The following is a 55222-nucleotide window of genomic DNA, read 5'->3' as shown; positions in this document are numbered from 1 at the left end:
CTGATCGACGGGCAGGGCCGTGTGCTCGTGCCCTTCGACTACGGCCGCTTCGAGACCCTGGAACCGCTGACCGGCCAGGAGCGCGGGCACGCCATGGTCCGGCGCGACCTGGTGCGCGTGGCGTCCAAGGGCGGGCGCACGGCGAAGAACGCGCCGTGGCTGCGTGGCATCTACGACGTGGCCGCCGGCCGCGAGCTGGTGCCGTGCCGGCACCGCACGCTCCAGCCGCTGGCCTGGGGCACGCAGGACTTCGGCTGGCTGGTCGCCGATCCGGTGCCGCGCGCCGCGAAGGTCGAGAAGGGGCAACTTGCCGTGGGCGTGCTGCGCGCCGATGGCGCCGTGCTGCACCCGCAGGCCTATCCGTGGATTTCCACCGCGGTGTCGGTCGCCGACGGCTGGATGTCCACGGTGGTCCGCTCGGACCTGTGCAAGCGCTGGAGCGCGGGCGAGCCGGTGCAGGCTGCGCGCAACGACACCGGCCTGTACGTCTGGTTGCACACCGACGGCCGCGAGCAGGCGCACGCCGAGCACATGGCCGCGCGCCATGCCGCCGGCGATCTGCGGGCCGCCTACGAGCTGGCCTGCCATCTGCGTGACGGCGAGGGCATCGAGGCCAACCCGCGCGAAGCCCTGCGCTGGATGGCGCACGCCGCCGGCGTGCGCGCGCCCGGCGACGCTCCCGCGACCGCCTCACCTGATGGCCTGCCCGTGGCGATGTGCGAGTTCTCGAAGATGCTGCGCTGGGACTCGGCCGGCCTCGGCGCCGAACCCGCCCTGGCGCGCGCATGGCTGCTGCACGCCATCGCCCATGGCGGCGAGGACGACGCCGCCACGCACGCCCATCTCGGCTACATGCTGACGGAAGGCGAGGGGGGCGAGCGCGACCTGGAAGGCGGCATGCGGCACTACGAACGGGCCGCCGGGCAGAACCACACGATGGCGCTCTACAACCTCGGCCTGGCGTACAAGCTCGGCGAACCCGGCGAACCCGGGGAGCCCGGGGAGCCCGGGGAGCCCGACCTGGCCCGTGCGATCGGCTACTTCCGCCGTGGCCACGAAGCCGGCGACGTCAGCGCCACGATGCAGCTCGGTCGCACGCTGTGCCTGCACGCAGGGGCGCTGGCCGAACAGGGCCAGGGAGAAACGGAAGTGAAGGCCTTGTACGCCGAAGCCCTCTACGCGCTGCAGAAGGTGGCGGAAGACAGTACGCAGCGCCAGCAGGGCTGGGCCTGCTACGAGCTGGGCTGGATGCGCATGCAGGGCCAGGGCGCGCCGGAAGACGCGGCAGCCGCCGAGCGCTGGCTGCTCACCGGTGCCGCGCTCGATGACTGCGAAGAGAACCTGGAGAGCCAGCGCGCCTGCGTGGAATCCCTGGCGGAGCAGTTCTACGGCGACCGCGAAAGTCCGCTCTTCGACGAAGACAAGGCCCGCGCGTGGACGCAGCGGCTGGAGGCGCTGCCCGCTGCGGCCCCGGATCAACCGGCGTGAGCCGGTTGATCGGGGCTCTGGCGCTCAGCGCGCCGGAACCGGATCGGGCAGTTCGATCTTGATGTCCAGCACTTCGAGGTTGTCCTGGGTTTCCAGGTGCACCTTGATGTCGTCGGCGTTGATCGACACGTACTTGGAAATCACCGCCACCAGCTCGCGCTGGAGCTCGGGCAGGTAATCGGGGCGCTTCTTGCCGCTGAGGCTGGAGCGCTCGTGAGCGAGGATGATCTGCAGGCGCTCCTTGGCGACGCTCGCAGTCTTCTTCTTCTCACCAAGCAGGAACGAAAGAAACGACATGCCTACTTGCTCCCGAAAATCCGTTTGAAGAAGCCGGGCTTCTCGGCGTCGACAAAGCGCATCGGCTTGTCTTCGCCAAGGAAGCGCGCGACCACGTCGCTGTACGCCTGGGCCACGTCGGTGTCCTTGTCGTGGATGGCGGGCACGCCCTGGTTGGAGGCGTGCAGCACGCTTTCCGACTCGGGGATCACGCCGATCAGCTTGATGCGCAGGATGTCCTGGATGTCTTCCAGCGAGAGCATCTGGCCGCCGGCCACGCGGTTCGGGTTGTAGCGGGTGATCAGCAGGTGCTCCTTGATCGGCTCGCCGCCGTCCTTGGCGCGCTTGGTCTTGCTGCTGAGCATGCCCAGGATGCGGTCCGAGTCGCGCACCGAAGAGACTTCGGGGTTGGTGACGATCAGCGCCTCGTCGGCGAAGTGCATCGCCATCATGGCGCCGGTCTCGATGCCCGCGGGGGAGTCGCAGACGATGTAGTCGAAGTCCATGGCGGCCAGGTCGGTCAGCACCTTCTCCACGCCGTCCTGCGACAGGGCTTCCTTGTCGCGCGTCTGCGAGGCGGCCAGCACGAACAGGTTGTCGCACTGCTTGTCCTTGATGAGCGCCTGGCTCAGGTTGGCCTCGCCCTGGATCACGTTGATCAGGTCGTACACCACGCGGCGTTCGCAGCCCATGATCAGGTCGAGATTGCGCAGGCCCACGTCGAAGTCGATCACGGCCGTCTTCTTGCCGGCGAGCGCAAGGCCCGACGCGAAGCTGGCGCTCGTGGTCGTCTTGCCGACGCCGCCCTTGCCCGAGGTCACCACCACAATTTTGGCCATCGCCATTCCTTCTTGTTTCGATTCAGTTGTCGATTGATGCTCAGCGCTGCCGCGTTCCTGGTTTTTCATCAGGGAATCGCGTCGATCGCTATTTTTTTGCCGTCCAGACGCACCTGGGCGGGCTTGCCCAGCACGGGCTCGGGCAGCGGCACTTCGTTCGTGCGGTAGATGCCCGCGATGGCCACCAGCTGCGCTTCCATGCAGGTCGAGAAGATCCGCGCCTCGGTGTTCCCGCGCGCGCCGGCAATGGCCTTGCCGCGCAGCGGCGCGTACACATGCACGTTGCCGTCGGCGATGACTTCGGCGCCGAAGCTCACGATGGCCGTCACCACCACGTCGCCGCCACGCGCGTAGATCTGCTGGCCCGAGCGCAGCGGCTTGTCGATCAGCAGCGTGCCGTTGGCCGGCACCGGCAGCTCGCGCACGATCTGCGGGGCTTCCGACGGCGCGGGCGCCTCGGCGGGCGGGGCCGGCGGGCGGGGCGCGGGGGCCGCGGGCATGGCGGCCACCGACAGGCCGGCTTCACGTGCCGCGGCGTGCTGCTCGGGGCTGCCGCCGCGCACGGCGATCGGCTGGGTCTGGTGGCGCGCCAGCAGGCTGCGCAGGGCGGCAAAGTCGATTTCGGGGGCGTCGGTGCCGCCCTCGGCCGCCTGTTCCTGCAGCAGCGAGAGGTCGATCACCACCGGCTCCTGCTCGAAGAAGTCGGGCGAATCCGCCAACTGGGCGTCGAGCGCCTCGGCCAGCACGTCGAGGTCGGCTGTCTTGAGGATCACTGCGATCAGCGGCAGTGTGGCGCTCTTGAATTCGAAAACCGCCTTGGTACGAGCGGCGGAAACATCGGCCATTGGAAAACGTGTGTGAACGTCGGTGCGAAAAGCGTTGGAGTCTAACGGGCGCCGGCCAAAGCCCGGTGGCCGGCGCTGTGTTCACTGACCCCGCACAACAGTTATTGCACGAGGTTTCACTTTGTCTGCGCTCAGGCGTTGCGCGAACGGCCCAGCAGGGCGTAGAGGATGATGGCGCCGAAAGTGGCGGTTCCGATGCCGCCGAGCGCGAAGTCGCCGAACTTCAGCGTGAAGTCGCCGGTGCCGATGATCAGCGTGATCGCGGCCACGATCAGGTTCTTGTTCTGCGAGAAATCGACCTTGTTGTCGACCCAGATCTTGGCGCCGGCAATGGCGATCAGGCCGAACACCACGATGCTCACGCCGCCCATCACCGGCAGCGGAATCGCCTGGATCAGCGCGCCGAACTTGGGGCTGAAGCCCAGGATGAGCGCAATGAAGGCCGCCACCACGAACACCGCCGTCGAGTAGATGCGCGTGGCCGCCATCACGCCGATGTTCTCGGCGTAGGTGGTCACGCCCGTGCCGCCCGCGGCGCCGCTCACCACCGTGGCAATGCCGTCGCCGATGAAGGCGCGGCCCATGTACGGGTCGAGGTTGCGCCCGGTCATGGCCGTCACGGCCTTCAGGTGGCCGAGGTTTTCCGCCACCAGGATGATCGCCACGGGCGCGATCAGCAGCATCGCGTTGGCCGTGAACACCGGCGCCGTGAAGGTCGGCAGGCCGAACCAGGCCGCGTTGGCGATGCCGCTCAGGTCGACCGGCTTGCCCAGGCCCATGCCGTTGGTGAGCGCGGCGTACACCAGCGTGGCCAGGATCAGGCCGATGAGGATCAACAGGCGCTGCACCATGCCGCGCGTGAACACCGCCACCAGGCCCACGCACAGGAAGGTCACGGCCTGCATCCACGAATCGAAGTTGCTGGCCGCCATGTTCTTGATGGGAATGCCCGCCAGGTTCAGCCCGATCACCGCCACCACGGCGCCCGTGACCACGGGCGGCATGAAGCGCTCGATCCAGCCCGCGCCCACGGCCTGCACGATGGCCCCGATCAGGATGTAGACCACCCCGCAGGCCACGATGCCGCCCAGGGCCACCGCGATGTTGGCGTTGGCCCCCTTGCCGGCATAGCCGCTGGCCGCGATCACCACGCCGATGAAGGCGAAGCTCGAGCCCAGGTAGCTGGGCACCTTGCCGCCCGTCACGAGGTAGAAGATGAGCGTGCCGATGCCGCTCATCAGGATCGCGATGTTGGGGTTGAAGCCCATCAGGATCGGCGCCAGCACCGTGGCGCCGAACATGGCGATCACGTGCTGGATGCCCATCGCGCCGGTCTGCAGCCAGGGCAGCCGCTCGTCGGGCGCGATGACCGCGCCGTTGGCCAGTGTGGACACCGGCTTTTCAGTCCAGTTGAACATGTGTTTTCTTCTCCTCGGTTGGTGTGTGTTTGGGGGGTCGACGCGCTCCCTGGGGCGAGATTGTGGTCGATCCACCCCGTGCTGAACACGGGTGCCACCCGCAAGAGGCGTACCAGCGGGAGAAGAAAAAAGAACAAGCGCCCGGAAGGCGCGCCCGCGCTCAGCGCGGCTGCAGCACCGCCATGGTGATGCGCGAGACGCAGGTCAGCTCGCCCGCCTCGTTCGTCAGGTCGATCTGCCAGACCTGCGTGGTGCGCCCGCGGTGCACTGGCCGTGCCGTGCCGATGACCCAGCCGCTGGTGGCCGAGCGGATGTGGTTGGCGTTGATGTCCAGGCCCACGGCGCGGTCGCCCTCGGGGGCCGAGTAGTGCGCGCCGCAGGAGCCCAGCGTCTCGGCCAGCACCACCGACACGCCGCCGTGCAGGATGCCGTAGGGCTGGCGGGTGCGCTCGTCCACCGGCACGCGGGCGCGGATGAAGTCATCGCCCACCTCCAGGAATTCGATGCCCAGGGCGGCCACGGCCGTGCCCACGTGGTTGGCGGTCAGCGATTCGACCGAGATCTCTTTCTTCCAGATACGCATGCAGGGGTCTCCGATACAGGGGGTGCGAGGGCACTATAGCGACGACGGCTGACAACCGCAGTCGCCTTTGCGTGCTACCTTGGCCCGATGACCTTCCCTTCGGTGCGGCGGTGGCTCCTGGGCTCGGTGGCGGTGCTGCTGCTGGGCATCGGCGCGCTGGCGCTCGTGGTGGCCGCACGCCTGCCCGACGACGACGAGGTGGCGGCCCGCATCGCCGCGGGCTTCTCGCAGCGCTACGGCGTCGAGCTGACCGTGGGCGGCGCCCACTGGTCGCTGTGGCCGGTGCCCGTGCTGGCGCTGTCCGAGCTGGCGACCGACCAGCCGCAACCCATCACGCTGCGCCGCGTGAGCGTGCGGCTGCACCTGTGGCCGCTGCTGCTGCGCCGCGAGGTGGCCATCGACGAGATCGCGCTCGAGAGCCTGGTGCTGCCGCGCGCCTCGGTGCGTGCCTTTCGGGACAAAGGCCCCGAGCCGCAGGAAAGCGAGCGCATCGTGCCGCTGCCCGCGCCCTGGACCCTGGCGGCCGTGCCGGTGGAGCGCGTGCGCTGGCGCGACGTGGTCTGGATCGACCGCCGCGACATCGCGCTGGCCTACGACGGCGAGGTGGCCTTCGACGACAACTGGCGCCCTCGCGAGCTGCGTCTGGAGCGCGCCGGCGCCGCATCGCCCGTGCGCCTGCGGCTGGACCGCGAGGGCACGGAAGACCGCTGGCGCACCCGCATCGACGCCGGGGGCGGCACGTGGAACGGTGAATCGCGGCTCGAGGTGCTGCCCGAGGGGCGGGGCTTGCGCGTGTCGGCCGAACTCGACCCGCGGCAGGTCGACATCGAGCCGCTGGTGCAGGCCTTCGGGCGCCGCTCGGCGGTGGCGGGCAAGGTCTCGGGCCACACCTCGCTGGTGGCCGAGGCCCGCGAGGTGGGCGCGCTGATGCGCGGCCTGCACACGCGCACGACCTTCTCGGTGCAGCCCGCCACGCTGACCCGCCTCGACCTGGCCAAGGCCGTGACCACCGCCGGCATCAGCCGCGGCGGCACCACGGCGCTGGACGAGCTCACGGGCACGCTCGACACCCAGGGCACCGAAGACGGCATCGTGATGCGCTACACGAATCTCAAGGCGCGCTCGGGCGTGCTCACCGCGAGCGGCAACCTGCGGCTGTTCAACCGGCAGATGTCGGGCGAGATGGCGGTGGACCTGGTCGATGGCGTGGTCGGCGTGCCGCTGAAGATCGGCGGCAGCGTGGCCGAGCCCGAGGTGTCGATGACCGGCGGCGCGCTCGCGGGGGCGGCGGTCGGCAGTGCGGTGCTGCCGGGGGTGGGCACGGCGATCGGGGCGCGCGTGGGGCAGCAGGTGGAGAAGCTGTTCGGTGGGGATGAACCGGCGAAGAAGAAGACGCCACCGAAACCCTCTGCATCGCAGCGCTGACTCGCTGGTTGCCGTCGCGTTCAGGGCGCGTGCCCAGGCCACCGGGTACTTCCCTCCGCGAATGTCCCCCGGCCTGCGGCCTCCTCCTTGATTTCGCTGCGGGAAGCACCCAGTGTCCTGGGCACGGGAAGCGGCAGCGGTGTGCGGCCGATCAACGACTGCACTGAACACGCTCACGTCGATGGGGTGCCTTGCGCAGCGAAATTAAGGAGGAGGGCGAAGCCCGGGGGACATTCGCGGAGCAAGGTGCCCCGTCGGCGGGAGCGTCGCCCTGAACAGCGCTTCCAGCCATCAGGAGAACGCCTTGATCACCGCCGGCACCGTCAGCACCGCCGTGTAGTAGCCCATGAACTGCACGCCCGTGTTGAAGCCGATGGCACGCGACAGCAGCCCGCCGAGCAGGCCCATCGTCAGGATCACCAGCAGGCCGAGCAGCTGGCCTTCCCACACGCTGATCACCACGATCAACCCGACGAAGGTCGCGATGATCGCTTCGTGGCTCACCTTGCGCGACACGAACAACGCCGCGCGGCGCGCGAAGTTCATCGTGAAGGGGTAGGCCACCAGCGCCGCGAGCACCACGGCCAGCATGCCGTAGCCCAGGAACTCCCAGTGGTTCAGCAGGTTGTGCAGGTTGTGCGTCTGGCCCGTGGCCGAGTCGATGGTGAACACCGGCGGTGCGTTGAACAGCGGCGCCGCAGGGCCGGCCGCCACGGGGCTCAGCGGCAGGCCGATGGCGATCAGCGGGATCAGCGCTTCGGCGATGTAGGTGGCCTCGGTCACGCCGTTGCGCGCGGCCAGCGTGGTGGTGAGGCGGTGGTACGCATGCTTGATGCGCGAGCCGACCAGCTCGCCCAGCACCACCGTCATCGCCACGGGGCTGAACACGAAGGTGGCGCTGGAGATCGCGGCGGTCGCGAAGGTCCACTTCACCTGGCCGCGGTCGAGCACCTTGAACGGGTTGGGAAAGTAGCCCGACCAGCCCTTCACGTCCGGCGCGAGCGAGAAGGTGCGGACCTTGTCGCGCTTCATGCGCGCACGCGCCGCGGGCGAGATCACCGAGAACAAATCGGCCACCAGTGGCCCGATGGCGATGCCCAGGAAGTAGCTGATGCTGAGCTTCACGCCGTACTTGCCGGTGAGCGCCTGCAGCGCCACGATCACCATCACGAAGGGCACCAGCGTGGCGACCGAGGCCCAGCGTCCGCTCGAGAAGTAGGCAATGGCCACGGCCGCCACCACGAAGATCCACGGCGCCGCCTTGGTGATGGCCGCGCCGTACGGCGCCAGCAGCACCGCGAACAGCACGGCCAGCGGCACCGCGAGAAAGGCCGCGATGATCGCGCCCGACACCATCTTGCGCAGCGCGATGTGCGGCACGCCCAGGTTGCGCAGCACGTTGGCGTCCTGCAGCAGCGGCGTGGCCATGGTGTCGCCCGGAATGCCCAGCAGCGCGGTGGGCACCGCGTGCGTCATGTGCTTGGCCACGGCGGCGGCCAGGAAGAAGGTGAACACGCCTTCGGGCGGCACGCCCAGCAGCACCACCAGCAAGGTGAGCGGTGCGAGCGTGGTGGTTTCGTCGGTGCCCGAGACGAGGCCGATGGCCGCGAACACGATGGCGCCCACGAGGCCCATGCCGGTGGCGACGAGGATCTGGTTGAAGAGGGCGGCGTCGATCACGAGGCGGCTCCTTCGGCGGCCTTGGCGGCCTGGGGCTTGTACGACGCGAACAGCTCGTAGATCTCGAGCTCCTTCATCTCGCGCACCACCACGGGCGGCAGGTCGTCCACCGAGCCCAGGTCGCCGTGCTCGGCGGCCAGTTCGGCCAGCACCTCCTCGCGCCAGCGCGGATCGGCGGCGGTGCCTTCGACCACTTCGCGCTTGGGCGTGAAGAGCTTCGCGCAGATCACGCCCGAGACCACGCAGCCGCCCAGGCCCGCGAGCATCGCGTAGGCGCGCGCCAGTTCGGGCGTGCTCACCACGCTCGCGAGCACGCGGCTCGCCACGAGGTAGCCCGTGAGGCTCACCGCGACGCCGATCGCGATCGACCACGCGAGGTGGCCCAGGTCGGCCGTGTCGCCCCATATCTCCACCAGCCGCCAGCGGGCGGGCGTTGCACTGTCTGCGTTCATTCGAGTTGTCTCCGTCTGTGGTTGTGTGACGGCCGCGTGCGCGACCGCCGCGGTGTCGGCCGCGGACCGTGGTGCGGGAGGCTCCCGCGTTGCTTACTTCTTGCGCAGCGCGTCGAGCAGCGCCACGGCGCGGTCGGTGCGCACGTCGTGCTCGGCGGCCATCTGTCTGGCGATGGCGTCGATCTCGTCGCCGGTGGCGCCCGCGACGAGCGCGATGTTGCGGGCGTGCAGCGCCATGTGGCCGCGCTGGATGCCTTCGGTGGCGAGCGCGCGCAACGCGCCGAGGTTCTGCGCGAGGCCGACGGCCACGGCGACCTCGCCGAGCTCCTGCGCCGACTTCACGTCGAGGATCTTCAGCGCGAGCCGTGCGAGCGGGTGCGTCTTCGTCGCGCCGCCGACGAGGCCCACGGGCATCGGCATCTCGATGGTGCCGACCAGCGCGCCGCCCGCGTCCTTCTCCCACGTGGTGAGCGAGGTGTAGCGTCCGCTGCGGCAGGCGTACGCATGCGCACCGGCTTCCACCGCGCGCCAGTCGTTGCCGGTCGCGACGATCACCGGATCGATGCCGTTCATGATCCCCTTGTTGTGCGTCGCCGCGCGGTAGGGGTCGATGGCCGCGAAGGTGTAGGCGTCGATCACGCCCTCGACCACCTCTTCGCCGCTGCGCTCGCGCGTGGCCAGCACAGAGGGTGCGAGCCGCACGCGCGCACGCGCCAGCCGCAGGTCCGCCAGGTTCGACAGGATGCGCAGGCGCACCGTGCCGCCCGTGAGTTTCTCGACCAGCGGCGACACCGCCTCGGCCATCGTGTTGACGGTGTTCGCGCCCATCGCGTCGCGCACGTCGACGATCAGGTGCATCACCACCATCGCGCCGCGCGGCGTGTCGCCGAACACGTGCACCTCGATGTCGCGGCAGCCGCCGCCCAGGCCGATCAGCACCTTGTCGCGGCTGTTCGCCACGGCCAGGATCTCGTCGCGCGCACGCAGCAGCGCGAGCCGCGCACCGTACGGGTCGGTGATGCCGATCACCTGCACCTGCGCGCGCATCAGCGGGCCGGTGCTCGAGGCCTCGAAGCCGCCGCCTTCGCGCGCCAGCTTGGCCATGAAGGAGGCGGCGGCGACCACCGAGGGCTCTTCCACCGCCATCGGCACGAGGTAGTCGCGCCCGTTCACGGTGAAGTTGCCGGCCACGCCCAGCGGCAGCTCGAAGGTGCCGATCACGTTCTCGATCATGCCGTTGGCGCGCTCCACGCCCAGCGCGCCGGGCTGGGCGAGCAGCGCCACCTCGTCGTCGGTGAGCGCGGCGGCCTGTGCGATGTGGGCCAGGCGTTGGGCGGGCGTGAGTGCGCGGAAATTGGGAATGCGGGAATCGGCGGCCATCGGTGCGTGTCTCTTCGGAAGGTGAATTCGGGAGCAGGCAATTTAGGCCGGCTGTACCGCCCGCGGAAGGCACAGTTTGGCGGGACAGTGCGGACAGTGGTGCGCCGCCACGCCTCGCTGTGTCACAGTCCAAACCCATGACCACGATCGCCGATTCGCTCGCCGACACCCTCGCGCGCCAGATCGCGAGCGGCGCCTACAAGGCCGGCGACAAGCTGCCCTCGCTGCGCGAACTCGCGCAGCTGCACGGCTATGCCAAGAACACCGTGGTGGCCGCCTTCGAGCTGCTGGTGTCGCGCGGCCTCGTCGAGCCGCGGCGCGGGTCGGGCTACTACGTGCTGGCGCAGGCCACGGCCACGCCCAAGCCCGCCGAGGACGACGCCGGCAGCCTCGGCCGCGCGATGGACATCGTGTGGCTCATGCGCGAGCAGCTCAAGACGCAGCCCGATGCAGTGGCGGTGGGCGACGGCTTTCCGCCCGTCGAATGGCTGGCCGACGTGCGGCTGGACAAGTACCACCCGAAGGTCGTGCGCACGGGGCTCGGTGCGCTGTTCCGCTACGGCAGCCGCTTCGGCTATGCGCCGCTGCGCGACCACCTCGTGCGCAAGCTCGCGGACTTCGGCATCGGCGCCGAGCCGCGGCAGATCGTGCTCACGCACGGCGCCAACGAGGCGATGGACATCGTCATCCGCTACTTCGTGCCGCCCGGCGGCAAGGTGCTGGTCGACGACCCGGGCTACTACCCGCTGTTCGGCAAGCTCAAGCTCGCGGGCGCGCAGATGCTCGCGGTGCCGCGCCTGGCCGACGGGCCCGACCTCGAGGTGCTGGAGCAGCTGCTCATCGCCGAGCGGCCGCGCCTGTTCTTCACGCAGTCGCTCGCGCACAACCCCACGGGCTCCGACATCTCGCCGGCCAAGGCCTTTCGCGTGCTGCAGCTGGCGCAGAAGTACGACCTGCTGATCGTCGAGAACGACCCGCTGGCCGACTTCAAGCCCACGGCGCTGCCGCGGCTCTCGGCGCTCGACCAGTTGGAGCGCACGATCTACATCGGCAGTTTTTCCAAGTCGTTCTCGGCCGCGCTGCGCGTGGGCTTCATCGCCTGCGGCGCCGACCTGGCGAGCGACCTCGCCGACCTGAAGGCGCTGATCCACGTGAGCAGCTCGGAGTACAGCGAGCGCACGGTCGACGTCATCCTGAGCGAGGGCCACTACCAGCGGCACCTCAAGCGGCTGCAGCAGCGGCTGGGCGAGGCCACGCGCGACGCGCTGAAGCTGTTCGACGCGGTGGACGCCGAGGTCTTCGCGCGCAGCCCGCAGTCGCTCTACATCTGGGCCGCGCTGCCCGGCGTGGACGACTCGCTGGCCTTCGCGAAGGAGCTGCTGCCGCGCAAGATCGTGATGGCGCCGGGGCGCATCTTCAGCGTCGATTCGACGCAGGTCTCGCGCTGGTCGCGCTTCAATGTCGGCGCCATGGCCGACCCGCGTTTTGCCAAGGCGCTGCGCACCGCGTTGCGGCGGCGCGCCTGAACTAGCCCTTGAAGGTGCCGTGCCGGCCCGCGCCGCCGGCAAAGCGCGCGGCGCCGGCCTCGCCCTCGGCCGCGACGATCGGCACGCCCTGCGCGCCTTCGCGGCGCAGCGCCTCGGCCAGCGGCAGGTCCCACTGTTCGAAGGCGGAGCGGCGGTCGGCCAGCATGCATTGCTGCGGAAAGGCGGCGATCTGCCGCGCCAGTTCCTGCGCGGCGGCGAGCGCGCCGCCCGGCGGCGTGGTGCGGTTCACGAGGCCCATCGCCAGCGCCTCGACCGCGCCGACGGGGCGGCCCGTGAGGATCAGGTCGAGCGCGCGCCCCATGCCCACGAGGCGCGGCAGCCGCACGGTGCCGCCGTCGATCAGCGGCACGCCCCAGCGGCGGCAGAACACGCCGAACACCGCGTCGTCGTCGGCCACTCGCAGGTCGGCCAGCAGCGCGAGTTCGAGGCCGCCCGCGACCGCGTAGCCGTTCACCGCCGCGATCAGCGGCTTGGACAGCGCCATGCGTGTCGGGCCCATCGGGCCGGTGCCGCCGCCATCGGGGTCGAGCTCATTGCGGCGCGCCGGATCACCGACCGCGCCCAGGTCGGCGCCCGCGCAGAAATGGCCGCCCGCGCCCGTCAACACGGCCACGCGCAGCGCGTCGTCGGCCTCGAAGCGTTCGAAGGCCGCGCGCAACGCGGCGGCCACCACGCCGTCCACGGCGTTGCGTTTGTCGGGACGGTTCAGCGTGAGTGTGCAGACGGGGCCGTCCGCTTCGAAGGTCACGCAGGGTGGGGTGGACATGGGCGGCGTCTCCGGGAAGTTGAAATGGCGGGTGGCCCGGCCATCGTAGAAAACATTCCCGGGTTCTCCAACCCCGCCGCGTTCAGGTGGCGCGGATCACGTCCGCATCGCCCGGCGCCGGCGCATGCAGCCGCGCCACCTCGGCCGCGCGCCGCGTGAGCACCGCGCGCTGGTTGATGTAGCCCTTGTCGGTGATCTCGCCCGCATCGAGGCTGGGCGGTTCGGCCAGCACCAGCGCGCAGGCCGGGCACTGCGACGAGCCCGCGCCTTCGTCGCGCAGGGCGCGCAGCACCCCGGCGATGCGCGCGGCCAGGGCTTCGGGCGCGAGCGCGGCGCCTTGCGGGCTGGCGAACACCAGCATGCCGATCGCGTCGCGGTCGTGGCCCGTGAGCACGATGTCCTGCACATGCGGCGCCAGCAGCGACACCAGTTTCACGCGCAGCGTGCCCACCGACACCCAGGTGCCGGTCGAGAGCTTGAAGTCTTCCGCCACGCGGCCGTTGAAGATCACGCCCTGCGTCGGGTCGCCGGGGTTCGCCAGAAAGCCGGCGTCGCCGATGCGGTAGTAGCCCTCGGCGTCGAAGGCGCTGGCGGTCTCGCGCGGTGCGTCGCGGTAGCCGGGGAACACCGAGACGCCCTTGACGCGCATCTCCAGCTTCTCGCCGTTGGGCACGAACTTCAGCTCCAGCCCCGGCAGCGGCGCGCCGATGCAGCCGGCGCCGTCGAGCTGCCAGTGCGCCGAGGTGATGGCGGGCGAGGTCTCGGTGGCACCCCACGAGGTCGTGAGCCACAGCGGGCGCGCGGGCCGCACGCGCCGCGCCACGGCTTCGAGGCGCTGCCAGGTCGAAGGCGCCAGCGCGGCCGCCGCGTAGAAGGCCAGGCGCAGCCGCGAGAGCACTTCGGCGGCGAGTGCGTCGTCGGCTTCGAGAAAAGGCAGCAGCATGTCGAAGCCGCGCGGCACGTTGAACAGCAGCGTGGGCTTCACCTCGCGCAGGTTGCGCACGGTCTTCTCGATCAGGCCCGGCGCGGGCCGGCCTTCGTCGATGTAGAGCGCGCCGCCGTGGCACAGCACCATGTGCAGGTTGTGGTTCGCGCCGAAGGTGTGGCTCCACGGCAGCCAGTCGACCAGCACGGGCTTCTCTTGCGACAGGAAGCGCCAGGTCTGCGCCATCATCTGCTGGTTGGCGCACAGCATGCGGTGCGTGTTGATCACCACCTTGGGCTGGCCGGTGGAACCGGAGGTCAGCAGGTACTTGGCGTGCGTGTCGGGGCCCACGGCGGCGAAGGCCTGCATGACGGCGGGTGTTTCCTTCGCGTCGAGCAGTTGGTCGAAAGCCAGCGCGCCCGGATGCGTGTTGGCATTGCGGCTGAACACGGTGACTGCCTCGATGTCGCTGCCTGCGAGCGATGCGCCGTACACCTTCGCGTCGGACGCGTAGACCAGCGCAGGTTGCAGCGCCTGCAGCATGCCGTGCAGCCGCGATGGGTCTTTGGTCATGCGCGAGTAGGCGCTCGACAGTGAACACGCCGTGCGGCCGATGTGCATCGTCGCGAGCATCAGAACGGCGTGGTCGATGGCGTTGTCCGAGAGGATCACGACCGGTCGCCCCGGCGGCAGGTTCAGGTCGAGCAGGCCCTGCGCCACCGCGCCGACGGCTGCGCGCAGCGCGCGGTAGTCGAGCGTGCGCCAGCCTTCGCCGGTTTCGTCGCGCTCGGCAAAGGCCAGCGCATCGGGCGTCTCGCGCGCCCAGCGCTCGATCCATTCGCCGATGCAGCGCGCATACGGCTGCAGCACCGTCGGCGAGCGCAGCACGAACGAGCCGTCGTCGAAGTCGATGCGCACCGTGCGGGGCGGTGCGACCAGGGTGTCGTCGAGAAGGAAGTCGGTCATGTCAATCCAGCGTACCCGTCTCGGCCTTGGCGCGAATCAGGTTCAACAGCAGGGTGTCGCGCGCGGCTTCGAGGTCGGCGGTGTGGCGCGTGCCCAGGGCGTCGTCCACGCCTTGCACCACTTGCTGCTTTAGCTCGGCCGTCATCGACGGTGCTCCCAGGTCCTTCCACCAGTCTTCGATCGGACCGCCCAGGTGCGCCAGCAGGTGCGCGATGCCGCCCGCGCCGCCCGAGAGGTGCAGGTTCATAAACGGCCCCATCACGGCCCAGCGCAGGCCGGGGCCGTGCGCGATGGCGGTGTCGATGTCGGCCACGCTCGCCACGCCTTCGTTGACGAGGTGAAACGCCTCGCGCCACAGCGCGGCCTGCAGCCGGTTCGCGATGTGGCCTTTCACCTCGCGCTTCACGTGGATCGGCCGCTTGCCGATGGCGGCGTAGAAGGCCATCGTGCGGGCGATGGTGCCGGGCGAGGTCTGCTCGCCGCCGATCACCTCCACCAGCGGAATCAGGTGCGGCGGGTTGAACGGATGCCCCAGCACCACGCGCTGCGGGTGCGCACAGCCCGACTGCACGCCGCTGATCGCAAGGCCCGACGAGCTCGACGCGAGGACCGTCTCCGGCGGCGCGGCCGCGTCCATGCGGCGGAACAGGTCGATCTTGAAATCCATGCGCTCGGGGCCGTTCTCCTGCACGAAGTCGGCCACGGCCACGGCGTCTTCCAGGCTGTCGTGAAAGCGCAGGCGATCGACCGAGGCGCCTTCGGCCAGACCGAAGCGTTCCAGCGTCGGCCAGTGCTGCGCCACGGCGGCGCGCAGCCGGTCTTCGGCGCCGGGCGAGGGGTCGGTCGCGTTCACGTCGAGCCCGTGCGCGAGGAAGTGCGCGACCCAGCTGGCGCCGATCACGCCGGTGCCGACGACGGCGACGCGCTTCACGTCGGTGGTGAGGTTCATGCCGATTTCCACCGCGCGCAGCGGCTCTCCGTCTTGGTGGTCCACGCGGCTTCGCCGGGGATGTTCTCGATCACCTTGTAATAGTCCCACGGCTCCTTCGACTCGGCCGGCGTCTTCACCTGCATGAGGTGCATGTCGTGCACCATGAGGCCGTCGTCGCGCAGCCAGCCGCCCTTGACGAACATGTCGTTGAACTTGGTCTTGCGCAGCTGCGCCATCACCCTGTCGGCGTCGTCGCTGCCCGCGGCCTTCACGGCCTGCAGGTACTGCAGCGCGGCGGAGTAGTCGCCGGCATGGAAGGAGGAGGGCATGCGCTTGTGCTTGTCGAAGAAGCGCCGCGCCCAGGCGCGCGACTCGGGGCTCTGGTTCCAGTACCAGCTGTCGGTGAGGTACATGCCCTGCGAAGCCTTCAGGCCCAGCGCGTGCACGTCGTTGATGGTGATGATCATGCCGGCGAGTTTCATGTTCTTGCTGATGCCGAACTCCGCTGCCGACTTGATGGCGTTCACCGTGTCGCCGCCCGCGTTGGCCAGGGCCAGCACCTGCGCCTTCGAGCTCTGCGCCTGCAGCATGAACGACGAGAAGTCGCTCGCGCCCAGCGGGTGCTTCACCGAACCCGCCACCGTGCCGCCGCTGGCCTGCACGGTCTTGGTGGCGTCGCTCTGCAGCGCGGCGCCGAAGGCGTAGTCGGCCGCCACGAAGTACCAGCTCTTGCCACCGGCCTTGACCACCGCGCTCGCGGTGCCGCGCGCCATGGCCACCGTGTCGTAGGCGTAGTGCACGGTGTAGGGCGAGCAGTACTCGTTGGTGAGGCTGGACGCGCCCGAGCCCACCACGAAGTACGGCTTCTTCTTGTCGGCCGCCACGCCGGCCATGGCAATGGCCGCGCCCGAGTTCACGCCGCCGATCAGCATGTCGACCTTGTTCACGTCGAACCATTCGCGCGCCTTGGCAGCGGCGATGTCGGGCTTGTTCTGGTGGTCGGCCGTGACCAGCTCGATCTTCTTGCCATTGATGGCGCCGCCCATGTCGGCGATGGCCATGCGGATCGCCTCGGCGCCGGCCGGGCCGTCGTAGTCGCGGTAGATGCCCGAAATGTCGCTGATGAAGCCGATGCGGATGGTGTCGTCGGACACCTGGGCGAAGGCGCTCGATGCAAAGAGGGCGCCGAGCGCGAGGGCCAGGGCGGTGCGGGGAATGTTCATGTGCGGTGTCTCCGTTCGTTGTCGTTGTCGTTGTTGTCTGTCTTCAACCGAGCGCGAACTCGGGCCGCGGGCCGCCCACGCGCGGCAGGCCCATGATCTGGCGCGCCTCGGCCGGCGTGGCCACTTCCATGTCGAGCTCGCGGATCACGCGCACGATGCGCTCGGTGAGCTGCACGTTGGTGGCGAGTTCGCCGTGACGGAAGTAGAGGTTGTCTTCCAGCCCCACGCGCGCATGGCCGCCCAGCAGCAGCGCCGCCACGTTGGCCTCGAGCTGCGACATGCCGATGCCGCTCACGCCGAAGATGGCGCCCTTGGGCAGCGTGTCGACCATCATCTGCAGGTTGCGCGGCGAGTACGGCATCGCGTTCTGGAAGTTGCGGTGCACGTTCATCACCAGGTTGACGAAGTAGGGCTCGTCGTCATGGCCTTCCTCGATCAGCGTGGTCGTGTCCTGCAGGATGTGCGTGGGGCTGAACACCTCCCACTCGGGCTTGATGCCGCGTGCCTTCATGCCGGCGGCCAGCTCGCGCCCGCGCGTGATCGGCGTGTCCATCAGGATCTGCTTGCCCTCGAAGCTCAGGTTGAGCGTGGTGGCGTCCAGCGTGCACATCTCGGCGCCGGCGTCCATGCCCTTGATGCGCTCTTCCCACGCGATCTCCCAGCGGTCGCCGGCCAGCGGCTTCACCATGTCGCCGTGCACGCCGCCGCCGGTGGAGTTGTTCAGCACGATGTCGCTGCCGGCCGCGCGGATGCGGCTGTTGATGTCGCGGTACACCTCGGCGTTGCAGGTGGCGCCGTCGTCGGGGCGGCGCGCGTGGATGGCGACCACGCTGGCGCCGGCGTTCCAGCAGCGCAGCACGTCGGCGGCGATCTCGGCGGGCTGGGTGGGGAGGTGGGGGTTCTGCGACTTGTGCGCCATGCCGCCGGTGGGGGCGATGGTCACGATCACTTTGCGCTTCGACATGCTCGGGGCTCCTGGGGTCGGTCGTTCGGTCAGTCAGTCAGGGGGGCGCGCCATTATTTTTTGTGATGCGTTCGTACTCAGTCATCGCGACGACATTCAGGGGCAGGGTTTACGCGGCGCCAGCCGCTAAAGTTGCCCCTGCGCCGTTGCGCACACAAGGAACCTCTCCATGAAATTTCTGCCCCTCGTGCTGGCCGCCGCGGCCGCGTTCACCGCCCTCGGGGCCGCCGCGCAACCCGCCGGCCCCGCCACCTGCGACGCCAAGCGCGAAGCCATCGGCCGCGACATCGAGATGGCCAAGTCCAAGGGCCAGAAGCAGCGCGTGCGCGGGCTCGAAACGGCGCTGGCCGAAGTGAACCGCAACTGCACCGACGCCAAGCTGGCGGCCGAGCACCAGAAGCGCATCCGCGCCCAGGAGCGCAAGGTGGCCGAGCGCGAACGTGACCTGCGCGCAGCCCAGGAGAAGGGACGCGCCAGCAAGATCGCCGACCGCGAGAAGAAGCTGCACGAGGCGCAGGCCGAGCTGCAGCAGCTCAAGGGCGCGCGGTAAATAAAAAAGACGGCATGCCCTCGACCAAGCCGGCGATCCCCGCGGCCTCCCTGACCATTCCCCAGCTGCTGCAGGGCTCGGCCTGGTTCCCGCTGCTCGACGTGGGCGCGGGCGAGCGCGTGCTCGACGAGATGCGCGAGGTCGAGGTGGCCGCCGGCGCCGCGCTGTGCCGGCGCGGCGACACGCCGCTGCACTGGTACGGCACGCTCGAAGGGCTGCTCAAGTGGTCGATCACCTCCAGCGACGGCCGCTCGGTCACGCTGGGCGGGCTGTCGGTGGGCAGCTGGTTCGGCGAAGGCACGCTGCTGCGCGCCGTGCCGCGCTCGGCCGACATCATTGCGCTTCGGCCCAGCCGCGTGGCGCAGCTGCCGCTGGAGACCTTCGAGTGGCTGCACCGCACGCAGCGCGGCTTCGATCACTTTTTGCTGCAGCAGATCAACGAGCGGCTGCACTGGTTCATGGGCAGCTACGCCGCGCACCGCCTGCTCGACGCCGACAGCCAGGTGGCGCGCGCGCTGGCCGGCCTGTTCCACCCGTGGCTGCATCCGGGCAGCGAGCCGCATCTGCAGACTTCGCAGGAAGAGATCGCCAACCTGTCGGGCGTGTCGCGCCAGCGCTGCAACGCGGCGCTGAACCGGCTGAAGGAGGCCGGGTTCCTGCACATCGAGTACGGCGGCATCACCGTGACCGACCTCGAAGGCTTGCGCCGCTTCATCCAGGAGTGAATGACTCCCTCTCCCCGAGGGGAGAGGAAGCCGGGCCGCTCAGCGCTTGTGGTGCGACGCCGCCAGCTCGTACACCGGCGTGTCGAACCCTTCCATGCGCGCCTTCAGCTGCAGCGCCAAAAACTGCGAGTAGTGGCGCGACTGGTGCAGGTTGCCGCCGTGGAACCACAGGTTGTTGACCTGGGTCGGCTTCCACATGTTGCGCAGCTCGCCTTCCCACGGACCCGGGTCCTTCGGCGTGTCGGAGCCCAGGCCCCAGCACTTGCCGACCTTGTCGGCGGTCTCGGGCGAGATCAGGTCGGCCAGCCAGCCGTTCATCGAGCCGTAGCCCGTGGCGTACACCAGCAGGTCGGCCGGCAGCTCGGTGCCGTCGGTGAGCGTGACCGAGCGTTCGTTCACGCGCTCGATGTTCACGCCGCTCTTGAGGTGGATGCTGCCGTTGGCCACCAGTTCCGAGGCGCCCACGTCGATGTAGTAGCCCGAGCCGCGCCGCAGGTACTTCATGAACAGGCCCGAGCCGTCCACGCCGAAGTCGAGCAGGAAGCCGGCCTTCTCCAGCCGCGCGTACAGGTCGGCGTCGCGCTTCTTCATCTCCTCGTACACCGGGATGTGGAAGGTGTGCATGATCTTGTAGGGCACCGAGGCGAAGATCAGGTCGCCCTTGTGGTGGTCGATGCCGCTCTTCACCGCCTGCTCGGAATACAGCCCGCCCAGCGCCAGCTCCATGAGCGACTGCGAGGGCGCGATGTGCGTGGACGAGCGCTGCACCATCGTCACGTCGGCGCCGTGCTCCCACAGCGCCGCGCAGATGTCGTGCGCCGAGTTGTTCGAGCCCAGCACCACGCACTTCTTGCCGGCGTAGGCCTCCGGCCCGGGGTGCTGGCTGGAGTGGTGCTGGTCGCCCAGGAAGTTCTCGGCGCCCGCCACCTTCGGCACGTTCGGATAGCCCGACACGCCGAGCGCGAACACCAGCTGCTTCGGGCGCAGCGTCACCGGCTTGCCCTCGCGCTCCACCTGCACCTCCCAGCGCTGCGTGGCCTCGTCGAAGCGCGCCTTGGTCGCGTTCGTGGAGCTCCAGTAGTTGAGCTCCATGATCTTCGTGTACATCTCGAGCCAGTCGCCGATCTTGTCCTTGGGCGCGAACACCGGCCAGTCGTCGGGGAAGGGCATGTAGGGCAGATGGTCGTACCAGACCGGATCGTGCAGGCACAGCGACTTGTAGCGCTTGCGCCAGGAGTCGCCGGCCTTGGCGTTGCGCTCCACGATGATCGTCGGCACGCCCAGCCGACGCAGCCGCGCCCCCAGCGCGATGCCGCCCTGGCCGCCGCCGATGATCACCACCTCGGGTTGCTCGGTGTAGCCCAGCGCGGCCTCTTCGTCGCGGCGCTTTTCGAGCCAGTTCTTGCGGCCCTTGTGCACGCCGTGCTCCGCGCCCTTGATGCGGTTGTCGCCGGTCTTTTCCTCGAAGCCCTTCAGCTCCGTCATGGTGGTGAGCAGCGTCCAGGCCTTGCCATCGCGCAAGCGAAGATGGCCGCGCCCGCGCGCCACGCGCGTCTCGAAGCCGAACCACGCATCGACCACGCCGTCGGCCTCGGTCGCCTCGCCTTCGAGCGCGAAGGCCGTGGGCTGCGTGTCGGCCAGGCGCGCCTGCAGCATCGCGCGGATGGCGCCCGCGCCTTCCTGCGTGCGGATGTTCCAGGTGAAGGCGACGAGGTCGCGCCAGTAGCTGTCGGCCTCGAACAGCGAGACGGCCGCATCGATGTCGCCGCGTGCGAGCGCGGCGGCGAAGTCGGCCAGCCATTGGGCGGCGGCCCGGGTGGGGCCGGTGGTCGGGTCTGTCATTGCATGTCTCCGTTGTGTCGTTGAACGAATCGAATCGAATCGCGGCGCGGCAAGGCGCACGCGGGGTTCGTGGCGCAGCTTTCGTGCCGTGCGGAAGGCGACGAAGAATCAAGGGGTTGGCGGGGGTTTTGTCGCAGGTGCCTGTCGCTGTCTCACCGAGACTGAGACGATGCATGAGAATTTGAACGACGTATAAAATTGGACGACGTTCAAATTCAAGGGCCCCGAACCGTGACCGAACCAGAACCCCCCGGCCGCCGCGAACGCCGCCGCACCCAGACGCTCGACCACGTCGCCGCCACCGCCATGCGCCTGTTCGAAGCCCAGGGCTACGACGCGACGACGATGGAGCAGATCGCGCAGCAGTCCGACGTGGCCAAGGGCACGCTCTACAACCACTTCCCGACCAAGGAAGCGATCCTGGCGCACTGGGTGCACCTCGAGCTCGTGGTCGATGCGCAGCGCCTGCACGAGGCCATCGACCCGAAGGCCGGTTTCACGGCGCAGCTCACTGGCCTGCTCGATGCCTCGGCCGAATGGTCCGAGCGCTACCGCGCCTACCTGCTCGACTACTTCCGCTTTCGTTTTCTCAACATCGAGAGCGAACTCGGCGGCGGTGACCGCGGCACGCCGCGCGACCTGTCGGGGCTGTTCGAGGCGCTCATCGCCGCCGCCCAGCAGGCCGGCACGCTGCGCACCGATGTGCCGGCCGCGCACCTCGCGAGCCTGCTGCACCACCTGTACTTCGGCGCGCTGATGCGTTGGCTCACGCTGCCCGGCCTCGTGCTGCGCGACGAGTTCGCGGTGGTCGTCGACCTCTTCGTCGGCGGCGCGCGCACGGCCCCGAAGCCACCCGCTGCAAGGAGGCGCGCCCCATGAAACTCGCCGTGCTCACCTACGGCACCGAGGGCGACGCCCGCCCGCTCGCTGCGCTGTGCCGCGCGCTGGACGACGCGGGCCATGCGTCGGTGCTGCTGGCGGACGCCACCACGCTCGGCGCGGCCGAACGGCTCGGCGTGCGTTCGCAGGCGCTGGCCGGCGACATCCGGCAGGCGCTCGGCGGTGTCATCGCGCAAGGCGACAAGCCGGCTGCCGCCGCCAAGGCGCTCGCGGACATCGCCAATGCCAACGCCACGCCCTGGCTGCGCCAGACCGTCGAGACCGCGCAGGGCTGCGACGCGATCGTCTGCGCGGGGCTCGCGGCCTTCGTGGGCCTGTCGGCGGCCGAGGCGTTGGGCGTGCCGGCCATCGGCGCGGGCATGTTCCCGCTCACGCCGACGGCCGCCTTCGCCTCGCCCTTTCTGCCGCCTGCCCGCGTGCCGCGCTTTTTGAACCGCGCGAGCCACCACCTCGTCAACGGGCTGCTCTGGCGCGCCTTCCGGCCGGCCGTGAATGCCGCGCGCGCCGAGGTCTGCGGCCTGCCGCCGCGGCGGCGCCTGTGGACCACGCATCCCGTGCTCTACGGCTACTCGCCGAGCCTGCTGCCGCGCCCGGCCGACTGGCCCGCCAACGCGACGGTGTGCGGGCAGTGGCTCGCGCCCGCGCCCGACTGGCAGCCACCGACGGCGCTGCGCGACTTTCTCGCGGCCGGCGAGGCGCCCGTCTACATCGGCTTCGGCAGCATGACGGGCTTCGACAAGGCGCGGCTGCTCGCGGCCCTGGTCGACGGCGTGGCCGGCCGGCGCGCGGTGCTGCACCCCGGATGGAGCGGTCTGGATGTGCAGCAGTTGCCACCGAACTTCCACGCCATCGGCGACACGCCGCACGACTGGCTCTTTCCGCAGATGGCACTGGTGGTGCACCACGGCGGCTCGGGCACCAGCCACTCGGCCGCGCGCGCGGGCGTGCCCTCGGTGGTCGTGCCCTTCGCGGGCGACCAGGCGTTCTGGGCGCACCACCTCGCGCAGGCGGGCGCGGCACCGCCCGCGGTGGCGGGTGCCCGGTTCGGCGCCGACGACCTGGCACGCGGCATCGCGTTCGCGCACGACCCGCAGGTGCGCGCGCGGGCCCGGGCGATGGGCGAACGCATGCGCGCGGAAGACGGCCTGGGCACGGCCGTGCGCGCCGTCGAGCAGATCCTGAGGCGTTAGCCGCGCTGCGGCGCCACGATGCCGAAGCGCTTCATGTGGCGGTACGCGGTGGCGCGGCTGATGCCGAGCGCCTGCGCGGCCCGCGCCACATGCCAGCGGTGGCGCTGCAGCGCGTCGAGCAGGCGCGTGGCATCGGCGGCGCTGTCTTCATCGTCGACCGTGGAAGGCATGGCGTCGCGGTGGTCGAGCGACAGACGATGCGGCGCCAGGCGCAGCTCCTCGGGCGTGATGCTCGCGCCCGTGCAGAGCGCCAGCGCCAGTCGCAGCACATTGCGCAACTCGCGCAGGTTGCCCGGCCAGTCGTGCGCCATCAGCCGCAGCATTGCCGCCTCCGACAGCCGCGCGGTCGAGCCCATCGCCGCCGCCTCTTCATGGAACATCGCCTCGATCAGGTAGCGCCGGTCGCGTCGCGCGCGCAGCGGCGGCAGCTTCAGCACCGCGCCGCACAGGCGGTAGTACAGGTCTTCGCGAAAGCGCCCGGCCGCGACCAGCGCCGACAGGTCGCGGTGCGTGGCCGCCACCACCGCAAGGTCCACGCGCTGCGGCGACTCGGCGCCCAGCGGCAGCACCTCGCCTTCGGACAGCACGCGCAGCAGCCGCGTCTGCAGCGCCATCGGCATGTCGCCGATCTCGTCGAGAAACAGCGTGCCGCGGTCGGCCTGCGCGATCAGCCCCTTCATGCCCTTGGCGCGCCCGCCCGTGAAGCTGCCGGGCGTGTAGCCGAAGAGCTCGCTCTCGATCAGCGAATCGGGAATGGCCGCGCAGTTCACCGCCACGAAGGGCAGGGCCGCACGCCGGCTCGCGCCATGCAGCGCGCGCGCCAGCACCTCCTTGCCGCTGCCGGTCTCGCCCTCGACCAGCACATGGATGCCGCGGTCCACCAGGCGGCGCGCCTGCGCGATCAGTTGCTGCATGGCGGGGTCGTCCTCGCCCGCGATGCGTTCGAGCGGCGGCAAGCGGTCCGAAGGTTGGGGCGGCGGCGATGCGGGCGTCGTGACTGGTGAGCGCCGCAGGCGCGGCGCGATCAGCGAGGCGTGGTACTCGCCGCCGCCGGGCAGCAGCACCGTGTGCGCAAACGGCAGGGCCGACGCGCCGCCGTTGCCCAGCCGCCAGATCGCGTCCATCGGCAGGTGCAGCAGCTCCGACACCGCGCCGCCCAGCAGCGGTGGCTGGCGCCCCAGGAAGACCTCGCGCGCGCCCCCGTTGGCGCCCACCACCGTGCCGCCCTCGTCGAAGGCCAGCATCACTTCGCCTGCCACGTCGACCAGCCCGAAGGCGCTGCCAAGCCGCAGGATCCAGTGGCCGCGAAAGTGCCGCAGGAAGTCGGCGTCCTCGATCATCCGCGCGTAGATCGACACCAGGTGGCGCACCAGGTGCTGGCTCTCGCGCGCCTCGGGCGAACGCAGCGCCGACACGTCGAGGATGGCCGTGAGCTTGCCGCTGTGGTCGAACAGCGGCGCCGTCGTGCAGGTGAGCGCGATGTGCGTGGCGTCGAAGTGCTCGGTCTGGTGGCAGGTCATCGGCTGGCGCTCGACGAGGCAGGTGCCCACGCCGCAGGTGCCGGCGTGCGCCTCGTTCTAGTCGGCGCCCAGGTACAGGCCGGCGCGGCGCAGCTGGTCGTCCCAGGCCGGGTTGCCGATGTAGTCGACCGTGATGCCCTCGGCGTCGGTCAGCAGCACCATGTAGCCCAGCTCGGCCACGCGGCGGTAGATGTCTTCCATGCCCGCACGCGCGGCACGTAAAAAGTGTTCGAGCTGCTGCTGGTGCACGCGCACCTCCTGCGCCGGCAGGATGCGCGCGGGCGTCGGCCGGGACGGATCGAGCCCATGGTCGCGCACGCAGCGCGCCCATGACTTGTGCACCAGGCTCGCCGCCGGATCGGCCCGCAGCGCCGTGCCGGTGGCGATCGAATAGACGTTGTCGATGTGGCGCGATTGCAGGGACGTCATGCGCAGCCTCGTGCGTGGGTGGGCGCGGCACGGGGAGGGGCTGCGCAGCCGGACATGATTCGGCTGTCGCGCTGTCGCAGGACAGAGGTGAAACCCGGTGGAACGGACGTGTTACTCCCCCTCACATCGAGGGCAATGCGGCCCGGTCCGGCGCCATTCCTTCACTGCGGCGGCTTCGCACGGTCGGCCAGCCGCTTGCGGTACTCGGTGGTCGTCAGGCCCGCGAAACCCCAGTCGTCGGTGTCGATCTCCTCGATCACGATGTGCGTCCATTCCGGCGGCTTTTTCAGCACCCGTTCGAGCGTTTCCGTGAACTCGGCAATGACCTGGGTTTTCTGTTCGCGCGTGACGCCGTCGCGGGTGATCTTCAGGTTGATGAAAGGCATGGTGTGCTCCTTGGGTGAATGACTGAGGTGATTACCACTTGCCGGTGCTCATGCCGCCATCCACGGGCAGCACGATGCCGGTCGTGAAATCGGCGCTCGTGAGGTAGAGCACCGCATCGGCGATCTCCTGCACGGTCGCGATGCGGCCGGCGGGCGCCAGGCCGTTGAGGAAGCCGTGCTGCTCGGGCGTGTACAGCGGCGTGTCCACGATGCCGGGTGCCACCGCATTCACCTTGACGTTGTGCGGTGCGAGTTCGAGCGCCAGCGCGCGCGTCGCGGCATTGATGCCGCCCTTGATCAGCACCGGCAACACGGCCGGCACCTGCTGGTTCGGCTGCAGCGCGATGCTCGCCGTGATGTTGACGATGTGTCCCTGGCGGCGCGCAACCATGTGCTTTGCCGCGGCCTGCGAGGCGTAGACGAAGCCCTTGAGGTTGGTGGCCACCATGTGCTCGAGGTCGTCTTCGGTGTAGTCGACGAAAGGCTTCGCGTTGAAGATGCCCGCGTTGTTGACGAGCACGTCGACCTGGCCGAAGCGCGCCACGGCGCGGTCGACGAGCTGCTGCGCCGTGTCGCGGCGGCCGATGTCGCCCGCCACGCCGAGAAGGCGCGCCGGGTTGCCGAGCTGCTTCGCGGCGGCTGCGAGCCGCTCTTCGGTGCGCGCGTTCGCGACCACGTTGAAGCCGCGCGCGAGATACGCCTGCGCAAGGCCCAGGCCGATGCCGCTCGAGGCACCGGTGATGACCACGGTGAGGGAAGAGTTGTCCTGCATGTCGGTTCTCCAGGGAAGTTGATGACGTGGGGAGAACTGTATTGATGACAGCGAAACAGATAAATCACTAGACTCGAACTTCACTTGATACACAAGGTAATCAATCCATGCAGCGGCAGTTCGGCGACATCCTTCTGGGCAGCATCGAGTTGTTCTGCCTCGCTGCGGAGAGCGGCGGCTTCACCTCGGCGGCACTCGCCGCTGGTGTGACGCCGGCGGCCGTGAGCCGATCGATCTCCCGGCTCGAGAAGCGGCTGGGATTGCGGCTTTTCGTGCGCACCACGCGCAGCGTGCGGCTCACCGACGCGGGCCGCACCTACTTTGCACAGTGCCGACAGGCGCTGGCGCAGCTCGCCGAGGCCGAGCGCGAGGTGACGGGCCAGCAGGCGCTGCCTTCGGGCACGCTGCGCATCAGCGTGCCGACCACCTACGGCCACCACCGCATCCTGCCCTTGCTGCCGGCGTTTCGCGAACGCTTTCCCGACATCCGGCTGCACGTGCACCTGAGCAACCGCAACATCGATTTCGTGGAAGAGGGCTACGACATGGCTGTGCGCGTGCGGGCCCAGCCCGACTCCACGCTGATCGCGCGGCACCTCGAGGATGCGGACCTGGTCGTGGTCGCCACGCGCAAATACCTGCGGAAGGCCGGCACGCCGCGCACGCTGGACGATCTCGCCGCGCACGAGTGCATCCAGTTCGAGCTGCCCAGCAGTGGCCGCCGCATTTCGTGGCTCTTCAAGGAGAACGGCAAGGACCGCGAAGTCTTCGCGGACAGCGCCTACAGCTGTTCCGACGACGTGCTTGGCGGCGTCACGCTCGCGAAAAGCGGCGCCGGGTTGTTCCAGACCTACCGCTTCGTCGTGGAGAAGGAATTGGCGGACGGCTCGCTCGTCGAGGTGCTGAAGCCCTTCGCGGGCCGTTCGCGGCCCTACACGCTGCTGTACCCCGACGGGCGCCACGTGCCGCTGCGCATGCGGGTGTTCATCGATTTCCTGATGGCGCAGCGGACCGGGTGATGCCCGCCACGCGTGCTCACACGCCCAGCAGTTCCTCCAGCACCTTTGGCTCTGCCAGCAGATCGGCCGACGCCCCATGCCGCACGATCTGCCCCTTCTCCATCACCACCGCCAGGTCGGTGTGCGCGAGCACCTTGCGGTAGTCGCGGTCGACGATCAGCGTGGCGATGCCCGTCGCGCGGATCTCGCTGATCACGCGCCAGATCTCGGCCACGATCAGCGGCGCAAGGCCTTCGGTCGCTTCGTCGAGGATCAGGAGGCGCGGGTTGGTCATGAGCGCGCGGCCGATGGAGAGCATCTGCTGCTCGCCGCCCGACAGCTGCTGGCCGCCGTGCGTGAGCCGTTCCGACAGGCGCGGGAAGGTGGCCATCACGCGGTCGAAGGTCCAGGCGCGCTGGCCGTCGATGCCGGCGCGTTCGCTCATCACGAGGTTCTCGCGCACCGACAGGTTCGGGAAGATGCCGCGCCCCTCGGGCACGTAGCCGATGCCCAGGCGTGCCATCTTCTCGGGCGGCAGGCCGGTGACCGTGCGGCCGTCGACCTGCACTTCGCCTGACGCGGGCCGTACGTAGCCCATGATGGTGCGGATCAGCGTGGTCTTGCCCATGCCGTTGCGCCCGAGCAGGCCGACGGAGGTCGCCGCCGGAATGCCGGCGTGCACACCGCGCAGGATGTGGCTGTTGCCGTAGTAGGTGTTGAGGTCGCGAACGATCAGCATCAGTGTTGCTCCTCGCCGAGGTAGGCCGTGCGGACCTCGGGGTTCTCGCGAATTTCCTGGGGGTTGCCCGTGGCGATGACGGTGCCGTTCACCATCACCGTGATGCGGTCGGCGATGCGGAACACGGCGTCCATGTCGTGCTCCACCAGCAGGATGGCGTGCGTGGCCTTCAGCCGCGCGAGCAGCGTGAGCATGCGGTCGGTTTCTTCCGCGCCCATGCCGGCGAGCGGTTCGTCCAGCAGCAGCACGCGCGGGTGGGTGGCCAGGCACATTGCCACTTCGAGCTGGCGTTGCGCGCCGTGGCTCAGCGTGCCGGCGACGCGCCGGGCTTCGGCCGTGAGGCCCGCCGCTTCGAGCGCGGCGTCGGCCGACGCGTTGCTGGTGGCGCAGCGCTGCGACGACTGCCAGATCGCCCAGGGCTTCGCCGTGGCGGCCTGTGCGGCGAGGCGGCAGTTCTCGTGCACCGTGAACTCCGGGAAGATGGTGGTGCGCTGGTAGCTGCGGCCCACGCCGTCGCGGGCGCGGCGCGACTGCGCGCGCGCGGTGATGTCCACGCCGTCCAGCGCGATGCGGCCTTCGGAGGCCTCGATCTCGCCCGAGAGCATGTTGATGAGCGTCGACTTGCCGGCGCCGTTGGTGCCGATCACCGCATGCACCTCGCCGACGTGCAGGTCGAGCGTGACGGCGTTGACGGCCGTGAGGCCGCCGAAGCGGCGCGTGAGCTTGTCCACGGACAGCAGTGCGGTGGTCATGCGCCTCCCTTCGGCGACAGGCGCTGCACCAGGCCGATCAGGCCCTTGGGCAGCAGCGCCACGAACACGATGATGGCAATGCCCAGCGTGAGCTGCCAGTGGTCGGCCAGCGGGCCCATCACGGCGTGGGTGGAGAAGATTTCCTTCAGCAGCGTGAAGGCCACGGCGCCGATCACCGCGCCGCGCAGGTGGCCGAGGCCGCCCAGGATCACCATCAGCAGCACCTCGCCCGAGTTGTGCCAGGCCATCAGCTCGGGGTTGACCACGCCGTCGCGCGAGGCCAGCAGGAAGCCCGCGAGCCCGGCCAGCGCGCCCGCGAGCACGAAGGCTGCGAGCTTGTAGCCGTACACCGCGAAGCCCGCCGCGCGCATGCGCTGCTCGTTCACGCGGATGCCCGCGAGCGCCGCGCCGAAGCGCGAGCGGCGGATGAGCGCCAGCAGGCCGTAGGTGAACACCAGCGCCGCCAGCACCACGTAGAACAGCACCGTGCGGTTCTCCATGTCGAGCGCGCCGAGGGCCGGGCGCACGTACAGGTAGATGCCGTCGCTGCCGCCGCCGACCTTGGTGTCGTGGAACACGAAGAACGCCATCTGCGCGAAGGCCAGCGTGACCATGATGAAGTACACGCCGCGCGTGCGCAGGCTCAGCGCACCGACGAACAGCGCATACAGCGCCGCCGCGCCCATCGACAGCACCAGCAGCACTGCGAAGTTGCCGCCCTCGTTGCCCGAGGCCAGCACGGTGACGTAGGCGCCGATGCCGTAGAAGGCCGCATGGCCCAGGCTCACGAGCCCGGTCATGCCCACCAGCAGCTCCAGGCTGAGCGCAAAGATCGACAGGATCATCACCTTGACGATGAAGTCCGACGCGTAGTTGCCCAGCAGCGGGCCGGCCACGGCGAGCGCGATGGCGCACAGCACGGGCACGATGAAGGCACCACGCCGCGGCGACGAAGGTGCGGATGCAACCACGGGGCTCATGGCCGCCTCCCCATCAAGCCTTCGGGCTTCCAGATCAGCACGATGGCCATCAAGAGGTAGATGCCGATGCCCGCCAGGTCGGCGAAGAACACCTTGCCGAAGGTGTCGACGAAGCCCACCAGCAGCGAGGCCACGAGCGCCCCGGTGATCGAGCCGATGCCGCCGATCACCACCAGCACGAAGCAGATGATGAGCACGCTCGCGCCCATGTTGGGGTACACCGAGGACATGGGCGCGGCGATCATGCCGGCCAGTGCCGCCAGCGCCACGCCGGCCGCGAACACGATGCGGTACAGCCGCTTCACGTCGATGCCCAGGCCGCGCACCATGTCGCGGTTGCTGGCGCCGGCGCGGATCATCATGCCCAGGCGCGTGCGGTTCACCACGTAGTACAGGCCCACGGCCAGCACGATGCAGGCGGCCGAGGCAAACAGGCGATACCACGGGTAGCTCATGACGTTGCCCAGCGCGAAGCTGCCGTCCAGCCACGCGGGCACCTTCACGCCGTGCACGTCGTTGCCCACGAAGATGGAGCGCAGTTCCTCGAACACCAGGATGAGCCCGTAGGTCATGAGCACCTGCTGCAGGTGGTCGCGCTGGTAGAGGTAGCTGAAGAAGGCCCACTCCAGCACGTAGCCGAAGATTGCGGCCAGCACCACGCCGGCCACCAGCATCAGCAGGAACTGGTCGCCGAATAGCGGCGCCAGCGAGAACGCCATGTAGGCGCCGATCATGTAGAAGCTCCCGTGGGCGAGGTTGATGACGCCCATGATCCCGAAGATCAGCGTCAGCCCCGAGGCCACGAGAAAGAGCAGCAGGCCGTACTGAACGGAGTTCAGGCACTGCACCAAGAAGGTTCCGAAATCCACCGTGTGATCCCAGTTGAGTGTGGTTGCCGCAAGGCGGCTCGCAACCCCGTGAAATGGATCGGGGCCGCGAGGGAACGAGAGAGAACCGAAGGCCCGTGGCCCTGCTTACATCCGGCAGCCGCGAGCCGGATCAGACAGGCCCTTGATGGCCGTGCTGACGAGCTTGTTTTCCTTGCCTTCCACCTTGCGCAGGTAGATGTCCTGCACCGGGTTGTGCGACTTGCTCACCGTGAAGGTGCCGCGCGGGCTGTCGATCTTCGCCTTCTCGATCGCGCCCGTGAACTCGGCCTTCTTCGAGATGTCGCCCTTGGTGGCATTCAGGCCCACGCCCAGCATCTGCGCGGCGTCGTAGCCCTGCACCGCGTACACGTCGGGCTGCAGCTTGAACGACTTGGCATACGCCACGCGGAAGGCGTTGTCGCGCGGGGTGTTCAGGCCGTCGGCGTAGTGCAGCGTGGTGAGCATGCCTTGCGCCGATTCGCCCTGTGCGTCGAGCGTGCCGTCGGTCAGGAAGCCGGGGCCGTACAGCGGGATGGTCTTGTTCAGGCCGGCGGCCTGGTAGTCCTTGACGAACTTCACCGCGCCGCCGCCCGCGAAGAAGGCGTACACCGCGTCGGGCTTGGCTGCCGCGATCTCGGTCAGCAGGGCCTGGAATTCCACGTTGGGGAAGGGCAGGGTGAGCTGCTTGTCGACCTTGCCGCCGTTCTTCTCGAAGCCTTCCTTGAAGCCGTTCACCGACTCTTCGCCGGCCGCGTACTTCCAGGTGATGGTCATGACCTTCTTCTTGCCCTGCTGCTTGGCCGCCACCTCGCCCATGGCGTAGGCCGGCTGCCAGTTGCTGAACGAGCTGCGGAAGATGTTGGGCGCGCACATGGGGCCCGTCACCGCGTCGGCGCCGGCGTTCGGCACGATGAGCACGGTGCCGCTTTCCTTGGCGGCCTTGGCCATGGCCATGGCCACGCCCGAGTGCACGGTACCCACGATCACGTCGACGTTGTCGCGCTTGATGAGCTTGTTGACGTTGTCGGTCGCCTTGGCGGGGTCGGACTCGTCGTCGACCTTGAAGTATTCGATCTCGCGGCCGGCGAGCTTGCCGCCTTGCTGTTCCACGTAGAGCTTGAAGCCGTTTTCAATGGCCACGCCCAGGGCGGTGTAGGTACCGCTATAGGGCAGCATGAGGCCGACCTTGAGCTTTGCCGTGCCCTGTGCGCCGGCCGCGGAGGCCAGGGCGGCGAAGGCGATGGCCGTGAGCGCCAGGCGCGCGGTGCGAAGGTTCGTCATGGTGTCTGTCTCCTGTTGTTGGTGATGAAAGAAGCGGTCGCGACGATGACACGATCCGGCTGATCGCGATGCGGGGAATGCCCGCATTCAGGGATTTCGAGCAGCTCGCAAATCCCACCGACGCGCGGTGCGATGTCGCGGATCTGCGCGAGCGTGCCGTACTCGTCGTCGATGCCCTGCATCGCGAGCACGGGGCAGCGGATCGTGGCCAGCTCGGCCTCGATGTTCCAGTCGCGAAAGGGCGGGTGCAGCCAGATGCGGTTCCAGCCCCAGAAGGCCGAGTCGGCGCTGTCGTGGTAGCGGCCGAGCTTGCTGGGCAGGTCGGTGGTGCGGTAGGCGGTGCGCGCGACTTCGATGTTCGCGACGGTCTTGTCTTCCACGAAGATGTGCGGCGCGAGCACCACGAGGCCCGCGACCTTGTCGGAAAAGCGCGAGGCGTACAGCAGCGAGATCGAGCCGCCGTCGCTGTGGCCGAAGAGCCACGGCTTCTCGTCGCCGAGCTTCAGCGCGGCGAACAGCGCGGGCAGCACCTCGTGCGCCTGGCGGTGCATGAAGTCGACGTCCCAGATCTCGTCCTCGGCGCGCGGCGTGGAACGCCCGTAGCCGGGGCGCGAGAACACGAGGCCGCGCGCACCGGCGGCCTCGCACACTTGGGCGGGAAAGTCCTTCCACATCGCGACGGAGCCCAGGCCTTCGTGCAGGAACACGATGAGCGGGGTGTCGGCGCCGCGCTCGGGGGCGATCCACCGGCACTCGATGCGCACGGTGCGCCCGCGCCAGTCGATGGTGGCGAAGTCGGTGGCAACCGTCGGCGTGCTCATGCCTGCTTCTCGCGTTCGCGCAGCCGGAAGCGCTGGATCTTGCCGGTGGCCGTCTTCGGCAGCTCGCTCACGAACTCCAGAAAGCGCGGGTACTTGTAGGGCGCCAGGCGCTCCTTCACGAAGGCCTTGAGCTCGTCCTCGGTGGCGGCGGCGCCGTCTTTCAGCACCACGAAGGCCTTGGTCTTCGTGAGCCCGTCGGCGTCGTCCTTGCCGATGACGGCGGCCTCGAGCACGGCGGGGTGCTGCATCAGCGTGGCCTCGACCTCGAAGGGCGAGACGTAGATGCCGCTGACCTTGAGCATGTCGTCGCTGCGCCCGGCGTAGGTGAAGTAGCCGTCGGCGTCGCGTGTGTACTTGTCGCCGCTCTTGGTCCAGCCGCCCTGGAAGGTGTCGCGCGATTTCTCGCGGTTGCACCAGTACATGAGCGCCGAGCTCGGGCCGCGGATGTACAGGTCGCCCACCTCGCCGTCGGGCACGGGGCGGCCGTCTTCGCCGCGCAGTTCGACCTCGTAGCCGTCCACCGGCTTGCCCGTGGTGCCGTAGCGCACGTCGCCGGGGCGGTTGGAGATGAAGATGTGCAGCATCTCGGTCGAGCCGATGCCGTCGATGATCTCGCAGCCGAAGTGCGCCTTGAAACGCTGTGCGATCTCGCCCGGCAGTGCTTCGCCGGCGGACGAGCACATGCGCAGCGCCACGGCTTCGCGCGCCGGCAGTTTCGGCGACGCGAGCATGCCGGCGAAGCCGGTGGGCGCGCCGAAGAACACGGTGGGCTTGTGCTCGGTCCAGCGGCGGAAGGTAGCGTCGGGCGTGGGGCGCTCGGCCATCAGCACGACGGTGGCACCCACCGACAGCGGGAAGGTCAGCGCATTGCCCAGGCCGTACGCGAAGTACATCTTGGCGGCGGAGAAGCACACGTCGCCTTCGGTGAGGCCGAGCACGGGCTTGCCGTAGAGCTCGGCGGTCCACCACAGGTTGGCGTGCGTGTGCACCGTGCCCTTGGGCTTGCCGGTGGAGCCGGAGGAATAGAGCCAGAAGCCAGGGTCGTCCGACGCGGTGGGTGCCGGTGCGGTCAGGGGCTCGGCGGCGGCGAGCGCGGCTTCGAACTCTTGCGCGCCTTCGGGCAGCGCGCCCGTCGGTTGCGACACGAACAGCGTCTGCACTTCATGGCCGCCGCGCGCCATCGCATCCTGCAAGGTCGGCAGCAGTGCGCCCGACACCAGCACCGCCTGCGCGCGGCTGTGGTCGAGCATGTAGGCGTAGTCGTCAGGCGTGAGCAGCGTGTTCACGGCCACCGGCACGATGCCCGCGTAGAGGCAGCCCAGGAAGCTCACGGGCCAGTCGTTGCCGTCGAGCATGAGCAGCAGCACGCGCTCTTCGCGGCGGATGCCCGCGGCCTTCAGCGCGGCGGCCAGGCGGCGCGCGCGGTCTTCGAGCTGGCCGTAGCCCAGCGTGCCGCGGTCGTCGATGTAGGCGGTGCGCTCGGCGCGGCCGCGGTTGAGGGCGAACAGGTGTTCGGCAAAGTTGAATCGTGCGGGCAGGCTGCTGTTCATCGTGTGTCTCCTTGGGGCCTGTGCGTGGCTGGCTCTAGAGGCCGAGGGCGGCGAGCACGCCGGGGCTCGCCTGCACCGCGCTCTTGCGGTGATAGAAGTCGAGCGCGCGCAGGCCGCCCAGTTCGGCGCCGCCGCCCGCGCGGCCGGGGCCGCCGTGCAGCGACATCGGCATCACGTTGCCGTGGCCGGTGTGGGCTTGCGCGACTTCGGGCGTGATGACGTGCACGCGACCGTGGCTCGGTGCGACCGACAGCGCGGCCTGGGCCAGCGCGGCATCGTCGCTGCCGTACAGCGAGGTGACGAGCGAGCCCTGGCCACGGTGCGCGAGCGCGATGCCGTGCGCGAGGTCGTTGTAGGGCAGCAGCGTGGCGACCGGGCCGAACACTTCCACGTCGTGCACGCGCTGTGCCGCATCGGCGTCGCGCGCGCCCAGCAGCACGGGGCCGATGCAGGCGGCCACGGCGGGGTCGGCGTCGATGAGGGGTTTGTTGCGGCTGTCGTGCAGCACGGTGGTTTGCGCGGCCAGCGCGTCGAGGCCGTCGCGCACCGCGTTCAGCTGCGCGCGACTCACTAGCGAACCCATGCGCACGTTCTCGTTGCGCGGGTTGCCGACCGTGACGCCCGCGAGCTTCGCGCCGATGGCTTCGGCGGCGGCGTCGTACATCTCGGCCGGCACCAGGATGCGGCGGATGGCGGTGCACTTCTGGCCCGACTTGACCGTCATCTCGCGCACCACTTCGCGCACGAGCAGGTTGAAGGCCTCGCTGCCGGGCGCGGCGCCGGGCAGCAGCAGGGCGCTGTTGAGGCTGTCGGCCTCGATGTTCACGCGCACCGAACGCTCGGCCACGGCCGGGTGCGAACGGATGATGGCGGCCGTCTCGGCCGAGCCGGTGAACGAGACCACGTCGAAGGGCTGGAGCTGGTCCATCAGGCCGGCCGAGCTGCCGCAGATGACCGACAGCGCGCCGGCCGGCAGCACGCCCGCATCGACCACGTCTTTCACCATGCGTTGCGTGAGCCAGGCGGTGGCCGTGGCGGGCTTCACGATCACGGGCACGCCCGACAGCAGCGCGGGCGCGGCCTTTTCCCACAGGCCCCACGAGGGGAAGTTGAAGGCGTTGATGAACAGCGCCACGCCGTGCGTCGGCACCTGCAGGTGCTGCGACTGGAACACCGGCTCCTTGCCGAGCTTCACGGCCTCGCCGTCGCGCAGCGCGCGCACGTCGCCGAGTGCATCGCCCCACTTGGCGTACTGGCCGAGCGTGAAGATCGCGCCGTCGATGTCGACGGCCGAGTCGTTCTTCACCGTGCCGCAGTTCGCGGTGGCGATCTCGTAGTACGCGTCGCGGTTCGCCTGCAGCACCTTCACGAGCGCGGCGAGCAGGCCGGCGCGCTGGCGGTAGGTGAGGGCGCGCAGCGCGCGGCCGCCTTGCTCACGCGCAAAGGCAAAAGCTTCGGGCAGGTCGAGGCCGGTGGCGTCGACGCGCGCGAGTTCGGTGCCGAGCACCGGGTCGAACAGGGGCGTGCCGGCGCCCGTGCCGCTTTGCCAGCGGCCGGCGACGTGGTTGGCGAGAAGGTCGGTCATGAAGTGAACTTGATCTGCCCTTCGGGCAGCAGGTAGAGGACGAGTGCGCGGCCCTGGGCCACGGTCGGGCGGTGTGCGGTGCCGGGCCCGTAGACGCACCAGCCCGCGGGCCGTCCGTCGAAGGTGGCGGCGGGGGTGTCGTCCAGCGGCATGATCAGGTCGATCTCGCCGTTCGGGTGCGTGTGGTGCGGGCCGGCGAGGTCCTGCATGTCGACCACGTCGACCGAGAAGCGGTGCAATGCGTCCTCGGCCTTGAAGACGCGGCCGTACTTGATGCCGCCGCCTTCGCGATCGCACAGCCAGCCTTCGGCGACGCCGCCGATGCAGGCCTGGCGCAGTTGCGCAAAACGGGCGCTGCCGGCGCCGTGGGTGGCGTTGAGCCACTGGTCGAGCGTGTCGTCCAGCGGCTGGCCGGCGATCTCGGCGGTCAGGTCGGCGATCAGCTGGTGAAATGCCGCCTTGCCGGTGGCGGGCGTGGGGGTGTCGGACATCGTGGGCCTCGAACGGATGAACTATCGACTTCTTGCAGGACGTCTGCGTGTGCAGTATCTTGCGTGTGATCGAACAATAAGCAGCGAGACAACAGGTGTCAAGCAATATAGTGCATCTATGGTGTTTACCCTGAGCGCGCACAATCCCGGCGAAGAACGAGGAATGGCATGAACGAGCATGTAGACGCGGTGCTGGCCACCGCGCCCGAGGGCGGCACCGGCAACCACGGCGCCGCCGTGGCCGGGGAGGCCAAGAACCCATTGCTGGTGGCACTGGGTGACCGCGTGCGCAACCTGCGCGCGCAGCGCGGCCTCACGCGCAAGGCGGTGGCCCTGGCGGCCGACGTGTCGGAGCGCCACCTGGCGAACCTGGAATACGGCATCGGCAACGCATCGATCCTGGTGCTGCAGCAGGTGGCCGGGGCGCTGCACTGCTCGCTGGCCGAGCTGGTGGGCGACGTGACGACCAGTTCGCCCGAGTGGCTGCTGATCCGCGAACTGCTCGAGCACCGCAGCGAGGCCGACCTGCGCCGCGTGCGCGTGGCGCTCGGCGAGATGCTGGGCACAGCCTCGGTCGACCCGGCGCGGCACCGGCGCATCGCGCTCGTGGGGCTGCGCGGCGCGGGCAAGTCGACGCTGGGCCAGATGCTGGCCGAAGACCTCGAAATTCCGTTCATCGAGCTGAGCCGCGAGATCGAGAAGCTCGCGGGCTGCAGCGTGCGCGAAATCCACGACCTGTACGGCACCAACGCCTACCGCCGCTACGAGCGCCGCGCGCTGGAAGAGGCGGTGCAGATCTACAGCGAGGTGGTCATCGCCACGCCCGGCGGCATCGTGTCCGACCCGGCCACCTTCAACGAGCTGCTGGCCCACTGCACCACCGTGTGGCTGCAGGCCGCGCCCGAAGAGCACATGGGCCGCGTGGCCGCGCAGGGCGACACCCGCCCGATGGCGGCCAGCAAGGAAGCCATGGAAGACCTGCGCCGCATCCTGAATGGGCGTGCCGCCTTTTATTCGAAGGCCGATCTGTCGGTCGATACCAGTGGAAAGACCTTGCCGCAGAGCTTTCAGGCGTTGCGCGCGGTCGCTCGGCAGTCGATGGGGCTGGCCTGAGTTTTCCGCTTGCTGGCGTTGGCGGCGTCGTTCAGGGCGACGCTCACGCCGACGGGGTACCTTGCTCCGCGAATGTCCCCCGGCCTGCGGCCTCCTCCTTGATTTCGCTGCGCAAGGCACCCCATCGGCGTGAGCGTTTCAGAGCAGTTGTTGATCGGCCGTGAACCGACCGCGTGCCCCCGTGCGCAGGGCACTGGGTGCTTCCCGCAGCGAAATCAAGGAGGAGGGCGAAGCCCGGGGGACATTCGCGGAGGGAAGTACCCGGTGTCCTGCGCACGCCCCCTGATCCGTCGTGCGCCCCGCACAAGCCCTGCCCGATCCTGAAATCTGAAAAAAAGCACAACAGGCATTGACTTGCCTGTTTGCATGCAGCATGATGCATGTCATCGGAACAAGGAAGTGCATTATTATTCCTGTTCACGGTTTTCTGAACACAGCCCCACAGGAGACTTCCGCATGACCGACACCACGCTCCAGGCGCCCCAGCGCGTCGACTACCGCATCGAACCCGCCCAGTACCGCCACTGGTCGCTGAGCTTCGACGGCGCCATTGCGCGCCTCACGCTCGACATCGCGGAAGACGGCGGCATCCGCCCCGGCTACAAGCTCAAGCTCAACAGCTACGACCTGGGCGTGGACATCGAGCTGAACGACGCGCTCAACCGCATCCGCTTCGAGCATCCCGAAGTGCGCAGCGTGATCGTCACCAGCGGCAAGGACCGCATCTTCTGCTCCGGCGCCAACATCTTCATGCTCGGCGTTTCCAGCCACGCCTGGAAGGTGAACTTCTGCAAGTTCACCAACGAGACGCGCAACGGCATGGAAGACACCTCCAGGCACTCGGGCCTGAAGTTCCTCGCGGCTGTGAACGGCGCCTGCGCCGGCGGCGGTTACGAGCTGGCACTGGCCTGCGACGAAATCCTGCTGGTCGACGACCGCTCCTCGTCCGTCTCGCTGCCCGAAGTGCCCCTGCTCGGCGTGCTGCCCGGCACCGGCGGCCTGACCCGCGTGACCGACAAGCGCCACGTGCGCCACGACCTCGCCGACATCTTCTGCACCAGCGTCGAAGGCGTGCGAGGCCAGCGCGCGGTCGACTGGCGCCTGGTCGATGCCGTGGCCAAGCCCGCGCAGTTCCCCGCCGCCGTGCAGGAACGCGCCACGCAACTCGCCGCCGGCAGCGACCGCCCCGCCGGCGCCAAGGGCGTGGCCCTGACCCGCGTCGAGCGCACCGACAGCGCCGACGGCATCGCGTATGCCAACGTCAACGTGCAGATCGACCGCAGCAAGCGCACCGCGACGATCACCGTGAAGGCACCCACCGGCGCGCAGCCGGCCGACATCGCCGCCATCGAAGCCGCCGGCGCCGCATGGTGGCCGCTGGCCGTGTGCCGCGAACTCGATGACGCCATCCTCAACCTGCGCACCAACGAACTCGACGTCGGCACCTGGCTGCTCAAGACCGAAGGCGACGCCGCCGCCGTGCTCGCATCCGATGCCGTGATGTTCGCGAACAAGGACCACTGGCTGGTGCGCGAAACCATCGGCGGCCTGCGCCGCACGCTGGCGCGCCTCGATGTGTCGTCGCGCAGCCTGTTCGCGCTGGTCGAGGCCGGCTCGTGCTTCGCCGGCACGCTGGCCGAACTGGCCTTCGCGGCCGACCGCACCTACATGCTCGCGCTGCCCGACGACGCCGCGCGCGCACCGAAGCTCACGCTCAACGAATTCAACTTCGGCTTCTTCCCGATGGTGAACGACCAGAGCCGCCTGCAGCGCCGCTTCTATGAAGAGACCGCGCCGCTCGAAGCCGCGCGCGCCGCCGCCGGCCAGGCGCTCGACGCCGACGAAGCCGTGAAGCTCGGCCTCGTGACCGCCGCGCCCGACGACATCGACTGGGACGACGAGATCCGCATCGCCATCGAAGAGCGCGCCGCCATGTCGCCCGACGCACTCACCGGCCTCGAAGCCAACCTGCGCTTCGCGAGCAAGGAGAACATGGCCACCCGCATCTTCGGCCGCCTCACGGCCTGGCAGAACTGGATCTTCAACCGCCCCAACGCCGTCGGCGAAAAGGGCGCCTTGAAGGTCTACGGCACCGGCCAGAAAGCCGGCTTCGACCTGAACCGCGTTTGAGCACAGAGCAGTCCGCACAACCCAAGGAACAACGATGAGCACGATCAACTACAGCGAGAAGATCCCCAACAACGTCAACCTCGGCGAAGACCGCACGCTGCAGCGCGCGCTCGAAGGCTGGCAGCCCAACTTCATCAACTGGTGGGACGACGTGGGCCCCGAGGGCTCGACCAACCACGAGGTGTACCTGCGCACCGCCGTGAGCGTCGACCCGCAGGGCTGGGCGCAGTTCGGCCACGTGAAGATGCGCGATTACCGTTGGGGCATCTTCCTGAACCCGGGCGACGCCAACCGCGAAGTGCACTTCGGCGACCACAAGGGCGAGAAGGTCTGGCAGGACGTGCCCGGCGAACACCGCGCCAACCTGCGCCGCATCATCGTCACGCAGGGCGACACCGAGCCCGCGTCGGTCGAGCAGCAGCGCCACCTGGGCCTCACGGCGCCGTCGATGTACGACCTGCGCAACCTGTTCCAGATCAACGTCGAAGAAGGCCGCCACCTGTGGGCCATGGTCTACCTGCTGCAGAAGCACTTCGGCCGCGACGGCCGCGAAGAGGCCGACGCGCTGCTGCAGCGCACCTCGGGCGACGCCAACAACCCGCGCATCCTGGGCGCCTTCAACGAGAAGACGCCCGACTGGCTCGCGTTCTTCATGTTCACCTACTTCACCGACCGCGACGGCAAGTTCCAGCTGGCCGCGCTGGCCGAGAGCGCGTTCGACCCGCTGGCGCGCACCACGAAGTTCATGCTGACCGAAGAGGCGCACCACATGTTCGTGGGCGAGAGCGGCGTGTCGCGCGTCATCGCGCGCACCGCGCAGGTCATGAACGAGCTCAAGACCGACGACGCGCAGAAGATCCGCGCCGCCGGCTGCATCGACCTGGGCACCATCCAGCGCTACCTGAACTTCCACTACTCGGTGACCATCGACCTGTTCGGCGCCGACCAGTCGAGCAACGCCGCCATCTTCTACAGCTCGGGCCTGAAGGGCCGCTACGAAGAAGGCAAGCGCGACGACGATCACGTGCTCAAGGGCCAGACCTACAAGGTGCTCGAGGTCAAGGACGGCCAGCTCGTCGAGAAGGACGTGCCGATGCTCAACGCCCTGAACGAAGTGCTGCGCGACGACTTCATCAAGGACTCGGTGGCCGGCGTCGGCCGCTGGAACAAGGTGCTCGAGAAGGCCGGCATTCCCACCCGCCTGGTCGTGCCGCACAAGGCCTTCAACCGCCAGATCGGCGCACTCGCCGGCATCAAGATGTCGCCCGAGGGCCGCGTGGTGAACGACATCGAATGGGCCGCCAAGCGCGACGAATGGCTGCCGAGTTCCGAAGACTTCGCTTTCGTGGCATCGTTGATGGGCCGCGTGATCGAGCCGGGCAAGTTCGCAGGCTGGATCTCGCCGCCGGTGATGGGCATCAACCGCCAGCCCGTCGATTTCGAGTACGTGCGTTTCGGCTGAGCACCTGGATATGAAGCCCTCGTCCCCACGGCGAGGGCATGGAGAACAACATGGACATGGTCGTTGAAGCCGGGGTCATCAAGCAGCACCTGATCGACCCCGAGATCTGCATCCGCTGCAACACCTGCGAGGCGACCTGCCCCGTGAATGCGATCACGCACGACGACAACAACTATGTCGTGCGTGCGGACGTCTGCAATGGCTGCATGGCCTGCATCTCGCCGTGCCCCACGGGCTCGATCGACAACTGGCGCACCATGCCGCTGGTGCGTGCGTACACCATCGAAGAACAGCTCACGTGGGAAGAACTCCCCGCCGAGCTCTCGCCCGAGGAACTCGAGGCGGCGGGCGTGTCCGGCGCCGCCGCCGAGGCCGCGGAAGTGCCTGCCCAGACGCAGGCCCAGGCTGCCGTGCAGGGCACCGAGCCCGCCTTCAATTCCGCGCAGTACGGCGCCAGCGTGCCGCCCTGGTCGGCCGCGCACGCCTACACCAACCTCTTTCCGCCGAAGACGCCGACCACCGCCACCGTGGTGGGCAACTTCAACTGCACCGAGGCCGGCTTCGACAGCGAGACGCACCACATCGTGCTCGACTTCGGCGTGGTGCCGTTCCCGGTGCTCGAAGGCCAGTCGATCGGCATCGTGCCGCCGGGCGTCGATGCCATCGGCAAGCGCCACCATGCGCGCCAGTACTCGGTGGCCAGCCCGCGCAACGGCGAGCGGCCCGGCTACAACAACGTCTCGCTCACCGTGAAGCGCGTCACCGAGGACCACGAAGGTGACCCGGTGCGCGGCGTGTGCTCCAACTACGTGTGCGACCTCAAGGTGGGCGACACGGTGCAGGTGGTGGGGCCCTTCGGCGCCTCGTTCCTGATGCCGAACCACCCCAAGTCGCACATCGTGATGATCTGCACCGGCACCGGCAGCGCGCCCATGCGCGCCATGACCGAATGGCGCCGCCGCCTGCGCAAGAGCGGCAAGTTCGAAGGCGGCAAGCTCATGCTGTTCTTCGGCGCACGCACGCAGCAGGAACTGCCGTACTTCGGCCCGCTGCAATCGCTGCCGAAAGACTTCATCGACATCAACTTCGCGTTCTCGCGCACGCCGGGCCAACCCAAGCGCTACGTGCAGGACCTGATGCGCGAACGCGCCGCCGACCTGGCCGCGCTGCTCAAGGACGGCGCCAGCCACTTCTACGTGTGCGGCCTCAAGAGCATGGAAGAGGGCGTGGTGCTCGCACTGCGCGACGTGGCGAAGGAAGCGGGGCTCGACTGGGATACGGTGGGCGCCGCGCTGAAGCGCGAAGGCCGTCTGCACCTCGAAACGTACTAAGCTGCGGCGGATGCAGTTCGCCGACTTCCATGCAGGCCAGGTCATCGAGGCCGGGCCGTATGTGCTCACCGAAGCCGAACTCGTGCAGTTCGCGCGGGCCTACGACCCGCAGTGGTTCCACACCGACGCCGAGGCGGCCGCCGGCAGCCCGTTCGGCGGGCTCATCGCGAGCGGCTGGCACACCTGCTCGATCGCGATGCGGCTGGTGGTCGAGGCGGCGCTGGCGGGTTCTGAATCGTTCGCGTCGCCCGGGCTCGAACACGTGCGCTGGCCGAACCCCGTGCGGCCCGGCGATGCGCTGCGGCTCGTGGCCGACGTGATCGAGGTGCGCCGCTCCGAGAAGCGCCCCACGCTCGGCATCCTGCGCTGGCGCTGGCGGCTGTTCAACCAGCGCGCGCTGGTGGTGCTCGACACCGAAGTCACCAGCCTCTTCAAGCTGCCTGCCCCCGACCTCTGAACGACACAAGCCCGCAACGCTTTGGCGCTGCGGGCTTGATTACTTGCGGAGCGATGCGCTGCAACAGCCGCGTCCGGCCGCTGCAGCTTGGACCTGCTTACTTCTTGTGCAGGTCGACCGCGCCCGAGCCCTGGGCCTTGCCGCTCGCCTTGGCGCCGGCCGTGGCCGGTTTCACGGCGCCGCCCACGGCGCCAGCGGCACCGGTCGCGCTGTTCACGGTGCTGCCCACGGTGTTGGTCACACCGCCGACGGCCTGCGTCGCGCCGCCCACGGCGCCGGTGGCACCGCCGACCGCACCCGTGGCCGTGCCGAGCACGCCACCGACGGCATTGCCCACGCCGCCGGTCGCGCCGGAGGTGGAGGTGTCCGCGTTGGCATCGGCCGACGCACCGGCCTGCGTGCGTGCGCCTGCGGCGCCGCCTTGCGTCGCGCCGGTGCTGCCCGAGGCCTTCACATCGGCGTTGACCCCCACGCCGACCCCGACGCCTTGCGCCTGGGCCGTCCCGCCGAGGGCCAGCAGGCCCGCCAGCATGGCGCCGATGAAGATGCGGTTGGTTGCATGTGTAGTCATGAGTGACAGTTCCTTTCGTTGCTGAGTCACGGTTTGCAGAACCGACCGGGGTTCGATCGATTCGGGGGCAACCATGACGGGCCGGCAGGTTGTCGCCATGTGCGGCGCGTTCGCTCGACGCTGTGGGAATCGGCCGTCGGCGGAATCGGGGGCTCGTGCGTTAGGGCGGCGTTTGCAAATCCCCGCCCGATCCGGGGTTTCTTGGCGCGACGTGCCATGCCATCGAAAACATGCAACTCATAATGTTGCATGAAACGAGACAGCAAGCTTTCCGGCGTGCTCCACGTGCTGCTGCACATGGCCGAGCTGGACGCCCCCATCACCTCCGAGGCGCTCGCCGCGGCGATGCAGACCAACCCCGTGGTCGTGCGACGGCTCATGGCGGGGCTGCGGCAGGCCGGCTTCGTCAGCTCGGCCAAGGGGCATGGCGGCGGCTGGGTGCTGTCGTGTTCGTTGAATTCGGTGACGCTGGGTGACATCCACAACGCCGTCGGCGCGCCTGCGCTGCTGGCCATGGGCAACCGCACCGAGAGCCCGGGCTGCATCGTCGAGCAGGCGGTGAACGCGGCGCTCGACGGGGCGTGCCAGGAGGCCGAGGCGCTGCTACTGCGGCGGCTCAACGGGATCACGCTGGCCGATCTCTCCAGGGACTTTCATCGCCGCATGACGGGTGGCGGCTTCACCGCGAAGGACATCGCACATGCGCCATGACGCACTCATCGTGGGCGGCAGCTTTGCCGGCCTCTCCGCCGCCATGCAACTGGCGCGCGCACGCAGGAAGGTCTGCGTGGTCGACGCGGGGGCGCCGCGCAACCGCTTCGCCGCGGCCTCGCATGGCTTCTTCGGGCAGGACGGCATGCCGCCGCTGCAGATGATTGCCGATGCGCGCGACAAGCTGCTCGCTTATCCGTCGGTCACCTTCGTCGAAGGCACGGTGACCGCAGCGACGGCCGATGGCGCGGAGGGCTTCACGGTCTTGTTGAACAGCGGGGAACAGCTGTCGACGCGCAAGCTGCTGCTGGCCTTCGGCGTGCAGGACGGCCTGCCGGACATCGCGGGCCTCGGCGAGCGCTGGGGGAAGAGCGTGCTGCACTGTCCTTATTGCCACGGCTACGAGTTCGGCGACCGTCCGCTGGGCATGCTCTTTCACAGCGCGCACCCGCCGGACCACGCGCTGCTGATCGCCGAGTGGGGCCCGACCACGCTCTTCCTGAATGGTGAGGAAGGGCCAGATGCCGAGGCACGCGCCCGGCTGCAATCACGCGGCGTGGCCGTGGAGCCCGGGCGCATCGCCGGCCTCGAAGGGCACGGGACGGACCTCGCGACCATGCGCCTGGACGACGGCCGGCGCGTGCCGATCGAGGCGCTGTTCGTGGCGCCGCACACGCGGCCGACCAGTGCGCTGGCCGAGCAGCTGGGCTGCGCGTTCGACGACGGCCCCACGGGCCCGGTGCTGCGCGTCGATGCGATGAAGACGACCACGGTGCCCGGCGTGTATGCGGCGGGCGATGTGGCGATGGCTTTTTCCAACGCCACGCTGGCCTCGGCCGACGGGCTGTTCGCCGGGGTGTCGATGCACCGCGCGCTGGTGTTCGGCGCCTGATTTCAAATTTTTTCGGGGGAGGGTGGCAAACCGCCTCAAACCACCCTATAATCTGAGGCTCACGCGGGAATAGCTCAGTTGGTAGAGCGCAACCTTGCCAAGGTTGAGGTCGAGAGTTCGAGACTCTTTTCCCGCTCCAAATCGCATGAAAAGGCCACCTCACCAGGTGGCCTTTTTCATTGGCGCGTCGCTTTCAACCTCGCGCCGGCAGCACGGTCCCCCGGCTCTCGCCGAAACCGATGCGCGCATGGCCGGGCTTTTCGCACCAGCCGCGCAGCAGCACCGCATCCCCGTCTTCCAGGAATCCGCGCGTCTCGCCGTTGGCCAGCGTCACCGGGGTTTGGGCCGCGCGGGTCAGCTCGATGATCGCGCCGGCCTCGCCCTCGCCGGGGCCCGAGATGGTGCCGCTGCCGAACAGGTCGCCCGGGTTCAGGCTGCAGCCGCCCACCGTGTGGTGCGCCACCATCTGCGCAATGCTCCAGTACTGGTGCCGGAAGCTCGTGCCCGACAGGCGCGACGGCCCGGTCTTCTGCTGGCGCGCTGTCTCGCTTTCGAGCCACACCTCGAGCCGGATGTCGAGCGCGCCGCCTTCGCGGTTCGCGCTGCTCTCCAGGTACGCCAGCGGTTGCGGCTCGTTCACGGGCCGCGTCCACGCCTGGCGGTAGGGCGCCAGCGCTTCCATCGTCACGATCCACGGCGAGATCGTGGTGGCGAAGTTCTTTGCAAGGAAGGGCCCGAGCGGCGCCATTTCCCAGAACTGGATGTCGCGCGCCGACCAGTCGTTGAGCAGGCAGAGACCGAAGATGTGGTCTTCCGCGCGCGCGAGCGGAATCGCCTCGCCCTGCGCATTGCCCTGGCCGATCCACACGCCCAGCTCCAGCTCGTAATCGAGCCGCGCGCAGGCCTGGTAGGTCGGCGCCTTCGCGCCGGGTGCCATGGCCTGGCCCATCGGCCGGTGAAAGCGCTGGCCGCTCACGCCGATGGTGGACACGCGCCCGTGGTATGCCGTCGGCACCCAGCGGAAGTTGGGCGTGACGTCGCCGTCGGGGTTCATCAGGCGGCTGATGTTCAGTGCATGGTCGATCGAGGTGTAGAAGTCGGTGTAGTCGCCGATGCGCGCGGGCACGGTGTATTCGACCTCGGCCTGCGGCACGAGGCAGCCGCGCAGGTCGTCCGCCGTCGCGGCCGGCGCATCGCTGTGCAGCAGTGCGAAGACCGCATGGCGCAGCGCCTGCCAGGCGGGCGGGCCGAGCGCGAAGAAATCGTTCAGCGCGGGCAGGGCGGCGGCGCGCGCCGCATCGAGCGCCAGGCCGTCGACGTGTGAGCCCGCGGCCAGCGCCGCGAGGTCGAGCACCTGGTCGCCGATGGCCACGCCGCCGCGAAACGGCTCGGGGCTGCCGGTGCGGCGGAACATCGCATACGGCAGGTTCTGGATCGGAAAGTCGCTGCCCGCGACGTTGGCCGAGGCGACCCAGCTGCGGGCGCCAACGTCGTGCGTGTGGTTGAGTTCGATCATGTTTACACCGACGCCATCAGCGCGTCATCGAAGATCGCCACCGCGCGCGTCCAGCCCGCCGACGCGCCGCGGATCTTGTGCGGGAAGCAGCTGATGAAAAAGCCCGTGGGCGGCAGCACCTCGAGGTTGTGCAGCTTCTCGATGTGGCAGTAGCCGATGTCGCGCCCGGCCTTGTGGCCTTCCCAGATGAGCGAGGCGTCGTGCGTCTCGCCGTATTTCTTCGCGGTGTGCACGAAGGGCGCGTCCCAGCTCCAGGCGTCGGTGCCCGTGAGGCGCACGCCGCGCTCCAGCAGGTACATCGTGGCTTCGTAGCCCATGCCCGCGCCGGCCGACACGTAGTCGGGGTTGCCGTAGCGCGAGCCGGCGCGCGTGTTGACCACCACGATCTCCAGCGGGCTCAGCGTATGGTTGATGCGTTTCAGCTCAGCCTCGACATCGGCCGCTGTGACCACGTAACCGTCGGCGAAGTGGCGAAAGTCGAGCTTCACGCCGGGCTGGAAGCACCATTCGAGCGGCACGTCGTGGATGGCGATGGCGGGCTTTTTCTCGCCCAGCGCCTTGTCCATCGTCGAGTGAAAGTGATAGGGCGCGTCGAGGTGCGTGCCGTTGTGCGTGGACAGCTGCACCAGTTCCACGGCCCAGCCTTCGCCGTCGGGCAGGTCTTCTTTCTTCAGGCCGGGAAAGAAGGGCTCGATCTGCTCGAAGGTGTTGTCGTGCGTGAAGTACTGGATCTTCGGCGCAAAGGCCGGCGGATCGGACAGCACGTCGTTTTCGAGAAAGATCGACAGGTCGACGAACTTGCGTGGCATGGCGAGGCTCCTTGTGGGGTGTTGGATTGGAGGGAATTGGTCAGGGCTGCTGCCAGCGCAGCAGGCGCTTTTCGGCCAAGGCCAGCAGCGCGTTGCTCACGAAGCCGATGAGCCCGAGCAGCACGATGCCGGCGAACAGATCGCTGGCGCGGAAGGCGCGCGCCGCCAGCAGGATGGCCTGGCCCAGGCCGCTTTGCGAGGCGATCATTTCGCCCACCACCGCGACGATGAGCGCGATGGTCAACGCCAGCCGCATGCCGGCCAGGATGTCGGGCATGGCGTTGGGCAGGCCCATCTTCCAGATGTACGCGGTGCGCGACATCTGCAGGCAGCGCGCCACCTCCGACAGGCGCGGCTCCACCGCGGCGAAGCCGTGCACCGTGGCCAACAGCACCGGCCACATCGCGCCGAAGGCGACCACGAACAGCACCATGCCGGGGTTCAGCCCGAAGATCGAAATGGCCAGCGGCAGCAGCGCCGAGGCGGGCAGCGGGCGGATGAACTCCAGCGTCGGCTGCACCCACGCGCGCACCGCGGGCGACACGCCGATGGCTGCGCCCAGCAGCACGCCGAAGAGCGAGGCGAGCAACCAGCCTTCGACCATGCGGCCCACCGTGGCCTGCGTGAAGGCCAGCAGTTCGCCGTTGCCATCGTTGCCCGAAGAGAGATTGAGCCCTTCGAGCAGGCTCGCGAAGGTGGCCTGCGGCGTCGGCAGGAACACGCGGCTGACCCAGCCCGCGTTGCTCGCCACCCACCACAGCGCAACCAGCGCGAGCAGCACGCCCACGGAGCCCAGCCACCCCAGACCCAGTCGGTCGTTGCGGTTGTTGTTCATGGCTGCACCCCCATGCGGCGCGCGACCAGGGATTGCAGGCGCACCATGCCCGCGTTGACCGCGAAGCCCACCACGCCGATCCAGCCCAGCCACGCGAGCATCAGCGCGGGGTCGAAGCTCTGCTGCGCGATCATCATCGCGTAGCCCATGCCGTGCGGATTGGCGGCGATCTCGACCGTCACGGCCACCACCAGCGCCACCGCCACACCGAGGCGCAGCGCGACGAACAGGCGAGGCACGATGGCCGGCAGCACGATCTTGAAGGCACGTTCGCGCGCCGACAGCCCGAGCACGCGGCTCACCTCGAGCAGCCGGGGCTCGATCTGCTGCACCGCCGACTGCACCAGCACCAGCAGCGGCCAGAAGGTGGCGAAGGCGACGATGGCCACTTCCATGCGCACGCCGAAACCGAAGCCCAGCATCGCAAGCGGGATCAGCGCGACCGACGGCACGGGGCGCAGCACCTCGATGGACACGGCGCCCAGCTGCGCCGCACGGCGCGAGAGCCCGAGCACCAGCCCGAATGCAATGCCGAGCACCGCACCCAGCAGCAGGCCCAGTGCCGCCGTGCCCAGCGTGAAGCCCGTGGCCTGCCAGAGCGAGCCGTCCATGGCCGCGCCGACAAAGGCCTTGGCGGCCGCGCTGGGCGGTGCAAGCGCATCGCTGCCCAACGCCGCCGCGCGCCGCGCGTACCACTCGAAGGCGCCGACCAGCAGCGCGGGAAACACCCACGGCCGCAGCCAGCGAAAGAGACGGCCTTCAGTCATGACCCTGCTCGATGAAGGCGAACAGCTCACGCCGCAACTGCAGGTATTCCGGATGCTCCTTCGTCGTGAGCTGGTCGCGCGGACGCGGGATCTTCACGTCGATCATCCGCGCCAGGCTCGGCCGTCCCGGCCCGGGATTGGCCTGCAGCGCGATCACGCGGTCGCCGAGGTAGATGGCTTCTTCCAGGTCGTGCGTGACGAACAGCACCGTGAGCCCGTCGTCGCGCACCAGCCGCGCGAGCTCGTCCTGCAGGCTCTGGCGCGTGAGTGCATCGAGCGCGCCGAAGGGCTCGTCCATCATCATCAGCTCGGGCTTCTGCGCGAGGCAGCGCGCAATCTGCGCGCGCTGCTGCATGCCGCCCGACAGCTGCACCGGAAACTTGTGCGCGTGCTTCGCGAGCCCGACCTTGCCGAGCACGTCGGCAATGCACGGCGCGCGCTCGGCGGCGGGCACGCCGGCCGCTTCGAGCGCCAGGCTCACATTGCCTTCGACCGTGCGCCACGGCAGCAGCGCGCGGCCGTAGTCCTGGAACACGAAGGCCACTTCGCGCGAGGGCGCCGTCATCGGCACGCCCTTGCGCCGCACCTCGCCGGCGCTGGCCGTGACGAGGCCGCTGGCCGCGCGCAGCAGCGTGGTCTTGCCGCAGCCGCTCGGGCCGACGATGCAGACGAACTCGCCGCGCGCCACGTCGAAGGACGTGGGCGACAGGATCTCGCGCCCGCCGAGGCGGATGGTGACGCCGTCGAAGCGCAAAAAGGAATCGGCGGCCGCGCTCACTTGGCGATCAGCTTCGCAACGTCGATGTTCGTCTTGAGCATGTCCTGCTCCTTCATGAGCCCGGTCCAGTAGCCCAGTTGCTTGTCGGTGACCACGGGGCCGGGCGGCGAGACCTGCACCTTGGCGAGCACCTCGGGCGGCAGCTTGATGTACTTGCCGATGGCCGTGCGCACCTTCGCGTCGTTCTTCGGCTGCTGGATGAAGGCGCCGGCCTCGACCAGCGCCTCGCGGAAGGCGCGCGCCGTGGCGGGGTTCTTCGCCACCCACTCGCGCTTGGCCGCGTGCACGATGGTCTGGTTGTTCTCGGGCAGGAAGGTCGAGTAGTACGAGGCCACGTAGCCCGCGCCGCTCTCGGTGATGCGGCTCATGAACGGGTCGGCCGACACCACCGCGTCGACCGAGCCGCCGCGCAGCAGGTCGGCATGCTGCGGGAACGCGGCCTCGATGAAATTGACCTTGCGGTAGTCGACGCCGCTGTCCTTCAGCCACGCACGGAAGGTCACGTGCAGGAAGGCACCGAGCCCCGGCACGCCGATCTTCTTGCCCACGCAGTCCTGCGCGCTCTTGATGCCCGAGCCCGCGCGTGCCACGAGGCCGAAGCCCGTGATCGTCTTCGAAGTGAGGCCGCCGCCGGCCACCAGCACGAGGTCGAGCCCGCCGTCCACCGCCTGCAAGAACACCGAGGGCGTGGGCCCGCCGATCTGCAGCGAGTCGGACTGCAGCGCGGCCGGGATGGTGGAGTTCAGCGGAATGAACTTCAGCTCCACGTCGAGGCTGCGCTTCTTGAAGTAGCCCTCTTCGGCCGCCACGAAGACCGAGGCGAAGTCGGTCACCGCCGTGTAGCCGAACACGATCTTCGGGTGGGCCTGCTGTGCGCGCGAAGGCAACGAGGCGGTGGCCGATGCGGCCGCGAGCGCCGACAGCAGGGTGCGTCTTTTCATCATGGCTGGGGTCTCCTGGGGATGGTCTTTTTCGTGCGTGAGGACTTGGCGGCGGGGGCTTTCGATGCCGCCTTCGGTTTCGGCAGCGCGGCGCGCAGCCCGCCGACGATGAAGTTCACGAGCATCGGCGCCGCGGCCGGGTCGGCGCGCGTGTTCTCGCCGCGCGAGAGCCGCTCGATGCGGCTGTCGTTCAGGTGGTGCAGCAGCGCGCCCAGCGCGAACTGGTAGCCCCACGCGACCTGGCTGCGCGAAACGTGCGGCAGCGCCACGTGCAGTGCGTCGATGTAGGCCTCGGCCAGCGGGTCGAAGTAGCCGCGCAGCACGCGGTCGGCTTCCTCGGTGGCGTGGTACAGCTCGCGCGCCACCAGCAGTGCGTAGTACTCGCCCTCGGTGCTCGCGCGCAGCGCCAGCACGGGCGCGGTGAAGGCCTCGATGATGCGCGGCAGCGTGCGCGCGTCGTCGGGGTCGATGGTCACGGCCGCCAGGCGCGCCAGTCGCTCCTCGATGGTGTGGCTCCAGTGTTCGAAGATCGCGTGGAACAGCTCGTGCTTCGGGCCGAAGTAGTAGCCCACCAGCGCGAGCGGCACGCCGGCTTCTTCGGCGATCTGGCGGATCGTCACCGCGTGGTAGCCGTGCTGCGCGAAGAGCTTCTCGGCCGCCAGCAGGATCGCCTGGCGGCGGTCGGGTCGCGCGGGCTCGGGCGCGACGGTCGGGGCGCGTGATGCAGGCGAGGCGCTGCGTTTTCGGGCCGGCGGTGTGCGAGCGTTCATGGGGGCGTATTGAACGGCTGTACAAAAATGTTGAACACACGTACAAACCCTGAGGTCAACCCTCATTGAGCACGGCCGTTCGCGGCGCTACGCTCGTGGCATGCCCGCTCCCAACATCCCCCAGATCCGCCTTTATCAGAACTGGCTGCGCGATACGCGCGGCCTGGCCTTCGACAGCTACGACGCGCTGTGGCGCTGGTCCGTCACCGACCTCGATGCCTTCTGGCAGAGCATCTGGGACTACGCCGGCCTGCGCTCACCCACGCCGCACACCGCGGTGCTCGCCGAACGCCGCATGCCCGGTGCGCGCTGGTTTCCCGGTGCGCAGGTCAACTACACGCGCGAGGTGCTGCGCCACGCCGACGCGGCCCATGCGGCCGGCCTGCCCGCCATCGTGAGCGACAACGAACGCGGCGAGGTGCGCGAGCTGTCGTGGCCCGAGCTGCGTCGGCAGGTGGCCTCGGTGGCGCTCACGCTGAAGTCGCTCGGCGTGCGACGCGGCGACCGCGTGGCCGCCTACATGCCGAACGTGCCCGAGACCATGGTGGCGTTTCTCGCGTGCTCCAGCATCGGCGCGGTGTGGAGCGTGTGCGCGCCTGACATGGGCACGGCCGCCGTGGCCGACCGCTTCCGCCAGATCGAACCCACGCTGCTGATCGCGGTCGACGGCGTGCATTACGGCGGCAAGCCGCTGGACCGCAGCACCGTGCTGCAGGAGCTGCGCGGCCAGCTGCCGAGCGTGCAGAAGCTGCTGCTCGTGCAGTCGCCTTTTGCTGCGAACGCCGTGGCGCACGACGTCGAATGGCAGCAGGCCATCGCGCGCGACGACGCCGAAGTCGCAGCCTTCGAGCCCGAGTGGCTGCCCTTCGACCACCCGATCTGGATCGTCTATTCGAGCGGCACCACCGGCCTGCCCAAGCCCATCGTGCATGGGCAGGGCGGCATCCTGCTCACCATGCACGCCTGCGGCCTGCACAACGACGTGGGCGCGAGCTACGGCGCCAACAACTTCGGCGAGCGCTACCACTGGTACAGCTCCACGGGCTGGGTGATGTGGAACTCGCAGCTCTCGGGCCTGGCCTTCGGCGCCACCATCTGCATCTACGACGGCAACCCGGCGGGCAGCAAGGACAAGCCCGACTGGGGCGTGCTGTGGCGCTTCGTCGCCAAGCACCGCGTCACCTTCTTCGGCGCGGGCGCGGCCTACTTCACCAACTGCATGAAGGCGGGGCTCGTCGCGAAAGACTGCGGCGACCTGTCGCGCGTGCGCGCGCTCGGCAGCACCGGCTCGCCATTGCCCGACGAGGTGCAGCGCTGGGGCTCGCAGCAGATCCTCGATGCGGGCTCGAAAGAGGTGTGGTGGTGCAACATCTCGGGCGGCACCGACTTCTGCGGCGCCTTCGTCGGCGGCAACCGCGAGCTGCCCGAAGTGCCGGGCCAGATGCAGTGCCGCGAACTCGGCCACGCGGTCGAGGCCTGGAACGAGCAGGGCCAGCCGGTCATCGGCGAGGTCGGCGAGCTGGTGTGCACGCAACCCATTCCGTCGATGCCGCTGTACTTCTGGGGCGACGAGGGCAATGCGCGCTACGTGTCGAGCTACTTCGACACCTACCCGGGCGTGTGGCGCCACGGCGACTGGATCAAGGTCGGCAGCGACGGCGGCTGCATCATCTACGGCCGCAGCGACGCCACCATCAATCGCCAGGGCCTGCGCATGGGCACCAGCGAGATCTACAGCGCGGTCGAAGGCCTGCCCGAGGTGCTCGACTCGATGGTGGTCGACCTCGAATACCTGGGCCGCGACAGCTACATGCCGCTGTTCGTGGTGCTGCGCCCCGGCGTGGCGCTCGACGACGCCATGCGCACGCGCCTCAACAACGCGATCAAGACCTCGCTGTCGCCGCGCTTCGTGCCCAACGACATCTTCCAGGTGGCCGAGATTCCGCGCACGCTCTCGGGCAAGAAGCAGGAGCTGCCGATCAAGAAGCTGCTGCTGGGCCAGCCGATCGAGAAGGTCGTGAACCGCGAGGCGATGGCAAACCCCGGCAGCCTGGACTGGTATGTGGCTTTCGCCGCGCAGCGGGCCTCCGCATAATGGGGCGATGAAAAGACGCACCAGCCTCCTCATGCTCTCCGCCGTTGCCGGCGCCTCCGTCCTGAGCGCTTGCGCGGGCGGCTCGCCGGGCACGCCGGCCCAACCCGCCGCCGCACCGCTGCGCGTGACGGGCACCGTGGCCTACCGCGAGCGCATCGCACTCGATCCCGCAGCCGAAGTGCGCGTGCAGCTGCTCGACGTGTCGCGCATGGACGCGCCCTCGGTCGTGCTCGCCGAGCAGCGCATTCCCGCCAACGGCAAGCAGCCGCCCTTCGCCTTCGAACTCAGCGTCGATGCCGCGCGCATCGACCCGCGCATGCGCTACGCCGTGGCGGCGCGCATCACGCGCGGCGAGCAGCTGCTGTTCATCAACGACACGCAGTATTCGGTGCTCACGCAGGGCAACGGCACGACCGCCAACCTGATGCTGGTGCGCGTGGCCACGCCACCGCCGCCGCCGCGCCCCTCGCGCTGATCGAGCACCCGTGCGACACGACGTTCGCGCGGGTCAGTTCAGATCAGGTCAGCAATTCGTGCAGCACCATGCGCGTCTGCCGGCCGCGCAGCTCCACCAGCTCCTCGATGCGCCGCGTGGCCAGCCGGCCGTTCAGGGCCGCGTAGGTGACTTCCGAGATCAGCATGCGCGTGCCCAGCTGGCGGTTCGCGCCTTCGATGCGACTGGCCACGTTCACCACGTCGCCGAACGCCGTGTACGACAGCCGGTCGTTCGACCCCAGCACTCCCGCCACCACCACGCCCGTGTGAATGCCGATGTGCGTGCGGAACTCGGGCAGACCCTGTTCGGCCCACTGCCGGTTGAGCTGGTGCATCTCGGCATGCAGCTCGAGCGCGGCGCGGCAGGCCTTGTACTCGGCGTCTTCCAGGTCGGCCGGCGCGCCCCACAGCACCATGATGCCGTCGCCGATGAACTTGTCGATCACACCGCCGTGGCGCGCGAACACGTCGGCTGCGAGGTTGAAGTACTCGGTCAGCTGGCGCACCAGCACGTCGGCCGCGATCGATTCGGAGATCGACGTGAAGCCCTCCACGTCGGTGAACATCACCGTCACCTGGCGCGGCGAGCCGTTGGGCGCGAGCGCGTGGCCCTGTGCCACCAGCTGATTGATCACGTCCACCGGCACGAACTTGCTGAAGGCCTTGAGGCTGCGCGCCGAATCGTCGAGCGCCTGATCGAGGTGCTGGATCTCGAGCACGCGGCTGGGCTCGCGCGGCAGGTTGTCGAGCTCGAGCCGGCCGATGCGGTGCGCGATGCGCGAGAGGTTCTCGACCGGCGCCGTCACCAGCTTCGACAGCTTCAGCGACATGTACAGCGCCAGCCCCAGGAACACCAGCGCCAGCAGCAGCGACCACGCCACCGCGCGCCGCAGGCCACCCAGCAGCACGTCTTCGGGCACCCAGCTCACCAGCTGCCAGCCGGTGGCGGGAATGCGCGAGGCCTGCACCAGGTAGCGCCGGCCTTCGTGGCTGAAGGCGAAGGCCTTGTCGCTGCCGCTGCCGGCGATGCCGTCGGCCGTCATCTGTGCGTCCAGCGCGCCGAGTGCGCCCGTGGGCGCTTCCAGCGTGTGCAGCACGCCGGGCATGTCGCTGCGCGCGAGCACCTTGTGGTCGGCACTGAGCAGCGCGCTGTTGCCGTTGCCGTTGCGGCTGAACAGGCGCACGAACTCCGACAGCCGGCCCAGCGACACGTCGCCCGCCACCACCATCGCCTGCGGGCTGCCTTCGGCCTGGCGGCGCTGGCTGGGCAAGGCGTAGGTCACGCCCAGTTCCTGTGCGGCGGCGAACACATAGGGGCTGGTCCACACCGGCCCCTGCGTCTTGCGCGCCTGCACGAACCAGCTGCGTTGCGTCGGGTTGTAGTTGCTGCGGTAGGCCTCGACGCGCTGCGTGGCAAAGCGCTGCTGCACATCGGCCTCGGAACCCAGCGGCAGCTTGTAC

The 55222-nt window shown here is 69.1% G+C and carries 51 protein-coding genes, 1 tRNA gene and 1 pseudogene (2 of these 53 running past the window's edge); 18 read left to right on the top strand and 35 right to left on the bottom strand.

Translation table 11 applies throughout. The features are described 5' to 3' along the window. Positions 1 to 1488: the 3' portion of an SEL1-like repeat protein gene (locus AC07OX_RS29765; protein WP_495263045.1), read on the top strand. 1455 nt of this gene lie to the left of the window's left edge; the window shows 1488 of its 2943 coding nt (coding positions 1456-2943); its start codon lies beyond the left edge, outside the window; the stop codon is at positions 1486 to 1488. A 24-nt stretch (positions 1489 to 1512) separates the two neighbouring features. Here the strand turns inward: AC07OX_RS29765 and minE are convergent, their stop codons facing one another. The 5 genes from minE to AC07OX_RS29740 all read right to left on the bottom strand — a co-directional run bounded on the left by minE (position 1513) and on the right by AC07OX_RS29740 (position 5449). Beyond that, positions 1513 to 1785 (bottom strand): cell division topological specificity factor MinE, encoded by a 273-nt coding sequence (gene minE, locus AC07OX_RS29760; protein WP_056574726.1) that lies wholly within the window; start codon positions 1783 to 1785, stop codon positions 1513 to 1515. 2 nt (positions 1786 to 1787) lie between these two features. Further along, positions 1788 to 2603, bottom strand: coding sequence for a septum site-determining protein MinD (gene minD, locus AC07OX_RS29755; protein ID WP_307582537.1), 816 nt, complete (start codon positions 2601 to 2603; stop codon positions 1788 to 1790). A 68-nt stretch (positions 2604 to 2671) separates the two neighbouring features. Further along, complete coding sequence (gene minC / locus AC07OX_RS29750) at positions 2672 to 3448, bottom strand: septum site-determining protein MinC (RefSeq protein ID WP_139704732.1); 777 nt, start codon at positions 3446 to 3448, stop codon at positions 2672 to 2674. A gap of 131 nt (positions 3449 to 3579) precedes the next feature. After that, positions 3580 to 4866: a solute carrier family 23 protein gene (locus tag AC07OX_RS29745; RefSeq protein ID WP_495263046.1), complete on the bottom strand. Its 1287-nt coding sequence runs from the start codon at positions 4864 to 4866 to the stop codon at positions 3580 to 3582. A gap of 160 nt (positions 4867 to 5026) precedes the next feature. Further along, positions 5027 to 5449 (bottom strand): hotdog fold thioesterase, encoded by a 423-nt coding sequence (locus tag AC07OX_RS29740; RefSeq protein ID WP_095948453.1) that lies wholly within the window; start codon positions 5447 to 5449, stop codon positions 5027 to 5029. Between the two features lie 87 nt (positions 5450 to 5536). Here AC07OX_RS29740 and AC07OX_RS29735 point away from each other — a divergent pair, with 87 nt between their 5' ends. After that, a complete protein-coding gene (locus AC07OX_RS29735) occupies positions 5537 to 6874 on the top strand; it encodes an AsmA family protein (RefSeq protein WP_495263047.1) in 1338 nt (445 codons plus the stop codon). Positions 6875 to 7165: 291 nt separating this feature from the next. Here AC07OX_RS29735 and AC07OX_RS29730 read toward each other — a convergent pair whose 3' ends face one another. The 3 genes from AC07OX_RS29730 to AC07OX_RS29720 all read right to left on the bottom strand — a co-directional run bounded on the left by AC07OX_RS29730 (position 7166) and on the right by AC07OX_RS29720 (position 10386). Beyond that, positions 7166 to 8509: a tripartite tricarboxylate transporter permease gene (locus AC07OX_RS29730; protein ID WP_139140391.1), complete on the bottom strand. Its 1344-nt coding sequence runs from the start codon at positions 8507 to 8509 to the stop codon at positions 7166 to 7168. Positions 8510 to 8550: 41 nt separating this feature from the next. Beyond that, positions 8551 to 9006, bottom strand: coding sequence for a hypothetical protein (locus AC07OX_RS29725; RefSeq protein WP_095743059.1), 456 nt, complete (start codon positions 9004 to 9006; stop codon positions 8551 to 8553). A 93-nt stretch (positions 9007 to 9099) separates the two neighbouring features. After that, positions 9100 to 10386 (bottom strand): hydroxymethylglutaryl-CoA reductase, degradative, encoded by a 1287-nt coding sequence (locus tag AC07OX_RS29720; protein ID WP_495263048.1) that lies wholly within the window; start codon positions 10384 to 10386, stop codon positions 9100 to 9102. A 137-nt stretch (positions 10387 to 10523) separates the two neighbouring features. On the opposite strand from AC07OX_RS29720, the gene AC07OX_RS29715 reads away from it, so the two are divergent. After that, positions 10524 to 11912 carry an aminotransferase-like domain-containing protein gene (locus tag AC07OX_RS29715; RefSeq protein WP_062481803.1) on the top strand — a complete coding sequence of 463 codons (1389 nt, stop codon included), beginning with the start codon at positions 10524 to 10526 and terminating at the stop codon, positions 11910 to 11912. Position 11913: 1 nt separating this feature from the next. Here the strand turns inward: AC07OX_RS29715 and AC07OX_RS29710 are convergent, their stop codons facing one another. The 5 genes from AC07OX_RS29710 to AC07OX_RS29690 all read right to left on the bottom strand — a co-directional run bounded on the left by AC07OX_RS29710 (position 11914) and on the right by AC07OX_RS29690 (position 17708). Beyond that, positions 11914 to 12699 carry a crotonase/enoyl-CoA hydratase family protein gene (locus AC07OX_RS29710; RefSeq protein ID WP_495263049.1) on the bottom strand — a complete coding sequence of 262 codons (786 nt, stop codon included), beginning with the start codon at positions 12697 to 12699 and terminating at the stop codon, positions 11914 to 11916. Between the two features lie 82 nt (positions 12700 to 12781). Then, complete coding sequence (locus AC07OX_RS29705) at positions 12782 to 14590, bottom strand: feruloyl-CoA synthase (protein WP_495263050.1); 1809 nt, start codon at positions 14588 to 14590, stop codon at positions 12782 to 12784. A gap of 1 nt (position 14591) precedes the next feature. After that, positions 14592 to 15539 carry a 3-hydroxyacyl-CoA dehydrogenase NAD-binding domain-containing protein gene (locus AC07OX_RS29700; protein WP_495263051.1) on the bottom strand — a complete coding sequence of 316 codons (948 nt, stop codon included), beginning with the start codon at positions 15537 to 15539 and terminating at the stop codon, positions 14592 to 14594. Continuing rightward, positions 15536 to 16744: an ABC transporter substrate-binding protein gene (locus tag AC07OX_RS29695; protein ID WP_495263052.1), complete on the bottom strand. Its 1209-nt coding sequence runs from the start codon at positions 16742 to 16744 to the stop codon at positions 15536 to 15538. The genes AC07OX_RS29700 and AC07OX_RS29695 overlap by 4 nt, the downstream gene beginning before the upstream one ends. Before the next feature lie 43 nt (positions 16745 to 16787). Continuing rightward, the gene (locus AC07OX_RS29690) at positions 16788 to 17708 is read right to left on the bottom strand and encodes a beta-keto acid cleavage family enzyme (RefSeq protein ID WP_159279034.1); all 921 of its coding nucleotides are present in this window, start codon (positions 17706 to 17708) and stop codon (positions 16788 to 16790) included. A 169-nt stretch (positions 17709 to 17877) separates the two neighbouring features. Between AC07OX_RS29690 and AC07OX_RS29685 the strand changes: the two genes are divergently transcribed. Continuing rightward, complete coding sequence (locus AC07OX_RS29685; protein ID WP_495263053.1) at positions 17878 to 18258, top strand: DUF1090 domain-containing protein; 381 nt, start codon at positions 17878 to 17880, stop codon at positions 18256 to 18258. A gap of 14 nt (positions 18259 to 18272) precedes the next feature. Next, on the top strand, positions 18273 to 18983 hold the full coding sequence (locus AC07OX_RS29680; protein WP_062470280.1) for a Crp/Fnr family transcriptional regulator: 711 nt from the start codon (positions 18273 to 18275) through the stop codon (positions 18981 to 18983). A 39-nt stretch (positions 18984 to 19022) separates the two neighbouring features. Here the strand turns inward: AC07OX_RS29680 and AC07OX_RS29675 are convergent, their stop codons facing one another. Continuing rightward, positions 19023 to 20825: an NAD(P)/FAD-dependent oxidoreductase gene (locus AC07OX_RS29675; RefSeq protein ID WP_495263054.1), complete on the bottom strand. Its 1803-nt coding sequence runs from the start codon at positions 20823 to 20825 to the stop codon at positions 19023 to 19025. Between the two features lie 231 nt (positions 20826 to 21056). On the opposite strand from AC07OX_RS29675, the gene AC07OX_RS29670 reads away from it, so the two are divergent. Continuing rightward, positions 21057 to 21704 (top strand): TetR/AcrR family transcriptional regulator, encoded by a 648-nt coding sequence (locus AC07OX_RS29670; protein ID WP_495263055.1) that lies wholly within the window; start codon positions 21057 to 21059, stop codon positions 21702 to 21704. Continuing rightward, entirely contained in the window at positions 21701 to 22915 is a 1215-nt protein-coding gene (locus AC07OX_RS29665) for a glycosyltransferase (RefSeq protein ID WP_495263056.1), read from the top strand. Before AC07OX_RS29670 ends, AC07OX_RS29665 begins: the two co-directional genes overlap by 4 nt. Here the strand turns inward: AC07OX_RS29665 and AC07OX_RS29660 are convergent. From AC07OX_RS29660 to AC07OX_RS29650, 3 genes and pseudogenes are all read right to left on the bottom strand, one after another. Next, positions 22912 to 24864: pseudogene (locus AC07OX_RS29660) on the bottom strand (sigma-54-dependent Fis family transcriptional regulator). The gene AC07OX_RS29665 and the pseudogene AC07OX_RS29660 overlap by 4 nt on opposite strands. A 161-nt stretch (positions 24865 to 25025) precedes the next feature. Beyond that, on the bottom strand, positions 25026 to 25250 hold the full coding sequence (locus AC07OX_RS29655; RefSeq protein WP_139703453.1) for a tautomerase family protein: 225 nt from the start codon (positions 25248 to 25250) through the stop codon (positions 25026 to 25028). A 31-nt stretch (positions 25251 to 25281) separates the two neighbouring features. Then, complete coding sequence (locus AC07OX_RS29650) at positions 25282 to 26022, bottom strand: SDR family NAD(P)-dependent oxidoreductase (protein WP_495263057.1); 741 nt, start codon at positions 26020 to 26022, stop codon at positions 25282 to 25284. A 107-nt stretch (positions 26023 to 26129) separates the two neighbouring features. On the opposite strand from AC07OX_RS29650, the gene AC07OX_RS29645 reads away from it, so the two are divergent. Next, positions 26130 to 27041 (top strand): LysR family transcriptional regulator, encoded by a 912-nt coding sequence (locus AC07OX_RS29645; RefSeq protein WP_495263058.1) that lies wholly within the window; start codon positions 26130 to 26132, stop codon positions 27039 to 27041. Positions 27042 to 27057: 16 nt separating this feature from the next. Here AC07OX_RS29645 and AC07OX_RS29640 read toward each other — a convergent pair whose 3' ends face one another. From AC07OX_RS29640 to AC07OX_RS29600, 9 genes are all read right to left on the bottom strand, one after another. After that, positions 27058 to 27759 carry an ABC transporter ATP-binding protein gene (locus AC07OX_RS29640; protein WP_495263059.1) on the bottom strand — a complete coding sequence of 234 codons (702 nt, stop codon included), beginning with the start codon at positions 27757 to 27759 and terminating at the stop codon, positions 27058 to 27060. After that, positions 27759 to 28511: an ABC transporter ATP-binding protein gene (locus AC07OX_RS29635; protein ID WP_495263060.1), complete on the bottom strand. Its 753-nt coding sequence runs from the start codon at positions 28509 to 28511 to the stop codon at positions 27759 to 27761. The genes AC07OX_RS29640 and AC07OX_RS29635 overlap by 1 nt, the downstream gene beginning before the upstream one ends. After that, on the bottom strand, positions 28508 to 29491 hold the full coding sequence (locus AC07OX_RS29630) for a branched-chain amino acid ABC transporter permease (protein WP_307582574.1): 984 nt from the start codon (positions 29489 to 29491) through the stop codon (positions 28508 to 28510). The genes AC07OX_RS29635 and AC07OX_RS29630 overlap by 4 nt, the downstream gene beginning before the upstream one ends. Continuing rightward, complete coding sequence (locus AC07OX_RS29625; protein WP_062470301.1) at positions 29488 to 30360, bottom strand: branched-chain amino acid ABC transporter permease; 873 nt, start codon at positions 30358 to 30360, stop codon at positions 29488 to 29490. Before AC07OX_RS29625 ends, AC07OX_RS29630 begins: the two co-directional genes overlap by 4 nt. Before the next feature lie 105 nt (positions 30361 to 30465). After that, entirely contained in the window at positions 30466 to 31641 is a 1176-nt protein-coding gene (locus AC07OX_RS29620; RefSeq protein ID WP_070061398.1) for an ABC transporter substrate-binding protein, read from the bottom strand. After that, positions 31638 to 32462, bottom strand: coding sequence for an alpha/beta fold hydrolase (locus tag AC07OX_RS29615; RefSeq protein WP_495263061.1), 825 nt, complete (start codon positions 32460 to 32462; stop codon positions 31638 to 31640). The genes AC07OX_RS29620 and AC07OX_RS29615 overlap by 4 nt, the downstream gene beginning before the upstream one ends. Then, positions 32459 to 34012 (bottom strand): benzoate-CoA ligase family protein, encoded by a 1554-nt coding sequence (locus AC07OX_RS29610; RefSeq protein WP_495263062.1) that lies wholly within the window; start codon positions 34010 to 34012, stop codon positions 32459 to 32461. Before AC07OX_RS29610 ends, AC07OX_RS29615 begins: the two co-directional genes overlap by 4 nt. 34 nt (positions 34013 to 34046) lie before the next feature. Next, positions 34047 to 35597, bottom strand: coding sequence for a 3,4-dehydroadipyl-CoA semialdehyde dehydrogenase (locus AC07OX_RS29605; RefSeq protein WP_495263063.1), 1551 nt, complete (start codon positions 35595 to 35597; stop codon positions 34047 to 34049). Further along, a complete protein-coding gene (locus tag AC07OX_RS29600; protein ID WP_492738640.1) occupies positions 35594 to 36088 on the bottom strand; it encodes a 4-hydroxylaminobenzoate lyase in 495 nt (164 codons plus the stop codon). Before AC07OX_RS29600 ends, AC07OX_RS29605 begins: the two co-directional genes overlap by 4 nt. A 168-nt stretch (positions 36089 to 36256) precedes the next feature. On the opposite strand from AC07OX_RS29600, the gene AC07OX_RS29595 reads away from it, so the two are divergent. From AC07OX_RS29595 to AC07OX_RS29575, 5 genes are all read left to right on the top strand, one after another. Then, complete coding sequence (locus tag AC07OX_RS29595; RefSeq protein ID WP_489062249.1) at positions 36257 to 37201, top strand: helix-turn-helix transcriptional regulator; 945 nt, start codon at positions 36257 to 36259, stop codon at positions 37199 to 37201. Positions 37202 to 37657: 456 nt separating this feature from the next. Then, positions 37658 to 39331, top strand: coding sequence for a 2,3-epoxybenzoyl-CoA dihydrolase (gene boxC, locus AC07OX_RS29590; protein ID WP_495263064.1), 1674 nt, complete (start codon positions 37658 to 37660; stop codon positions 39329 to 39331). Positions 39332 to 39365: 34 nt separating this feature from the next. Further along, entirely contained in the window at positions 39366 to 40793 is a 1428-nt protein-coding gene (boxB, locus tag AC07OX_RS29585; RefSeq protein ID WP_062470322.1) for a benzoyl-CoA 2,3-epoxidase subunit BoxB, read from the top strand. Between the two features lie 50 nt (positions 40794 to 40843). Next, the gene (boxA, locus tag AC07OX_RS29580) at positions 40844 to 42124 is read left to right on the top strand and encodes a benzoyl-CoA 2,3-epoxidase subunit BoxA (RefSeq protein WP_070061454.1); all 1281 of its coding nucleotides are present in this window, start codon (positions 40844 to 40846) and stop codon (positions 42122 to 42124) included. A gap of 10 nt (positions 42125 to 42134) precedes the next feature. Then, a complete protein-coding gene (locus AC07OX_RS29575; protein WP_062470325.1) occupies positions 42135 to 42581 on the top strand; it encodes a MaoC family dehydratase in 447 nt (148 codons plus the stop codon). 97 nt (positions 42582 to 42678) lie between these two features. Here the strand turns inward: AC07OX_RS29575 and AC07OX_RS29570 are convergent, their stop codons facing one another. After that, entirely contained in the window at positions 42679 to 43152 is a 474-nt protein-coding gene (locus tag AC07OX_RS29570; RefSeq protein WP_495263065.1) for an adhesin, read from the bottom strand. Between the two features lie 249 nt (positions 43153 to 43401). On the opposite strand from AC07OX_RS29570, the gene AC07OX_RS29565 reads away from it, so the two are divergent. From AC07OX_RS29565 to AC07OX_RS29555, 3 genes are all read left to right on the top strand, one after another. After that, entirely contained in the window at positions 43402 to 43863 is a 462-nt protein-coding gene (locus AC07OX_RS29565) for an Rrf2 family transcriptional regulator (RefSeq protein WP_495263066.1), read from the top strand. Next, positions 43853 to 44755 (top strand): NAD(P)/FAD-dependent oxidoreductase, encoded by a 903-nt coding sequence (locus AC07OX_RS29560; protein WP_495263067.1) that lies wholly within the window; start codon positions 43853 to 43855, stop codon positions 44753 to 44755. The genes AC07OX_RS29565 and AC07OX_RS29560 overlap by 11 nt, the downstream gene beginning before the upstream one ends. 63 nt (positions 44756 to 44818) lie before the next feature. After that, a tRNA-Gly gene (locus AC07OX_RS29555) sits at positions 44819 to 44894 on the top strand. A gap of 54 nt (positions 44895 to 44948) precedes the next feature. Here the strand turns inward: AC07OX_RS29555 and fahA are convergent. The 7 genes from fahA to AC07OX_RS29520 are packed head-to-tail and all read right to left on the bottom strand — an operon-like array spanning position 44949 to position 51171. Then, entirely contained in the window at positions 44949 to 46271 is a 1323-nt protein-coding gene (gene fahA, locus AC07OX_RS29550) for a fumarylacetoacetase (protein ID WP_495263068.1), read from the bottom strand. A 2-nt stretch (positions 46272 to 46273) separates the two neighbouring features. Continuing rightward, positions 46274 to 47080, bottom strand: coding sequence for a cyclase family protein (locus AC07OX_RS29545; protein ID WP_062470343.1), 807 nt, complete (start codon positions 47078 to 47080; stop codon positions 46274 to 46276). Positions 47081 to 47120: 40 nt separating this feature from the next. Then, positions 47121 to 47915, bottom strand: a complete 795-nt coding sequence (locus AC07OX_RS29540; protein WP_495263069.1) for an ABC transporter permease — start codon at positions 47913 to 47915, stop codon at positions 47121 to 47123. After that, the gene (locus AC07OX_RS29535) at positions 47912 to 48682 is read right to left on the bottom strand and encodes an ABC transporter permease (protein ID WP_487850409.1); all 771 of its coding nucleotides are present in this window, start codon (positions 48680 to 48682) and stop codon (positions 47912 to 47914) included. The genes AC07OX_RS29540 and AC07OX_RS29535 overlap by 4 nt, the downstream gene beginning before the upstream one ends. Beyond that, positions 48675 to 49460: an ABC transporter ATP-binding protein gene (locus tag AC07OX_RS29530; protein WP_495263070.1), complete on the bottom strand. Its 786-nt coding sequence runs from the start codon at positions 49458 to 49460 to the stop codon at positions 48675 to 48677. Before AC07OX_RS29530 ends, AC07OX_RS29535 begins: the two co-directional genes overlap by 8 nt. Next, the gene (locus AC07OX_RS29525) at positions 49457 to 50404 is read right to left on the bottom strand and encodes an ABC transporter substrate-binding protein (protein WP_139703483.1); all 948 of its coding nucleotides are present in this window, start codon (positions 50402 to 50404) and stop codon (positions 49457 to 49459) included. Before AC07OX_RS29525 ends, AC07OX_RS29530 begins: the two co-directional genes overlap by 4 nt. Further along, a complete protein-coding gene (locus AC07OX_RS29520) occupies positions 50401 to 51171 on the bottom strand; it encodes a TetR/AcrR family transcriptional regulator (RefSeq protein ID WP_495263071.1) in 771 nt (256 codons plus the stop codon). Before AC07OX_RS29520 ends, AC07OX_RS29525 begins: the two co-directional genes overlap by 4 nt. A 100-nt stretch (positions 51172 to 51271) precedes the next feature. Here AC07OX_RS29520 and AC07OX_RS29515 point away from each other — a divergent pair, with 100 nt between their 5' ends. After that, positions 51272 to 53266, top strand: a complete 1995-nt coding sequence (locus tag AC07OX_RS29515) for an acetoacetate--CoA ligase (RefSeq protein ID WP_495263072.1) — start codon at positions 51272 to 51274, stop codon at positions 53264 to 53266. A gap of 7 nt (positions 53267 to 53273) precedes the next feature. After that, positions 53274 to 53741, top strand: a complete 468-nt coding sequence (locus AC07OX_RS29510; protein WP_070061382.1) for a YbaY family lipoprotein — start codon at positions 53274 to 53276, stop codon at positions 53739 to 53741. A gap of 43 nt (positions 53742 to 53784) precedes the next feature. Here AC07OX_RS29510 and AC07OX_RS29505 read toward each other — a convergent pair whose 3' ends face one another. After that, positions 53785 to 55222: the 3' portion of an adenylate/guanylate cyclase domain-containing protein gene (locus AC07OX_RS29505; protein WP_492683197.1), read on the bottom strand. It continues 527 nt past the right edge of the window; only the last 1438 of its 1965 coding nucleotides appear in the window; its start codon lies beyond the right edge, outside the window; it ends in the stop codon at positions 53785 to 53787.

The sequence above is a fragment of the Variovorax sp. GW821-FHT09D07 genome (assembly GCF_059416345.1).
This window is presented reverse-complemented; position numbering and strand designations above follow the sequence as displayed.

What these genes read in the sequence shown, in the direction of transcription:
- minE (WP_056574726.1), bottom strand. Translation starts at nt 1,785, where the DNA reads ATGTCGTTTCTTTCGTTCCTGCTTGGTGAGAAGAAGAAGACTGCGAGC.
- minD (WP_307582537.1), bottom strand. Translation starts at nt 2,603, where the DNA reads ATGGCCAAAATTGTGGTGGTGACCTCGGGCAAGGGCGGCGTCGGCAAG.
- minC (WP_139704732.1), bottom strand. Translation starts at nt 3,448, where the DNA reads ATGGCCGATGTTTCCGCCGCTCGTACCAAGGCGGTTTTCGAATTCAAG.
- AC07OX_RS29745 (WP_495263046.1), bottom strand. Translation starts at nt 4,866, where the DNA reads ATGTTCAACTGGACTGAAAAGCCGGTGTCCACACTGGCCAACGGCGCG.
- AC07OX_RS29740 (WP_095948453.1), bottom strand. Translation starts at nt 5,449, where the DNA reads ATGCGTATCTGGAAGAAAGAGATCTCGGTCGAATCGCTGACCGCCAAC.
- AC07OX_RS29735 (WP_495263047.1), top strand. Translation starts at nt 5,537, where the DNA reads ATGACCTTCCCTTCGGTGCGGCGGTGGCTCCTGGGCTCGGTGGCGGTG.
- AC07OX_RS29730 (WP_139140391.1), bottom strand. Translation starts at nt 8,509, where the DNA reads ATGGGCCTCGTGGGCGCCATCGTGTTCGCGGCCATCGGCCTCGTCTCG.
- AC07OX_RS29725 (WP_095743059.1), bottom strand. Translation starts at nt 9,006, where the DNA reads ATGAACGCAGACAGTGCAACGCCCGCCCGCTGGCGGCTGGTGGAGATA.
- AC07OX_RS29720 (WP_495263048.1), bottom strand. Translation starts at nt 10,386, where the DNA reads ATGGCCGCCGATTCCCGCATTCCCAATTTCCGCGCACTCACGCCCGCC.
- AC07OX_RS29715 (WP_062481803.1), top strand. Translation starts at nt 10,524, where the DNA reads ATGACCACGATCGCCGATTCGCTCGCCGACACCCTCGCGCGCCAGATC.
- AC07OX_RS29710 (WP_495263049.1), bottom strand. Translation starts at nt 12,699, where the DNA reads ATGTCCACCCCACCCTGCGTGACCTTCGAAGCGGACGGCCCCGTCTGC.
- AC07OX_RS29705 (WP_495263050.1), bottom strand. Translation starts at nt 14,590, where the DNA reads ATGACCGACTTCCTTCTCGACGACACCCTGGTCGCACCGCCCCGCACG.
- AC07OX_RS29700 (WP_495263051.1), bottom strand. Translation starts at nt 15,539, where the DNA reads ATGAACCTCACCACCGACGTGAAGCGCGTCGCCGTCGTCGGCACCGGC.
- AC07OX_RS29695 (WP_495263052.1), bottom strand. Translation starts at nt 16,744, where the DNA reads ATGAACATTCCCCGCACCGCCCTGGCCCTCGCGCTCGGCGCCCTCTTT.
- AC07OX_RS29690 (WP_159279034.1), bottom strand. Translation starts at nt 17,708, where the DNA reads ATGTCGAAGCGCAAAGTGATCGTGACCATCGCCCCCACCGGCGGCATG.
- AC07OX_RS29685 (WP_495263053.1), top strand. Translation starts at nt 17,878, where the DNA reads ATGAAATTTCTGCCCCTCGTGCTGGCCGCCGCGGCCGCGTTCACCGCC.
- AC07OX_RS29680 (WP_062470280.1), top strand. Translation starts at nt 18,273, where the DNA reads ATGCCCTCGACCAAGCCGGCGATCCCCGCGGCCTCCCTGACCATTCCC.
- AC07OX_RS29675 (WP_495263054.1), bottom strand. Translation starts at nt 20,825, where the DNA reads ATGACAGACCCGACCACCGGCCCCACCCGGGCCGCCGCCCAATGGCTG.
- AC07OX_RS29665 (WP_495263056.1), top strand. Translation starts at nt 21,701, where the DNA reads ATGAAACTCGCCGTGCTCACCTACGGCACCGAGGGCGACGCCCGCCCG.
- AC07OX_RS29655 (WP_139703453.1), bottom strand. Translation starts at nt 25,250, where the DNA reads ATGCCTTTCATCAACCTGAAGATCACCCGCGACGGCGTCACGCGCGAA.
- AC07OX_RS29650 (WP_495263057.1), bottom strand. Translation starts at nt 26,022, where the DNA reads ATGCAGGACAACTCTTCCCTCACCGTGGTCATCACCGGTGCCTCGAGC.
- AC07OX_RS29645 (WP_495263058.1), top strand. Translation starts at nt 26,130, where the DNA reads ATGCAGCGGCAGTTCGGCGACATCCTTCTGGGCAGCATCGAGTTGTTC.
- AC07OX_RS29640 (WP_495263059.1), bottom strand. Translation starts at nt 27,759, where the DNA reads ATGCTGATCGTTCGCGACCTCAACACCTACTACGGCAACAGCCACATC.
- AC07OX_RS29635 (WP_495263060.1), bottom strand. Translation starts at nt 28,511, where the DNA reads ATGACCACCGCACTGCTGTCCGTGGACAAGCTCACGCGCCGCTTCGGC.
- AC07OX_RS29630 (WP_307582574.1), bottom strand. Translation starts at nt 29,491, where the DNA reads ATGAGCCCCGTGGTTGCATCCGCACCTTCGTCGCCGCGGCGTGGTGCC.
- AC07OX_RS29620 (WP_070061398.1), bottom strand. Translation starts at nt 31,641, where the DNA reads ATGACGAACCTTCGCACCGCGCGCCTGGCGCTCACGGCCATCGCCTTC.
- AC07OX_RS29615 (WP_495263061.1), bottom strand. Translation starts at nt 32,462, where the DNA reads ATGAGCACGCCGACGGTTGCCACCGACTTCGCCACCATCGACTGGCGC.
- AC07OX_RS29610 (WP_495263062.1), bottom strand. Translation starts at nt 34,012, where the DNA reads ATGAACAGCAGCCTGCCCGCACGATTCAACTTTGCCGAACACCTGTTC.
- AC07OX_RS29605 (WP_495263063.1), bottom strand. Translation starts at nt 35,597, where the DNA reads ATGACCGACCTTCTCGCCAACCACGTCGCCGGCCGCTGGCAAAGCGGC.
- AC07OX_RS29600 (WP_492738640.1), bottom strand. Translation starts at nt 36,088, where the DNA reads ATGTCCGACACCCCCACGCCCGCCACCGGCAAGGCGGCATTTCACCAG.
- AC07OX_RS29595 (WP_489062249.1), top strand. Translation starts at nt 36,257, where the DNA reads ATGAACGAGCATGTAGACGCGGTGCTGGCCACCGCGCCCGAGGGCGGC.
- boxC (WP_495263064.1), top strand. Translation starts at nt 37,658, where the DNA reads ATGACCGACACCACGCTCCAGGCGCCCCAGCGCGTCGACTACCGCATC.
- boxB (WP_062470322.1), top strand. Translation starts at nt 39,366, where the DNA reads ATGAGCACGATCAACTACAGCGAGAAGATCCCCAACAACGTCAACCTC.
- boxA (WP_070061454.1), top strand. Translation starts at nt 40,844, where the DNA reads ATGGACATGGTCGTTGAAGCCGGGGTCATCAAGCAGCACCTGATCGAC.
- AC07OX_RS29575 (WP_062470325.1), top strand. Translation starts at nt 42,135, where the DNA reads ATGCAGTTCGCCGACTTCCATGCAGGCCAGGTCATCGAGGCCGGGCCG.
- AC07OX_RS29570 (WP_495263065.1), bottom strand. Translation starts at nt 43,152, where the DNA reads ATGACTACACATGCAACCAACCGCATCTTCATCGGCGCCATGCTGGCG.
- AC07OX_RS29565 (WP_495263066.1), top strand. Translation starts at nt 43,402, where the DNA reads ATGAAACGAGACAGCAAGCTTTCCGGCGTGCTCCACGTGCTGCTGCAC.
- AC07OX_RS29560 (WP_495263067.1), top strand. Translation starts at nt 43,853, where the DNA reads ATGCGCCATGACGCACTCATCGTGGGCGGCAGCTTTGCCGGCCTCTCC.
- fahA (WP_495263068.1), bottom strand. Translation starts at nt 46,271, where the DNA reads ATGATCGAACTCAACCACACGCACGACGTTGGCGCCCGCAGCTGGGTC.
- AC07OX_RS29545 (WP_062470343.1), bottom strand. Translation starts at nt 47,080, where the DNA reads ATGCCACGCAAGTTCGTCGACCTGTCGATCTTTCTCGAAAACGACGTG.
- AC07OX_RS29540 (WP_495263069.1), bottom strand. Translation starts at nt 47,915, where the DNA reads ATGAACAACAACCGCAACGACCGACTGGGTCTGGGGTGGCTGGGCTCC.
- AC07OX_RS29535 (WP_487850409.1), bottom strand. Translation starts at nt 48,682, where the DNA reads ATGACTGAAGGCCGTCTCTTTCGCTGGCTGCGGCCGTGGGTGTTTCCC.
- AC07OX_RS29525 (WP_139703483.1), bottom strand. Translation starts at nt 50,404, where the DNA reads ATGATGAAAAGACGCACCCTGCTGTCGGCGCTCGCGGCCGCATCGGCC.
- AC07OX_RS29520 (WP_495263071.1), bottom strand. Translation starts at nt 51,171, where the DNA reads ATGAACGCTCGCACACCGCCGGCCCGAAAACGCAGCGCCTCGCCTGCA.
- AC07OX_RS29515 (WP_495263072.1), top strand. Translation starts at nt 51,272, where the DNA reads ATGCCCGCTCCCAACATCCCCCAGATCCGCCTTTATCAGAACTGGCTG.
- AC07OX_RS29510 (WP_070061382.1), top strand. Translation starts at nt 53,274, where the DNA reads ATGAAAAGACGCACCAGCCTCCTCATGCTCTCCGCCGTTGCCGGCGCC.